The sequence below is a fragment of the Demequina rhizosphaerae genome (assembly GCF_000971255.1).
Lineage (GTDB): Bacteria > Actinomycetota > Actinomycetes > Actinomycetales > Demequinaceae > Demequina > Demequina rhizosphaerae.
This window is the reverse complement of sequence record NZ_BBMC01000011.1, coordinates 1-55853: the sequence shown is the minus strand read 5'-3', so window position 1 is coordinate 55853 and position 55853 is coordinate 1. Positions and strand designations below refer to the sequence as shown.

General features: G+C 73.0%; 56 protein-coding genes and 1 tRNA gene (1 of these 57 running past the window's edge). 14 read left to right on the top strand and 43 right to left on the bottom strand.

Annotation, left to right across the window (positions count from 1 at the left end):
* The 16 genes from AOM07_RS13550 to AOM07_RS13480 form a co-directional block, all read right to left on the bottom strand.
* Positions 1-582, bottom strand: the 5' portion of a protein-coding gene (locus AOM07_RS13550) for a succinic semialdehyde dehydrogenase (protein WP_062314711.1). Its footprint begins 975 nt before the window's first position; the window shows 582 of its 1557 coding nt (coding positions 1-582); it begins with the start codon at positions 580-582; its stop codon lies beyond the left edge, outside the window.
* 51 nt (positions 583-633) lie between these two features.
* Positions 634-1065: a DUF1801 domain-containing protein gene (locus tag AOM07_RS13545; RefSeq protein WP_062314710.1), complete on the bottom strand. Its 432-nt coding sequence runs from the start codon at positions 1063-1065 to the stop codon at positions 634-636.
* 112 nt (positions 1066-1177) lie between these two features.
* Positions 1178-1250 (bottom strand) — tRNA-Ala (locus AOM07_RS13540).
* Between the two features lie 66 nt (positions 1251-1316).
* Positions 1317-1946, bottom strand: a complete 630-nt coding sequence (locus AOM07_RS13535; protein WP_062314708.1) for a histidine phosphatase family protein — start codon at positions 1944-1946, stop codon at positions 1317-1319.
* Positions 1943-2563 (bottom strand): histidine phosphatase family protein, encoded by a 621-nt coding sequence (locus AOM07_RS13530; RefSeq protein ID WP_062314706.1) that lies wholly within the window; start codon positions 2561-2563, stop codon positions 1943-1945. The genes AOM07_RS13535 and AOM07_RS13530 overlap by 4 nt, the downstream gene beginning before the upstream one ends.
* Positions 2560-2922, bottom strand: a complete 363-nt coding sequence (gene rsfS, locus AOM07_RS13525; protein WP_062314704.1) for a ribosome silencing factor — start codon at positions 2920-2922, stop codon at positions 2560-2562. Before rsfS ends, AOM07_RS13530 begins: the two co-directional genes overlap by 4 nt.
* On the bottom strand, positions 2922-4595 hold the full coding sequence (locus AOM07_RS13520) for a hypothetical protein (RefSeq protein ID WP_156171945.1): 1674 nt from the start codon (positions 4593-4595) through the stop codon (positions 2922-2924). The genes rsfS and AOM07_RS13520 overlap by 1 nt, the downstream gene beginning before the upstream one ends.
* Positions 4588-5157: a nicotinate-nucleotide adenylyltransferase gene (gene nadD, locus AOM07_RS13515; protein ID WP_267127670.1), complete on the bottom strand. Its 570-nt coding sequence runs from the start codon at positions 5155-5157 to the stop codon at positions 4588-4590. The genes AOM07_RS13520 and nadD overlap by 8 nt, the downstream gene beginning before the upstream one ends.
* 28 nt (positions 5158-5185) lie before the next feature.
* Entirely contained in the window at positions 5186-5332 is a 147-nt protein-coding gene (locus AOM07_RS15000; protein WP_169748163.1) for a hypothetical protein, read from the bottom strand.
* A 71-nt stretch (positions 5333-5403) separates the two neighbouring features.
* Positions 5404-6687 carry a glutamate-5-semialdehyde dehydrogenase gene (locus AOM07_RS13510; protein WP_062314698.1) on the bottom strand — a complete coding sequence of 428 codons (1284 nt, stop codon included), beginning with the start codon at positions 6685-6687 and terminating at the stop codon, positions 5404-5406.
* A gap of 63 nt (positions 6688-6750) precedes the next feature.
* The gene (locus AOM07_RS13505; RefSeq protein ID WP_062314696.1) at positions 6751-9498 is read right to left on the bottom strand and encodes a cation-translocating P-type ATPase; all 2748 of its coding nucleotides are present in this window, start codon (positions 9496-9498) and stop codon (positions 6751-6753) included.
* A 195-nt stretch (positions 9499-9693) separates the two neighbouring features.
* A complete protein-coding gene (proB, locus tag AOM07_RS13500; protein ID WP_062314693.1) occupies positions 9694-10809 on the bottom strand; it encodes a glutamate 5-kinase in 1116 nt (371 codons plus the stop codon).
* A 34-nt stretch (positions 10810-10843) separates the two neighbouring features.
* Positions 10844-12370: a GTPase ObgE gene (obgE, locus tag AOM07_RS13495; RefSeq protein WP_062314691.1), complete on the bottom strand. Its 1527-nt coding sequence runs from the start codon at positions 12368-12370 to the stop codon at positions 10844-10846.
* Positions 12371-12501: 131 nt separating this feature from the next.
* Entirely contained in the window at positions 12502-12753 is a 252-nt protein-coding gene (gene rpmA, locus AOM07_RS13490) for a 50S ribosomal protein L27 (protein WP_062299800.1), read from the bottom strand.
* 14 nt (positions 12754-12767) lie between these two features.
* Positions 12768-13076 carry a 50S ribosomal protein L21 gene (gene rplU / locus AOM07_RS13485; protein WP_062314688.1) on the bottom strand — a complete coding sequence of 103 codons (309 nt, stop codon included), beginning with the start codon at positions 13074-13076 and terminating at the stop codon, positions 12768-12770.
* Positions 13077-13561: 485 nt separating this feature from the next.
* Complete coding sequence (locus AOM07_RS13480; protein ID WP_062314685.1) at positions 13562-16090, bottom strand: Rne/Rng family ribonuclease; 2529 nt, start codon at positions 16088-16090, stop codon at positions 13562-13564.
* A 434-nt stretch (positions 16091-16524) separates the two neighbouring features.
* Between AOM07_RS13480 and AOM07_RS13475 the strand changes: the two genes are divergently transcribed.
* From AOM07_RS13475 to AOM07_RS13455, 5 genes are read left to right on the top strand one after another with little or no spacing between them, the layout of a single operon-like run.
* The gene (locus tag AOM07_RS13475) at positions 16525-18000 is read left to right on the top strand and encodes a cytochrome ubiquinol oxidase subunit I (RefSeq protein WP_062314683.1); all 1476 of its coding nucleotides are present in this window, start codon (positions 16525-16527) and stop codon (positions 17998-18000) included.
* A gap of 13 nt (positions 18001-18013) precedes the next feature.
* Positions 18014-19036: a cytochrome d ubiquinol oxidase subunit II gene (gene cydB / locus AOM07_RS13470; protein WP_062314680.1), complete on the top strand. Its 1023-nt coding sequence runs from the start codon at positions 18014-18016 to the stop codon at positions 19034-19036.
* A gap of 8 nt (positions 19037-19044) precedes the next feature.
* Positions 19045-20637, top strand: coding sequence for an ABC transporter ATP-binding protein/permease (locus AOM07_RS13465; protein WP_062314678.1), 1593 nt, complete (start codon positions 19045-19047; stop codon positions 20635-20637).
* Complete coding sequence (gene cydC / locus AOM07_RS13460) at positions 20634-22280, top strand: thiol reductant ABC exporter subunit CydC (RefSeq protein WP_062314675.1); 1647 nt, start codon at positions 20634-20636, stop codon at positions 22278-22280. The genes AOM07_RS13465 and cydC overlap by 4 nt, the downstream gene beginning before the upstream one ends.
* A 25-nt stretch (positions 22281-22305) precedes the next feature.
* Positions 22306-23898, top strand: a complete 1593-nt coding sequence (locus tag AOM07_RS13455; protein ID WP_062314673.1) for a GAF domain-containing sensor histidine kinase — start codon at positions 22306-22308, stop codon at positions 23896-23898.
* 9 nt (positions 23899-23907) lie between these two features.
* Here AOM07_RS13455 and AOM07_RS13450 read toward each other — a convergent pair whose 3' ends face one another.
* The 11 genes from AOM07_RS13450 to AOM07_RS13400 all read right to left on the bottom strand — a co-directional run bounded on the left by AOM07_RS13450 (position 23908) and on the right by AOM07_RS13400 (position 34117).
* Positions 23908-24525, bottom strand: coding sequence for a response regulator (locus AOM07_RS13450; RefSeq protein ID WP_062299823.1), 618 nt, complete (start codon positions 24523-24525; stop codon positions 23908-23910).
* Between the two features lie 21 nt (positions 24526-24546).
* On the bottom strand, positions 24547-25476 hold the full coding sequence (mutM, locus tag AOM07_RS13445; protein WP_062314670.1) for a bifunctional DNA-formamidopyrimidine glycosylase/DNA-(apurinic or apyrimidinic site) lyase: 930 nt from the start codon (positions 25474-25476) through the stop codon (positions 24547-24549).
* A gap of 15 nt (positions 25477-25491) precedes the next feature.
* Positions 25492-26187, bottom strand: coding sequence for a ribonuclease III (rnc, locus tag AOM07_RS13440; protein WP_062314668.1), 696 nt, complete (start codon positions 26185-26187; stop codon positions 25492-25494).
* A gap of 31 nt (positions 26188-26218) precedes the next feature.
* Positions 26219-26413 carry a 50S ribosomal protein L32 gene (gene rpmF / locus AOM07_RS13435; RefSeq protein ID WP_042216516.1) on the bottom strand — a complete coding sequence of 65 codons (195 nt, stop codon included), beginning with the start codon at positions 26411-26413 and terminating at the stop codon, positions 26219-26221.
* 2 nt (positions 26414-26415) lie between these two features.
* Positions 26416-26820: a YceD family protein gene (locus AOM07_RS13430; RefSeq protein WP_369401230.1), complete on the bottom strand. Its 405-nt coding sequence runs from the start codon at positions 26818-26820 to the stop codon at positions 26416-26418.
* A 563-nt stretch (positions 26821-27383) separates the two neighbouring features.
* On the bottom strand, positions 27384-27872 hold the full coding sequence (gene coaD / locus AOM07_RS13425) for a pantetheine-phosphate adenylyltransferase (protein ID WP_062314666.1): 489 nt from the start codon (positions 27870-27872) through the stop codon (positions 27384-27386).
* Positions 27869-28462: a 16S rRNA (guanine(966)-N(2))-methyltransferase RsmD gene (gene rsmD, locus AOM07_RS13420; RefSeq protein ID WP_062314664.1), complete on the bottom strand. Its 594-nt coding sequence runs from the start codon at positions 28460-28462 to the stop codon at positions 27869-27871. Before rsmD ends, coaD begins: the two co-directional genes overlap by 4 nt.
* 16 nt (positions 28463-28478) lie before the next feature.
* Positions 28479-29723 (bottom strand): AGE family epimerase/isomerase, encoded by a 1245-nt coding sequence (locus AOM07_RS13415; protein WP_062314662.1) that lies wholly within the window; start codon positions 29721-29723, stop codon positions 28479-28481.
* Between the two features lie 118 nt (positions 29724-29841).
* A complete protein-coding gene (locus AOM07_RS13410; protein ID WP_062314660.1) occupies positions 29842-30381 on the bottom strand; it encodes a YpsA SLOG family protein in 540 nt (179 codons plus the stop codon).
* The gene (locus AOM07_RS13405; protein ID WP_062314657.1) at positions 30378-32606 is read right to left on the bottom strand and encodes an ATP-dependent DNA helicase RecG; all 2229 of its coding nucleotides are present in this window, start codon (positions 32604-32606) and stop codon (positions 30378-30380) included. Before AOM07_RS13405 ends, AOM07_RS13410 begins: the two co-directional genes overlap by 4 nt.
* The gene (locus AOM07_RS13400) at positions 32603-34117 is read right to left on the bottom strand and encodes a DAK2 domain-containing protein (protein WP_062314656.1); all 1515 of its coding nucleotides are present in this window, start codon (positions 34115-34117) and stop codon (positions 32603-32605) included. Before AOM07_RS13400 ends, AOM07_RS13405 begins: the two co-directional genes overlap by 4 nt.
* 221 nt (positions 34118-34338) lie before the next feature.
* On the opposite strand from AOM07_RS13400, the gene rpmB reads away from it, so the two are divergent.
* Positions 34339-34530, top strand: a complete 192-nt coding sequence (gene rpmB / locus AOM07_RS13395; protein ID WP_062299851.1) for a 50S ribosomal protein L28 — start codon at positions 34339-34341, stop codon at positions 34528-34530.
* Between the two features lie 156 nt (positions 34531-34686).
* On the opposite strand, the gene AOM07_RS13390 is transcribed toward rpmB, so the two are convergent.
* Positions 34687-35628, bottom strand: a complete 942-nt coding sequence (locus AOM07_RS13390) for a thiamine-phosphate kinase (RefSeq protein ID WP_062314654.1) — start codon at positions 35626-35628, stop codon at positions 34687-34689.
* An 84-nt stretch (positions 35629-35712) separates the two neighbouring features.
* On the opposite strand from AOM07_RS13390, the gene AOM07_RS13385 reads away from it, so the two are divergent.
* The gene (locus AOM07_RS13385) at positions 35713-36048 is read left to right on the top strand and encodes a TfoX/Sxy family protein (RefSeq protein ID WP_062314652.1); all 336 of its coding nucleotides are present in this window, start codon (positions 35713-35715) and stop codon (positions 36046-36048) included.
* A gap of 10 nt (positions 36049-36058) precedes the next feature.
* Here the strand turns inward: AOM07_RS13385 and AOM07_RS13380 are convergent, their stop codons facing one another.
* The 5 genes from AOM07_RS13380 to AOM07_RS13360 all read right to left on the bottom strand — a co-directional run bounded on the left by AOM07_RS13380 (position 36059) and on the right by AOM07_RS13360 (position 40328).
* Positions 36059-37033, bottom strand: coding sequence for an NAD(P)-dependent alcohol dehydrogenase (locus AOM07_RS13380; RefSeq protein ID WP_062314650.1), 975 nt, complete (start codon positions 37031-37033; stop codon positions 36059-36061).
* Complete coding sequence (locus AOM07_RS13375; RefSeq protein WP_062314649.1) at positions 37030-38016, bottom strand: NAD(P)-dependent alcohol dehydrogenase; 987 nt, start codon at positions 38014-38016, stop codon at positions 37030-37032. The genes AOM07_RS13380 and AOM07_RS13375 overlap by 4 nt, the downstream gene beginning before the upstream one ends.
* 158 nt (positions 38017-38174) lie before the next feature.
* Positions 38175-38399 carry a helix-turn-helix transcriptional regulator gene (locus AOM07_RS13370; protein WP_062314647.1) on the bottom strand — a complete coding sequence of 75 codons (225 nt, stop codon included), beginning with the start codon at positions 38397-38399 and terminating at the stop codon, positions 38175-38177.
* Positions 38399-38839 carry a hypothetical protein gene (locus AOM07_RS13365; RefSeq protein WP_156171944.1) on the bottom strand — a complete coding sequence of 147 codons (441 nt, stop codon included), beginning with the start codon at positions 38837-38839 and terminating at the stop codon, positions 38399-38401. The genes AOM07_RS13370 and AOM07_RS13365 overlap by 1 nt, the downstream gene beginning before the upstream one ends.
* A gap of 133 nt (positions 38840-38972) precedes the next feature.
* Positions 38973-40328 (bottom strand): MATE family efflux transporter, encoded by a 1356-nt coding sequence (locus AOM07_RS13360; protein WP_062314642.1) that lies wholly within the window; start codon positions 40326-40328, stop codon positions 38973-38975.
* A gap of 99 nt (positions 40329-40427) precedes the next feature.
* Between AOM07_RS13360 and AOM07_RS13355 the strand changes: the two genes are divergently transcribed.
* Positions 40428-40889 carry a DUF3515 family protein gene (locus AOM07_RS13355; protein ID WP_062314640.1) on the top strand — a complete coding sequence of 154 codons (462 nt, stop codon included), beginning with the start codon at positions 40428-40430 and terminating at the stop codon, positions 40887-40889.
* Between the two features lie 125 nt (positions 40890-41014).
* Here AOM07_RS13355 and AOM07_RS13350 read toward each other — a convergent pair whose 3' ends face one another.
* From AOM07_RS13350 to murA, 4 genes are read right to left on the bottom strand one after another with little or no spacing between them, the layout of a single operon-like run.
* Positions 41015-42103, bottom strand: a complete 1089-nt coding sequence (locus tag AOM07_RS13350) for a D-alanine--D-alanine ligase family protein (protein WP_062314638.1) — start codon at positions 42101-42103, stop codon at positions 41015-41017.
* A complete protein-coding gene (locus tag AOM07_RS13345) occupies positions 42103-43104 on the bottom strand; it encodes an NAD(P)H-dependent glycerol-3-phosphate dehydrogenase (RefSeq protein WP_062314636.1) in 1002 nt (333 codons plus the stop codon). The genes AOM07_RS13350 and AOM07_RS13345 overlap by 1 nt, the downstream gene beginning before the upstream one ends.
* Positions 43101-43826, bottom strand: coding sequence for a lysophospholipid acyltransferase family protein (locus AOM07_RS13340; protein WP_156165297.1), 726 nt, complete (start codon positions 43824-43826; stop codon positions 43101-43103). Before AOM07_RS13340 ends, AOM07_RS13345 begins: the two co-directional genes overlap by 4 nt.
* Positions 43827-43829: 3 nt before the next feature.
* Positions 43830-45140, bottom strand: a complete 1311-nt coding sequence (gene murA, locus AOM07_RS13335; RefSeq protein ID WP_062314723.1) for a UDP-N-acetylglucosamine 1-carboxyvinyltransferase — start codon at positions 45138-45140, stop codon at positions 43830-43832.
* Positions 45141-45204: 64 nt separating this feature from the next.
* On the opposite strand from murA, the gene AOM07_RS13330 reads away from it, so the two are divergent.
* Complete coding sequence (locus AOM07_RS13330) at positions 45205-46077, top strand: PfkB family carbohydrate kinase (RefSeq protein WP_062314634.1); 873 nt, start codon at positions 45205-45207, stop codon at positions 46075-46077.
* 127 nt (positions 46078-46204) lie between these two features.
* Here the strand turns inward: AOM07_RS13330 and AOM07_RS13325 are convergent, their stop codons facing one another.
* Both AOM07_RS13325 and AOM07_RS13320 read right to left on the bottom strand, forming a co-directional pair.
* The gene (locus tag AOM07_RS13325; protein WP_062314632.1) at positions 46205-46813 is read right to left on the bottom strand and encodes a nucleoside/nucleotide kinase family protein; all 609 of its coding nucleotides are present in this window, start codon (positions 46811-46813) and stop codon (positions 46205-46207) included.
* Positions 46810-47646 carry a CPBP family intramembrane glutamic endopeptidase gene (locus AOM07_RS13320; RefSeq protein ID WP_062314630.1) on the bottom strand — a complete coding sequence of 279 codons (837 nt, stop codon included), beginning with the start codon at positions 47644-47646 and terminating at the stop codon, positions 46810-46812. Before AOM07_RS13320 ends, AOM07_RS13325 begins: the two co-directional genes overlap by 4 nt.
* A 90-nt stretch (positions 47647-47736) precedes the next feature.
* On the opposite strand from AOM07_RS13320, the gene AOM07_RS13315 reads away from it, so the two are divergent.
* Complete coding sequence (locus tag AOM07_RS13315) at positions 47737-48504, top strand: CPBP family intramembrane glutamic endopeptidase (protein ID WP_062314628.1); 768 nt, start codon at positions 47737-47739, stop codon at positions 48502-48504.
* 69 nt (positions 48505-48573) lie between these two features.
* On the opposite strand, the gene leuD is transcribed toward AOM07_RS13315, so the two are convergent.
* Both leuD and leuC read right to left on the bottom strand, forming a co-directional pair.
* Entirely contained in the window at positions 48574-49215 is a 642-nt protein-coding gene (leuD, locus tag AOM07_RS13310) for a 3-isopropylmalate dehydratase small subunit (protein ID WP_062314626.1), read from the bottom strand.
* Between the two features lie 19 nt (positions 49216-49234).
* On the bottom strand, positions 49235-50659 hold the full coding sequence (leuC, locus tag AOM07_RS13305; protein WP_062314624.1) for a 3-isopropylmalate dehydratase large subunit: 1425 nt from the start codon (positions 50657-50659) through the stop codon (positions 49235-49237).
* A gap of 54 nt (positions 50660-50713) precedes the next feature.
* On the opposite strand from leuC, the gene AOM07_RS13300 reads away from it, so the two are divergent.
* The 3 genes from AOM07_RS13300 to AOM07_RS13290 all read left to right on the top strand — a co-directional run bounded on the left by AOM07_RS13300 (position 50714) and on the right by AOM07_RS13290 (position 52494).
* Positions 50714-51436, top strand: a complete 723-nt coding sequence (locus tag AOM07_RS13300) for an IclR family transcriptional regulator (protein ID WP_062314622.1) — start codon at positions 50714-50716, stop codon at positions 51434-51436.
* 65 nt (positions 51437-51501) lie between these two features.
* Positions 51502-52029, top strand: a complete 528-nt coding sequence (locus AOM07_RS13295; protein ID WP_062314619.1) for a hypothetical protein — start codon at positions 51502-51504, stop codon at positions 52027-52029.
* Between the two features lie 21 nt (positions 52030-52050).
* Positions 52051-52494, top strand: a complete 444-nt coding sequence (locus tag AOM07_RS13290; RefSeq protein WP_062314616.1) for a thiol-disulfide oxidoreductase DCC family protein — start codon at positions 52051-52053, stop codon at positions 52492-52494.
* Between the two features lie 139 nt (positions 52495-52633).
* Here the strand turns inward: AOM07_RS13290 and AOM07_RS13285 are convergent, their stop codons facing one another.
* Entirely contained in the window at positions 52634-53761 is a 1128-nt protein-coding gene (locus tag AOM07_RS13285) for a hypothetical protein (protein WP_062314613.1), read from the bottom strand.
* Between the two features lie 31 nt (positions 53762-53792).
* On the bottom strand, positions 53793-54359 hold the full coding sequence (locus tag AOM07_RS13280; protein WP_062314611.1) for an RNA polymerase sigma factor: 567 nt from the start codon (positions 54357-54359) through the stop codon (positions 53793-53795).
* A 254-nt stretch (positions 54360-54613) separates the two neighbouring features.
* Between AOM07_RS13280 and AOM07_RS13275 the strand changes: the two genes are divergently transcribed.
* On the top strand, positions 54614-55810 hold the full coding sequence (locus AOM07_RS13275) for an IS481 family transposase (RefSeq protein ID WP_062314609.1): 1197 nt from the start codon (positions 54614-54616) through the stop codon (positions 55808-55810).
* The last annotated feature ends 43 nt before the right edge of the window (positions 55811-55853 follow it).

The following is a 55853-nucleotide window of genomic DNA, read 5'->3' as shown; positions in this document are numbered from 1 at the left end:
CGCGGACAGGGGCGTCTGGGAGTCGGGCTTGAGCACCACCGCGTTGCCCGCGATCAGCGCGGGCATCGCGTCCGAGACCGCGAGCGTGAGCGGGTAGTTCCACGGCGCGATGATGCCGACGACTCCGCAGGGCCGGTGGTGCTCGGTGGTCCGCGTGACGACGGGCAGCGCGCCGGGGCGGCGCCGGTCGCGCAGCAGGCGCGCGCCGTGCCGCGCGTAGTGGGCGGCGTTGAGCGCGACGTCCGCGACCTCCTCGAAGGCGCTGACGCGGCTCTTGCCGGACTCGAGCTGGACGATGTCGAGGAGGTCGTCCGCGCGCCCCCACACCAGGCTCGCGACGCGGCGCATGACGGCCGCCCGCTCGCGGATGGGCGTGGCGGCCCAGGCGCGCTGGGCGACCCGCGCCTCGTCCACCGCTAGGGCGACGTCGGCCGGTCGCGACGTGGGCACCTCGGCGAGCACCGAGCCGTCCCAGGGGCACCTCGCCTCGAGCGGCTCCCCACCGCCGCGCGCGAGCGCTACGAGGGACGATGCGCGGGCCGGGTCCATGCGGTCGGCGTGCGGTGGTGCGGTGGTCGTCATCGAGGCCTCCTGTGCGTTGAGGCTACATCGCGCCGGCCCCGGCGCCGCACGTCACGACAGCACGACCGCCTCGCGCGCCATCTCGGCGACCACGTCGAGGTCCACATCCTCGAGGCGTCTGAAGTTGACGGCCGCCGCCCCGACCTTCACCCGGCCCAGGCGGTCGGCGTACCGGTGCGCGAGATACGCCCCGTCCGCGACGGCGTTGACGTAGAGGCTCACGTGGTTCTTCTGCTCCGCGAGCCCGATGAGGAACCACTCCACCGGCTCGCCGCGCGGCCGCGGCTGCGCGATGTCGCCGTAGCCGACGATCGCCTGCTCCGTGCCGCCCCAGAACACGCCGCGCCAGAGGGTCCGGGACACGCCGGGCATGCCGGCGCGCAGCGCCGCGTCGACCGCCAGCAGGAGCTCGGCACGCGGGCCCGCGGCGAGGAACGCGTCGACGTCGTCGTCGGTCCGCCGCATCGATTCGGGCCCGGCCATGGAGCACCTCCTGTACCGCCGCATCGTCCCATGCGACGGCGCGAGGCGCCCGGGAAACACGAAAGGCCGCTCCGAGGAGCGGCCTTCCGTCAAGTGCTGTCTCAACACTTCGTGGAGCTGAGGGGACTCGAACCCCTGACCCCCTGCATGCCATGCAGGTGCGCTACCAGCTGCGCCACAGCCCCGTCATCCTTGCGGATTCCGTGCTCCTGAGAGCGAGATAGATACTAGCCCAGATTCTTAGCGAAGTGTTAATCGGCGTCGGCCGACTCGTCTACCAGCGACGACGCGATCGACAATCCGTAGCGCGCGACGGACCAGCGGTCGCCGGTCGACTCCAGGACGTTCCAGTGGGCGTGCGGGAGCTTGCCGAGGACGGTCGAGTGGACGTCGAGGCCGAGCAGCGCGAGCGAGCCGAGCATGATCGCGGAGCCGTGGCTCACGGCCACCACGAGACGCGCTCCCTCGCACGCCTCGGCGAGGCCCTCGGCGACCCGGGCGGAGACGTCGACGGCCTTGCCCCAGCCCTGGATGCGCGGGTCGAGGCCCTGGTGGCGGCGGTCGTACTCGCGGGGCCAGCGCTCGCGCACCTCGTCGAGCGTGAGCCCCTCCCACTCGCCGTACGAACGCTGCGTGAGGCGCGGATCCGGGCGGGCGGGCACGCCGGTGACGGCGGACAGCTCGGCCGCGGTGTCGGCGGCGCGCAGGAGCGGCGAGCAGACGATGCGGTCGGGCGTGCCGTACGCGGCGTGGATCACCGCCGCGGCGTCGCGCGCCTGCAGGCGCCCCTCCTCCCCCAGCGGCACGTCGAGCGAGCCCTGCAGGCGGCCCTCGGCGTTGTAGCCCGTGCGCCCGTGGCGCATGAGGACGAGGACGGTCACGGCGCCACCTCCACGGGCGGCGCGCCCACGTTGTGGCTCTCGAGCGACCAGCCGCCGGCGGACGACGGCACGAGGCGCGACCAGGCGGCGTTGTGAAGGCTGCCGAGGGTGCGTCCCTCCAGCGGGAGCCCGAGCAGCGCGAGCAGCATCATGCGGCCCGACGAGCCGTGCGCGACGAGCACGAGGTCGCCCGGCACCCTCGCGACCCACTCGTCGACCGCGGCCGTGGTGCGCGCGGCGACCTCGGCATGGGTCTCGTAGCCGTCGAAGTCGGGCTCGTAGCCGGCCTTCCACGCGGCGTGGTCGTCGGGGAAGCGCGTCGCCCGCTCGTGGGCGTCCAGGCCCTCCCAGGGGCCGTAGCGGCGCTCGCCCAGGCGCGCGTCCTGGTGGATCGACGCGGGTCGGTCCCCCACGAGGATGCGTGCCGTCTCCACGGCACGCCCGAGGGCCGAGGACACCACGACGGGCTCGCCCTCGAGGGCCGGCCAGAGGGACGATGCGGCGGCACGGGCCTGCGCGCGCCCCGTCGCGTTGAGCGGGATGTCGGTCGACCCCTGGAGCCGCCCCTCGCGGTTCCAGTCCGTCTGTCCGTGGCGGACGAGGAAGACGCGGGTCACTCGCCGAGCTGCAGCTCGATGACCGGGCAGTCCTTCCACAGACGCTCGAGCTCGTAGTAGCCGCGCTCCTCGTCGTGCATGACATGGACGATCACGTCGTTGAAGTCGAGCAGCGCCCAGCGCCCCTCGCGCACGCCCTCGCGGCGGATCGCCTTGGCACCGTGGCGGTGCAGCTCCTCCTCGACGGCCTCGGCGATCGCGGCCACCTGACGCTCGTTGGAGGCGGAGGCGATGACGAACGCGTCGGACAGCGGCAGGTGCGCGGACACGTCGAGGGCGAGGATGTCCTCCGCCTTCCTCGCGTCCGCGGCGGCGGCTGCGGCCTGGACCAGCTCGAGGGCCCTCGCGGTGGCGGCCATCAGGCGTTCCCCGTGAGGTGCCAGACGAGCACGCCGAGCAGGAAGGCGACCGCGCCGATGACGGCGAGGTGCGCCCACGCGAAGTGATGCGCGCCCTCGTCCGGGGCGTCGGGCTGCGGGCGGCGCGGGTACTCGTCGCCGGGCATGCCGGGCAGGTCCGTGCCGGAGGGCTCGTCGCCGACCTCGCCCGCGGGTGCCGTGCCCGCCGACGACGACGTCGACGCGTAGCCGTGCATGATCTTGGTGAAGTCCGGGATCGGGATGTCCTCGGACGGGGCGTAGTCGGCCACCTCGCGCGGCTGGGCCTGCGCGAGCGGGTGCGACTCCCAGCGCGTGGGCGCGGACGCGCTCGCCTGGGACACGTGGCGCATGCCCGCGGGCACGATCGCCGACCCGCCCGAGGGCGTCGCCGCCGTGGCGGTCTCCGTCTCGGCGGGCGCGGGCGCCTCCGTCACCGCGGTGCCGCGCTGCGGCAGGCTCGCGCCTGCGAGCTCGGCGGCGAGGGCCGGCGCGTAGGCGGTCTCCTCGGCGTCCTCCTCGAGGTCCGTCTCGCCGTCCGGGGCGCTGGCGGACTCCGCCTGCGCGTAGACGTCGGCGGGGTCGAGGATCTCGGTCTCGACGTCCTCCTCGAGGACGCCGGGCTCCGGAGCGTCGGGCTGCGGCTCGGGCTCGGCAGCGACGTCCTCGGCGACGGGCTCGTCTGCGGCGGTGTCCTCGGCGGGCGCCTCCGGGGTCTCCTCCGGAGGCTCGAGGGCCTCCGGCGCGGGCGCGCGGCGCGCCTGCTGGGCGCGGGTGATGCCGGCCATGGCCTCGGCCGTGAGGCGGCGGATCTCGGCGGCCGGGTCGTCGCCGGCATCCTGCACCGCGGGGGTCTCGGGCGTGCCGGTGGGAGGCGTGGCGGTCTCACCGCGCGCGGCGCGCTCCTCGAGGCGGCGCGCCTGGAGCGAGCCCGGCGGGAAGAGGTGGCGGTACTCCTCGGGGATCGTGTCGATCGCGCCCGTGGGCGTGGGCTCCTCGGTGGGAAGCTCGGGCTCCGGCTCGGCCTCGGCCTCAGGCTGGGTCTCAGGCTCCGGCTCGGCAGTGGCGATCGGCTCGGCGATCGGCTCCGCCATGGGCTGCGTCTCCGCCTGCGCGATGACCTCGGGCTCCCAGACGGGGGCCGCGGGCTCGGGCTCCGGCTCGGGCTCCACGTCGGCGACAGGCTCAGGCTCAGGCTCCGCAACGGGCTCCGGCTCCGGCTGGGCCTCCATGACCGGCTCCGGCTCGACGGGGGCCTCAGCCTCGGGCTCCGCCTGGGTCTCCGCGACCGTCTCCGCCTCGACTGCGGACTCGGGCGCGGACTCGGGCTCCGCGACGGGCTCCTCCGCCACGGGCGCGGCGGCGCGCTCCGCACGACGGCGCGCGATCATCTCCTGCGCCTCGAGGAGGTCGGGCGTCATCGCGGGCAGCTGGCCCGTCGCGATGAGCTCCTCCTCCTGGGTCCACGTCTCGACGCCGTGCTCGCCGCGCTCGAGCGCGCGGCGCTCCTTGCGGGTGAGCGGAGTTCCGTCGGGGTGGGTCGGGGGCCCGGCCACCGTCGACGGGATGGGGGTCGTGGGCTGATCCGGGGCGGCCTTCCTGACCTCGGCCTCTCGACGCTCTCGGCGCGACAAAGGCCTTCCCTGGTCAGTCATCAAGTCCTCCGTAGTAGAGCCCGTTCATGGCGATGTAGTCGGCCACGGATCGGGGTACAAGGTAGCGGATCGGCAACCCGGCCCTCACCCGGCGACGCACATCGGTCGACGATATCGCCAGTGAAGGGGTCTCCACCAGGATATGTGGCCATTCCGACTCGTCCAACGAATGACCGGGCCGTGTCACTCCCACGAAGGTCGCGAGACCGGGCAGCCGCTCGGCGTCCTTCCACTCGTCGAGCCGTGCCAGCGCATCGGCCCCGGTGATGAAGAACAGCTCCGCGTCGGGCCGCTGCTCGCGCAGGTCCGCGAGCGTGTCGACCGTGTAGGTGACGCCTCCGCGCTCGATGTCGACTGGCGACACGGCGAACCGCTCGTCCTCCGCCGCGGCCAGCTCGCACATCGCGAGCCGGTGCGCGGGCGACGCGGTGTCGATCCCCTGCTTGAACGGCTGCGAGTACGCCGGCGTCAGCAGGATCTGATCGAGCCCCAGGCGCGCGCAGACCTCCGAGGCCGCGGCGAGGTGGCCGTGATGGATCGGATCGAACGTGCCGCCGAGCACGCCCACTCGTGCGAGGGGCGCCTCCACGTCAGTGGCGCGTGCCGACGCTCCGGAACGCGTACGTCACGAACAGCAGCGCCATCAGGCCCGTGAAGGCCAGCAGCCCGATCGCGGGCGCGGGGATGGGGAGCTCGTTGACGACGTGCGACGTGGTCTCGACGGCCTCGGTGATCATGGGGGGACTCCTCCTGTTGTCTCCCGCGATTATGGCACCGCTGGGGACGATGCGGGGACGGCCCGGCCGCGTCAGGGGCGGACGTGCCCCTCGCCGTAGGCCACCCACGTCGTCGTGGTGAGCTCGCCGAGCCCCATCGGTCCGCGCGCGTGCAGCTTCTGCGTGGAGATGCCGATCTCCGCGCCGAGGCCGAACTCGCCGCCGTCCGTGAACCGTGTCGACGCGTTCACCATGACCGCGGCGGAGTCGATGTGCGCGACGAAGTGCTGGGCCGCGTCGATGTCGTTCGTGACGATCGCCTCGGTGTGGCCGGTCGAGTAGCGGGCGATGTGCGCGATCGCCTCGTCCATCGAGTCGACGACCTTCACGGCGAGGTCCAGCGACAGGTACTCGGTGGCCCAGTCCTCCTCCGTCGCGGCCACGGTCGGCACGTTCGCCGGCGCGAGGTCCGCGGCGGCGTCGTCGGCGTGGATGGTCACGCCGGCCTCGTGCAGCTGCTCGAGGATCATCGGCAGGTTGTCGGCGGCGTCCTTGTGGACGAGGAGGGTCTCCGCGGCGTTGCACACGCCCACGCGGTGCGTCTTGGAGTTGAGCACGATCGCCGCCGCGCGCTCGAGCGGCGCCGACGCGTCGAGGTAGACGTGGCAGTTGCCCTCGCCCGTCTCGATCGCGGGCACGGTCGACTCGCGCACCACCGTCTGGATGAGATCGCGGCCGCCGCGCGGCACGAGGACGTCGACGAGGCCGCGCGCGTTCATGAGCACGCGGGCGCCCTCACGGCCGTAGGCGTCGATCGACTGCACCGCGTCGCGGGGCAGGCCGACGGTCTCGAGCGCGTCCTGCAGCACCTCGACGATCACCTCGTTCGAGCTCGCCGCGGCCGAGCCGCCGCGCAGCACCGCGGCGTTGCCGGACTTGAGCGACAGGCCCGCGGCGTCGACCGTGACGTTGGGTCGTGCCTCGTAGATCATGCCGACCACACCCATCGGCACGGCCTTCTGGATGAGGCGGATGCCGTTGGGCAGCGTCGAGCCGCGCTTGATCTCCCCCACCGGGTCGGGCAGCGTCGCGACGTAGCGCAGCGCCTCGGCGATCTTCGCGATGCGGCCCTCGTCGAGCGCGAGCCGGTCGAGCAGGCCCGGGGACATGTCGTTCGCGCGACCCCGCTCGAGGTCTTTCGCGTTGGCCTCGACGATGCGCGCCGCCTGGGCGACGAGCGCATCGGCCATCGCATGGAGCGCGTCGTTCTTCACGGTCGTCGTGGCGGTCGCGAGCGCGCGGGAGGCGAGCTTGGCGCGGCGGCAGGCCTCGAGGACGGCGGACTCGACATCGGTGGGGATCGCGGTCTCGGTCATGGCACTCGAGTCTAGGAGCCTCGACGGTGCCTGCCCAGGGGTGGCTGGCACCATCTCCCCCGGTCAGCGGCCCCGCGCGGGAGCCACGGCCTCCGCGACGGTGGGCGCGACCTTCTCCTGCCGGCGCCGGCGGAACGCCTTGTCGACCTCGACCACCACCATCACCGCGAGCGTGAGCCCGATGCAGGCGAGCCACTCCCAGCCGGTGAGCGACGACGTGTACAGCCAGTCGTGCATGAAGTCGAGCTCGGTGGCGAGGACGATGAACGCGAGCGGCCACAGCAGCATGCGCGTCCCGCGCCCCCAGGGCGCCGTGAGGCCCGTCTCGGGGTCGCGGCGCAGCTGCAGGCCCGTGGTGAGCGTGCCGAGCGCGACGATGACGAAGGCCATCGTCATCGGCTGCGAGGCCTCGTCGGGCGACAGCTCGTCCTGGCCGGCCAGCAGCGGCACGAGCGCCGCGACGAACAGCGCGCCGCCGTAGATGAGCCACCGCACCACGTTGCGCGGCGACGCGATCCCCGCCGACGGGTCGCGCGGCGGCCGCTGCATCAGCCCCGGCGGCTCGGGCTCGAACAGGATGACGAGCACCGCGAAGATCGAGACCGCGAAGTTGAGCACCAGCACCATGACGGGCGTGAGCGCGACGCCGTCGTTGAGGTCGATGAGGCTCGCGACGACGAAGAGCATCAGCAGCGCGATGAGCTGCGACAGCTGGAACGTGAGGTACGACGTGATCTTCGCGTAGACGACCCGGCCGAGCTTGACCGCACCGACGAGCGTCGCGAAGTTGTCGTCGGTGAGCACGAGCTTCGCGGCCTGCTTGGTGACCTCGGAGCCCGACCCCATGGCCACCCCGACGTCGGCCTGCTTGATCGCCGCCGCATCGTTCACCGCGTCGCCGGTCATGGCGACGACCTCGCCGCGCGCCTGGAGCCGCTGCACCAACCGGAGCTTGTCCTGCGGGGTGACGCGCCCGAAGACGGACAGCTCGTCGAGCCGCGCGTCGACCTCGTCGTCGCTCAGGGCCGCGAACTCGGCGCCCGACAGCCCCTCCCCCGGCAGGTCGAGCTCGCGCCCGATCGCGGCGGCCGTGACGACGTGGTCGCCGGTGATCATCCGCACGTCGATGCCGGCGGCGTGCGCCTCGTCGACCGCGACCTTCGCCTCGGGCCGCAGCGGGTCGACGATGCCGACGACCGCGACGAACCCGAGCTCGCTCACCGCCGCCATCGGGTCGGCGAGCACGGCGGCCTCCTCCGCCTCCTCGTACACGCGCAGCGCGAGCGCAAGCGTGCGCAGGCCCTGCGACGAGCGGAACTCGATCTCCTCAGTCACGGCATCCGCGAGCTCGGCGACCGGCACGGTGTCCCGCGTCGGTAGGTACGCGCGCGACGAGCGCGCCAGCAGCACGTCCGGGGCGCCCTTGACGACGCCCACCAGCCGCCGCTCCCCCTGCCACTCGACGTGGTGGAACGTCGCCATGAACTTGTAGTCCGAGTCGAACGGCACCTCGGCCTCGCGCGGGAAGCGGCGCTGCGCCTCCGGCACGTCGACGCCGAGCTTCTGGGCGAGGACCACGAAGGCCGCCTCGGTCGGGTCGCCCACGACCACGCCGTCGGCGCTCACGGTCGCGTCGTTGGGCAGCGCGAGCGCGTACGCGATGGGGGCGCCGAGCGGGATCTCGTCGCCCTGCGTGCGGCGCACCCGGCCCTCGAACGAGTACCCGGAGCCGTCGACGGTGAACGTCTCGCCGCCCACCCACACGCTGCGCGCCATCATCTGGTTCATCGTGAGCGTGCCGGTCTTGTCCGAGCAGATCGCGCTCGTCGCGCCGAGCGTCTCGACGTCGTTGAGCGAGGCCACGACCGCCTTCGCCTCGGCGAGCCGGGAGGCGCCCCACGACAGCATGCCCTGGACGAACGTCGGCAGACCGGTGGGGATCGCGGAGATCGCGACCGCGGTGCCGAGGAACATCAGCTCGCTGAACGACTGGCCGCGCGTGATGCCGAGGCCGACGATGAGCACGACCGCGCCCCACGCCACCGCGCCGATGATGCGGGTGAGCGCGGAGAGCTCGCGCTGGAGCGGCGACTGGACGCGCTCGACGGTCGACAGCATCGTCGCGATCGCGCCCATCTCCGTCGCCATGCCGGTGGCGACCACGAGCGCCGTCGCGGTGCCGCGCGTCACGGACGTGTTCTGGAACAGCATCGAGGTGCGGTCGCCGAGCGCGGTCGCGGGATCCGGCAGCGCGGCCGCGCCCTTCTCGATCGGCGCGCTCTCGCCGGTGAGCGCCGACTCCTGCGTCTCCAGCGTGGTCGCGCGGACGATGCGCGCGTCGGCGGGCACGATGTCGCCCGCCTCGAGCTCGATGATGTCCCCGGGCACGAGCTCGGGTGCCGGGATCGCGACGACACCGCCGTCGCGGCGGACGCGGACCTGCGGCACCTGCATCGTCGCGAGCGCGTCCACGCTCGCCTGGGCCTTGCGCTCCTGGCTCGCGCCGGACCACACGTTGAAGACGACGAGCAGGCCCACCATGATCGCCGTCGACACCTCGCCGATCGCGGCGGAGATCGCGGTGACCGCGATGAGCATGAGGTTCATGGGGTCCGCGAGCTGGCGCAGCGCGAGCTGCCACAGCGTCGCGGCCTGCGCGGCGGTCAGCTCGTTGGGCCCGTAGCGCGAGTAGCGCTCGCTCGCCTCGACCGCGGTGAGGCCGTCGAGCCCCACCCCCAGCTCCGCGGCGGCGTCCGCCGGCTCCTTGGACCACCACGCGGTCGCCGCCCGCTCTGCCGATTCCGTGCTCATACCAGGCCCCCTGCCTCAACGTCTCGAGTCTAGGGACATGAGGGGGGACGGCGCGCGAGGAGTCCCGCCATTGCCGACAGCGCGCACGGAATCGATCGCGACACACCGGCGACGGAGGGACGATGCGGTGCTCAGGTCGGCGTGTCGTCGCGCGATCCGTGCCGGCTGTCGGAAATCGGCCGCAGGCGGTGCGCTCTAGAGGACGACCAGGTGGTCGATGTGGATGAGCTCGCGCGCGAAGGCCTCGCCCAGCACCTCGCCGAGTGCCTCGGTCGACAGGCCCTTCATGCGGTCGGCCTCCTCGGAGGAGAAGCCGGCGAAGCCGCGCGCGACGAGTGAGCCGTCGCGCGCGAGGAGGTCGACGGGCTCCCCCGCCTCGAAGTCTCCGCGGATCTCCACCACGCCGGCCGCGAGCAGCGACGCCTGGCGGCCGCGCAGCGCGCGCACCGCGCCGTCGTCGAGCACGATGCCGCCGCGGGTCTTGGCCGCGTCGGCGAGCCACTGCAGGCGCGTGGTCTCGGGCTTGCCCGTGGGCCGGAATAGCGTGCCCACGTCCTCGCCCGCGACGGCCCGCGCCGCATCGTCCGCGCACGCGAGGACCACGTGGACGCCGGAGTTGGTGGCGAGGGACGCGGCCTCGATCTTGGTGATCATGCCGCCGGTGCCCACGGCCGAGCCGCGGCGAGAGATGTCGATGCCGTGGAGGTCGTCGGGTCCGTGCACGTCGGCGATGCGGCGCGCTCCCGGCGTGTCCGGGGCGGCCGTGTAGAGCGCGTCGACGTCCGTGAGCAGCACGAGCGCGTCCGCGCGGACCGCGGTCGCGACGAGCGCCGCGAGGCGATCGTTGTCGCCGAAGCGGATCTCGTCGGTGGCGACCGTGTCGTTCTCGTTGATGATCGGCACCACGCCGAGCGCGAGCAGCGACTCGAGCGCGCGGCGCGCGTTGCCGTAGTGGGCGCGGCGGACCATGTCGTCCGCGGTGAGCAGCACCTGGCCCACCGTGAGGCCGTACCGCGCGAAAGCGACGGTGTAGGCGTGCACCAGCTTGCCCTGGCCCACCGACGCGGCGGCCTGCTGCAGCTCGAGGTTGGTGGGGCGGGCCACCAGCCCGAGCGGGCCGATGCCCGCCGCGATCGAGCCGGACGTCACCAGCAGGACCTCGCGGCCCGAGGTCCGGGCCTCGCCGAGCACGTCGACGAGCGCGCCGAGGCGCGCCTCGTCGAGCTGGCCATCGGCACCGGTGAGCGACGACGACCCGACCTTGACGACGATGCGCCGTGCCTGGGCGACGATCGCGCGCGCCTCGCTCACATGACCTCCCGGGGGACGGATACCTGGGAGAAGGCTACTCGTCGTCCTGGGACGGGTCGGTCCAGTGGCCCGCGTCGCGCTCGGTCCACAGCTCCTCGCGGGCCGCGCTGCGCGCGTCCATCTTCTCCTTGAACTCCTGGCGCTTCTCGGCACGCGTGGCGCGGTGGTGGCGCTCGTGCTGCTCGATGCGCAGGTCGGAGCCGCGCTGGCCGAGCAGCTCCGCCCCGGCCATCATGGTCGGCTCCCAGTCGAAGATGATGCCGCCCTGGCGCGGGCCGATGACGACCTCGCAGCCCGGGGTGGCGCCGGCCTTGAACAGCGCGTCCTCGACGCCGGCCTTGGCCAGGCGGTCGGCGAGGTAGCCGACCGCCTCGTCGTTGGCAAAGTTGGTCTGCTTGACCCAGCGCTCGACCTTGGTGCCGCGCACCTGGTAGTAGTCCTCGGCGCCGTCGCGCACGTGCTTGACGGTGAAGCCGGACTCGTCCACGGCCTTGGGGCGGATGACGATGGGCGCCTTCTCGAGCACCGGGACCTTGGCGCGCTCCTCGTCGACCATCTTCGCGAGCGCGAAGCCGAGCTCGCGCAGGCCCTCGTGGCTCACGGCGCTGACCTCGAAGATCGGCATGCCGCGCTCCTCGAGGTCGGGGCGCACGATCTCCGCGAGGTCGCGGCCGTCCGGCACGTCGATCTTGTTGAGGATGACGATCTGGGGGCGCTCGGCGAGCGGGACGCCGCTGATGGCCTCGTCGCCCGAGTACGCGCGCAGCTCCTTCGAGATGATGTCGAGGTCGCGCAGCGGGTCGCGGTCGGACTCCAGGGTCGCGGTGTCGAGCACGTGCGCGATGACCGAGCAGCGCTCGATGTGGCGCAGGAAGTCGTGGCCCAGCCCCTTGCCCTCGGAGGCGCCCTCGATGAGGCCCGGCACGTCCGCGATGGTGAACTTGGTGCCGCCGGCCTCGACGACGCCGAGGTTGGGCACGAGCGTGGTGAAGGGGTAGTCCGCGATCTTGGGACGCACGCGGCTCATCGCGGCGATGATCGAGGACTTGCCGGCGCTGGGGAAGCCCACGAGCGCGACGTCCGCGATGGACTTGAGCTCGAGGATGACCGAGGCCTCGTCGCCGGGCTCGCCCAGCAGCGCGAAGCCGGGGGCCTTGCGCTTCTGCGTGGCGAGCGCGGCGTTGCCGAGGCCGCCGCGGCCGCCCTGCGCGATCACGAACTCCGCGCCGTCGCCGACGAGGTCGGCGAGGACCTCGCCGTCCTTCGTCTTGACGATCGTGCCGCTGGGGACGCCGAGGCGCAGGTCCGGCGCGTTGGCGCCGTGGCGCATGTCGCCGGCGCCCTGCTTGCCGTTCTCCGCGGTGCGGTGCGGCGCGTGGTGGTAGTCGAGCAGTGTGGTGACCTGCGGGTCGACCACGAGCACGACGGAGCCGCCGCGGCCGCCGTTGCCGCCGTCGGGTCCGCCCAGCGGCTTGAACTTCTCGCGGTGGACGGAGGCGACGCCGTGGCCGCCGTTGCCCGCCGTGACGTGGAGCGTCACGCGGTCGACGAACGATGCCATGGGTGCCTCCTGGAGGATGCGGCGGGGCGACGATGCTCGCGGGGGTGAGCCCCGCATCGTCCCCAGCCTAGAAACAAGTCAGGGGCGCTGCCTCGCGGCGCGCCCCTGACCGAAGTGTGGGTGTCGAGTGCTTACGCCTCGACGATGTCGACGACCTTGCGGCCACGACGCTGAGCGAACTGGACCGAACCGGCGGCCAGCGCGAACAGGGTGTCATCCTTGCCGCGACCGACGTTGTTGCCCGGGTGGAAGTGGGTGCCACGCTGGCGAACGATGATCTCGCCCGCGTTGACGACCTCGCCACCGAAGCGCTTCACGCCCAGGTACTGGGCGTTCGAGTCACGACCGTTGCGCGAGGAGCTCGCGCCCTTCTTGTGTGCCATGAGTGTCTCCTCGCTTACTTGATACCGGTGACCTTGAGGCGCGTGAGGTCCTGACGGTGACCAATGCGCTTCCGGTAGCCGGTCTTGTTCTTGTACTTGAGGATGTCGATCTTCGGGCCGCGCTCGTCGCGCACGACCTCGGCCGTCACCTTGACCTTGGCCAGCGCCTTCGCGTCGGCGGTGACCTTGTCACCGTCGACGAGCAGCACCGGCGCGAGCTCGACGGTCGAACCGGCGTCAGCCTTCAGACGGTCGACCACGACGATGTCGCCCACGGAGACCTTCTCCTGGCGGCCACCAGCCTTCACAATCGCGTACACCATGATCTATTCCTCGTGAAACTCGTTGTTGTACCCCGCGAGGGGTCAGATTTCCTGCCGCAGCCGCTCCCCAGAGGGCGCAGGCAGGGCCTCAGCGCTCGGCGCGCCGACGTACAAATGTACCCGCTCGACCCACCACGGGTCAAACCGGGAGTGTCGCGCACCCCTGCCCTCCCGGCGCTGCGCACGGAATGACCGTGGCATGCCGACGGGACGGGGCACCGACGTGATTCTACCCGGTGCGTCGGTGCGGCACCCGTGCTCCCCGTCCCGGGTGGACGATGCGGGACGGAGACCTCTCCACGCACGTGAGGCGCTGCTCCACGCGAGGACCCGGATGTGCACGTCGCCACGGCCGCGTCCGGCCGCATACGGGCGGTCAGGGCGAGGCGTGCGTGGAGAGGTCTCCGGGGATCGGACGCGGATCTCGTCCGGAGACGCGTCGAGGCGCGCCGTACGGCGCGCCTCGAACACGAGCTGCTGTCGTCTCAGCCCTGCGCGGAGCCCTCGGGCTGCTGCTCCTCGGCGGCGGGCGCCTCGTCCGCGGCGGGCTTCTCGTCCGCGTCGGGCTCGGGCAGCACGATCGGCACGTCGATGACCATCTCGGCGTCGCCCGCGTCGGTCACGACCTCGTCGTGGTCCTCGTGGTGGTGCGCCTTCTCGGCCGCCGCGGCGATCGAGGCGAGGGTCGCCTTGACGGCCGCCCGGGCCTCCTCACGGTCGTCGAGCGCGTGGGTCTCGCCCTGCACCGGGGTGTGCGCGTGCGCGTCCTTCTCGGGCTCGGGCTTCTCCTGCGGGGCCTTCTCCTGCTGCTGCTGGTTCTGACCCTTGCCCTGCTGCTGGTTCTGGCCCTTGTTCTGCTGGCCGCCGCGCGAACCGCGCGAGCGACGGTTCTCGGGCTGCTTCTCGCTCGCCTCGGCGACGGGCTCGCCGTGGACGAGGAAGCCGCGGCCCTTGCAGTGGTCGCAGGTCTCCGAGAACGCCTCGACCAGGCCCTGGCCCACGCGCTTGCGGGTCATCTGCACGAGGCCGAGCGACGTGACCTCGGCCACCTGGTGCTTGGTGCGGTCGCGGCCCAGGCACTCGATGAGCCGGCGCAGCACGCGGTCGCGGTTGGCCTCGAGCAGCATGTCGACGAAGTCGATGACGATGATGCCGCCGATGTCGCGCAGCCGCAGCTGGCGCACGATCTCCTCGGCCGCCTCGAGGTTGTTGAGCGTCATCGTCTCCTCGAGCGTGCCGCCCTTGCCGACGAACTTGCCCGTGTTGACGTCGATGACGGTCATCGCCTCGGTGCGGTCGATGACGAGCGAGCCGCCCGAGGGCAGCCAGACCTTGCGGTCCATGCCCTTGGCGAGCTGCTCGTCGATGCGGGACTCCGCGAACACGTCGCGGTCGCCCGTGAACTTGTGCAGGCGCGGCATGAGGTCGGGGGCGACCTGGCCGACGTACATCGACAGCGAGTTCCACGTGTCGTCGCCCTGGATGGTGAGCGAGTCGAAGTCCTCGTTGAAGATGTCGCGGACCACGCGGATCGCCATGTCGGGCTCGCCGCGCAGCAGCTTCGGAGCCTTGGTGCCGGGCTTGGACTCGTCGAGGATGGTCTGCCACTGGCGCTTGAGACGCTCGACGTCCGCGCGCAGCTCCTCCTCCGAGGCGCCCTCGGCCGCGGTGCGGACGATGACGCCCGCGTCGGAGGGGATGACCTCGCGGAGCAGCTTCTTGAGACGGTTGCGCTCGGTGTCGGGCAGCTTGCGGCTGATGCCGGTGACGCCGCCGCCGGGCACGTACACGAGGAAGCGGCCGGCGAGCGAGATCTGCGACGTGACGCGGGCGCCCTTGTGGCCGATGGGGTCCTTGGTGACCTGCACCATGACGGTGTCGCCCGGCTTGAGCGCGAGCTCGATGCGCTTGGCCTTGCCCTCGAGGCCGGCGGCGTCCCAGTTGACCTCGCCCGCGTACAGCACGGCGTTGCGGCCGCGACCGATGTCGACGAACGCGGCCTCCATGCCGGGCAGCACGTTCTGGACGCGGCCCAGGTAGACGTTGCCCGCCATCGACTGCTGCGCCTGGTGGGACACGTAGTGCTCGACCAGCACGTCGTCCTCGAGCACGGCGATCTGGACACGGCCGTCCTTCTCACGCACCACCATGGAGCGCTTGACGGACTCGCGGCGGGCGAGGAACTCGGCCTCGGAGATCACGGGGCGGCGGCGCTGGCCGTCGCGGGAGTCGCGGCGGCGCTGACGCTTCGCCTGGAGGCGGGTCGAGCCCTGGAGCTGGTCGTCGCCCGACGAGGAGCCGCTGCCCGAGCCCGAGCCGGAGCCCGAGCGGGAGCCGCGGCTACGGCGGCGGCGACGGCGCGAGCCGCCCTCGCCGTCGGAGTCGTCCGACTGCTCGTCGCCCTCGGCGGAGCCGCCGGCCTCGGTGGGCGCCTCGTCGGCCTTGCCGGCGTCCGCGTCCGACGGGGCCTCGGGCTCGCCGCCCTCGGTCGGCTCGGCGCCGTCCGTGGGCTTCTTCTTGCCGCGGCCGCGTCCGCCGCGGCGGCGGCGACGACGGGCCGAGCCGCCCTCGGAGTCGTCGCCCTCGGCGTCCTCGGACTGCTCGGAGGGCTCGGCGGGCTTCTCGGCCTCGTCCGCGGGCTGCTCGGGCTTGCCGTCCGAGGTGGCGCGGCGGCGCTGCTTCGGCGCGGGCTTGCCGCCCTCGTCCTCGGCCGGCCTGTCCTGCTTCTTGTCCTGCTTGTCCGCCGCCTTCTTGTCCGCGGCCGCCTCGGCGTCCTGCGGCTTCTTGGCCTTCTTCTTGCCGCCCGAGCGCTTGGCCTTGGGGGCCTCGTCCGCGGGCCGCTCGTCGGCGGGCGCGGGCGCCTCGGGTGCCGAGAAGGGGGAGGCGGGCGGCGGGGTCGCGGACGCCGGCGGGCCGGCGGGCGCGGAGGCGCGGCGCGAGCGGGTGGGCTCGGGCGCCTGGAAGATCGGGGCGGAGACGGTGGTCTCGGGTGCTGCGGTGCTTTCCTCGCTCAAGGCGGGTACCTCGAATCGGGACCGTCCACACACGGTCCCGACCTCATCGTCGTTCGCGGCTCACGATCCGTGGCCACGGAAGTCTGCTGGTCGCGGCGGACAGCGGCGATCTCGAGCGCCCATCCCCGTTTTCTCCGCTCGCGGCCTGTAGGCCTGCGGGATCGGTCGGGACTGGCAGCTGCGTCCTCGCTGCGTCTGTCGCGCGGTTGGCACCCGGTGTGGCTGGGCACCTGACCTATGGGACATTGTGTCACAGCGGCCTGCGAAAGCGGGAAACCACCCCTCTGCGGGGCGCGTCGCGGGGCCGTGGGGGGCCGCCGCAACCGTGCTGGTCCGATGCGCAGTCGTGACCTCGACAGGGACCTAGGTCCTGGTGCGTGAAAACGCGCGCCCGAGTAGTTTTCCCCTTAGAACACCTAGGAGGTCCCCGTCCCATGGAAGCTCTCGAGCTTGCACGGTGGCAGTTCGGCATCACGACCGTCTACCACTTCATCCTCGTCCCCCTGACGATCGGCCTGTCCGTCCTCGTCGCGATCATGCAGACCGCATGGGTGCGCACCGGGAAGGAGAAGTGGCTGCGTCTGACCAAGTTCTACGGCAAGCTGCTGCTCATCAACTTCGCGCTCGGCGTCGCCACCGGCATCGTGCAGGAGTTCCAGTTCGGCATGAACTGGTCCGAGTACTCGCGCTTCGTCGGGGACGTCTTCGGCGCCCCGCTCGCGATGGAGGCGCTGCTCGCGTTCTTCCTCGAGTCGACGTTCCTGGGCCTGTGGATCTTCGGCTGGGACCGGCTGCCCAAGAAGCTGCACCTGCTCACGGTGTGGTGCTTCTCGATCGGCACCGTGCTGTCCGCGTACTTCATCATCGCGGCGAACTCGTGGATGCAGCACCCGGTCGGCGCGGAGTACAACGCCGAGACCGGCCGCGCCGAGATGAACGACATCGTGGCGGTGCTGACGAACAACACCACCCTGGTGGCGTTCCCGCACGTCATCGCGACGGCGTTCCTCGTCGCCGGCACGTTCGTCAGCGGCATCGCCGTGTACTGGATGGTCCGCAAGCACCGCGAGGACGCGCAGCACAAGGACATCGGCATGTACCGCACCGCCGCGCGCTTCGGCGCGGGCGTGATGATCCTCTCGGGCCTCGCGGTGATCATCACCGGCGACCTCCAGGCGAAGCTCATGTTCGAGCAGCAGCCGATCAAGATGGCCGCCGCCGAGGGCCTCGTCCACTCCGAGCAGCCCGCGCCGTTCTCGATCCTCGCGATCGGCAACCTGGCGGGCGACGACCCCGACTCGGTGACGCACCTCATCGAGATCCCCGGCCTGCTGTCGTACATGGCGACCGGCGACTGGAACGCGGAGATCGACGGGCTCGAGGAGCTCCAGGAGCAGTACGCGGAGCGCTACGGCGCGACCACGCCGGACGGCGAGGAGATCGAGTACCGCCCGAACCTCGCGGTGACGTACTGGTCCTTCCGCCTCATGATCGGCCTCGCGGCCTTCTCCGCGGCCCTCGCGCTCGGCATCTTCTGGTTCACCCGGAAGAAGCGCACCGAGCTGCCGGGGTGGATGAAGACGCTCGCGCTCGTGTCCCTGCCGATGCCCTACCTCGCGGCGAGCTTCGGCTGGATCTTCACGGAGATGGGACGCCAGCCCTTCGTGGTCGCGCCGAACCCGACCGGGTCCGACCAGATCATGCTCATGACGATGTTCGGGTACTCGAGCTCGGTGAGCGCCGGCGAGGTGCTCACCTCGATGATCACGTTCACGGTGGTGTACGCCATCCTCGGCGTCTTCTGGTTCCGCCTCATCCAGCGCTACGCCGTCGAGGGCGCGCCGGAGGTGGCCGAGCCCGTGGTCCGCAAGGACGACGACCAGTCCACGCCGCTGTCGTTCGCGTACTAAGGAGTCCCCGCTCATGGATCTCGCACTCGTCTGGTTCATCCTCATCGCGGTCCTGTGGACCGGCTACCTCGTGCTCGAGGGCTTCGACTTCGGCGTCGGCATGCTCATGCCGATCATCGGAAGGTCCAACAAGGGGCGCCGCGTGGTGCTCAACACCATCGGGCCCGTGTGGGACGGCAACGAGGTGTGGCTGCTCACCGCGGGCGGCGCGACCTTCGCCGCGTTCCCCGAGTGGTACGCCACGATGTTCTCCGGCTTCTACCTGCCGCTCCTGCTCATCCTGCTCGCGCTGATCGTGCGCGCGGTCGCCATCGAGTACCGCGGCAAGATCAACGACGAGACGTGGCGCGGCCGCTGGGACTGGGTCATCATCGGCTCCGCGTGGGTCCCCGCGATCCTGTGGGGCGTCGCGTTCGCCAACCTGGTCCGCGGCGTCAACCTCGACGCCGACCACCAGTACGTGGGCAACTTCTTCGACCTGCTCAGCCCGTTCGCCCTCCTCGGCGGCGCGGTGACCCTCGCGATCTTCCTGTCGCACGGCGCGATCTTCCTGTCGCTCAAGACCGACGGCGAGATCCGCGAGCGCTCCGAGGCCTTCGCCCGCAAGGCGTCGCTCGCGGCCGTCGCGGTCGCCGGCGTGTGGGCCGTGTGGGCGCAGCTGGCCTACTCGCGCAACACGTGGACCTGGGCGGCCGTCGCCCTCGCCGCGGTCGCGCTGGTCGGCGCGTGGTTCTCGACCCTCCGGGGCCGCTTCGGCTGGGCGTTCATCGCCAACGCCGTCGCGATCGTCGGCGCGGTGGTGCTGATCTTCGGCGCGATGTACCCGAACGTGATGCCGGCGATCGACGAGGCGAACTCGCTCACCATCGACAACGCCTCCTCGACCGACTACACGCTCACGGTCATGACGTGGGTCGCGGTCATCATGACCCCGGTCGTGCTCGCGTACCAGTCGTGGACCTACTGGGTGTTCCGGAAGCGCCTGTCGATGGAGCACATCCCGGAGCACAACGAGCTGACCTTCATGAAGGGCTGACCCGCTCGATGAAGCCTCTCGATCCGCGGCTCGTCCGCAGGATCGGCCCGGCCCGCCGCCACATCCTCGTGACGGCGGGCCTGGGCTTTGTCACGGCACTGCTCATCCTCGTGCAGGCCCTGGTCATCGCCCGCCTCCTCGCGCCGGTCCTCTCCCCCGTCCCCCTCGCCGACGACGGCCTCCACTGGTGGGGCCGCATCGTCCCCGAGGGTGCCCGCACCCTCGCGACGGGCCTCACCGTCCTCGCGGCCGTCGTGGCCGCCCGCACCGCCGTCGCGTGGCTCCAGGAGCGCCTCGCGCACCGCGCCGGCGTCCGCGTGATCTCGCAGCTGCGCGAGATGGTCGTCGACCACGTCGCCACCCGCGGCCCGCGCTGGTCCGCCGGCGGCCGCACCGCGGAGGTCGCCACCCTCGTCACCCGCGGGCTCGACGACCTGCTGCCGTACTTCGTGCGCTACCTCCCCCAGCTCGCCCTCGCCGTCACCGTCACGCCGGTGATGCTCGTCGTGGTGCTGGGCCTCGACTGGCTGTCCGCCGTCATCGTGCTCGTCACGCTGCCCCTCGTGCCGATGTTCATGATCCTCGTCGGGCTGGTGACGCAGGAGCGCTCCGCCAAGCACCTCGAGGCGATGCAGCGCCTGGGCGCCCGCACCCTCGACCTCATCGAGGGCCTGCCCACGCTCAAGGCCCTGGGCCGCGAGCGGGGCCCCGCGGCCCGCGTGCGCGAGCTCGGCGACGCGCAGCGCCGCGCCACGATGGGCTCGCTGCGGGTCGCGTTCCTCTCGGGCATGGTGCTCGAGCTCCTCACGACGCTGGCCGTCGCGATCGTGGCCGTCACCATGGGCTTCCGGCTCATCGCCGGCGAGATCGGCATCGAGACAGCCCTCGCGGTGCTCGTCCTGGCGCCCGAGGTCTACCTGCCGCTGCGCAACGTCGGCACCCACTTCCACGCCTCCGCGGACGGCCTCGCGGCCGCCGATGCCGCGTTCACGCTGCTCGACGAGAAGGACCCGGCACGTGCCCGCCGGTCGCTGGGCGCCGCCCCTGACGTGCGCGGCCGCGCGATCGAGGTGACCGGCCTCGCCGTCGCCACCCCCGACGGCACGCGCCTCGCCCCCGCCGCGCTCGGCCTCGTCGCGGCTCCCGGCGCCGTCACGGCGCTGCGCGGCCCCAACGGCGAGGGCAAGTCCACCGCGCTGCTCGCGCTCACCGGCCTGCTCGCGCCCGACGCGGGCACCGTCGCCGTGGGCGGCGACCCCGTGCTGACGGACGATGCGGCGGTCGACGAGGCCTCGTGGCTCGCCCAGGTGGCGTGGGTGCCGCAGCGCCCCGACCTGGGCCCCGCCGGCCGCACCCTGTCGCTGGGCCAGCGTCAGCGGCGCGCGCTCGACCGGGCGTTCGACTCGGGACGTCCGCTCGTCCTGCTCGACGAGCCCACCTCGCACCTCGACCGCGCCTCCCGCGCCGAGGTGATCGCACGCATGCGGGCGCTCGCCGACGCGGGCGCGACCGTCGTCGTCGCGACCCACGAGGCCGAGGTCCTCGAGGCCGCCGACGCGGTCGTCGAGGTCACCGCCGCCCGCGCGGAGGTGGCGCCATGAGCCGCCGGGACGCCTCCGACCTCGCCCTGCTGCGCGCGGCGATCCGCGACACCGGCGTGCGCCGGTGGGCGATCGTGCGGGCGATCCTCGCGGGCACCATGGCCCTCGGCTCCGCGGTCGGCCTCGCCGCGGTCGCGGCGTGGCTCATCGCCAAGGCCGCGCAGATGCCGTCGCCCGCCGACGTCGCCCTGGCCGCGACCGTGGTGCGCTTCTTCGGCATCTCTCGCGGCGTGTTCCGGTACCTCGAGCGGCTCGCGTCGCACGATGCGGCGCTCCGGGGCGTCGTGACGCTGCGGGAGCGCGCGTACGACCGGCTCGCGCGCTCGGGCGCCCGCACCGTGCTGGGGCTGCGTCGCGGCGACATCGTCGCGCGCATGGGCGCCGACCTCGACGCGATCGGCGACGCCGTGGTGCGCGCGATCATCCCGCTCGGGGTCGCCGTGACCGTGTCCGCGATCTCGGTCGCCATCGTCGCCTTCCTGCTGCCGCTCGCGGGCCTCGCGCTGGCCGTGTGCCTCGTGCTCGCGGGCGTGGTGCCGGCGATCCTCACGGCCCGCTCCGCGCGCATCGCGGCGGTGGCCGGGGCACGCGCGCACGCCGAGGTGTCGGCGGCCGCGCTGTCCGCGATGGACGGCGCGACCGAGCACCGCGTGTGGGGCACGCTCGACGACGCCGCCGCGGCGCTGCGCGGCGCCGACCGCGACGCCGAGCACGCGCACGAGCTCGCCGCCCGGCCCGCGGCCTGGGCCGCCGGCTTCCAGGCGCTGTTCTCGGGCCTCGCGCTCGTCGCGCTGGTCGCCCTCGGCGTCCTCGCGGTGCAGCGGGGCGACCTGGACGGCCCGAGCGCCGCCGTGGTCGCGCTGCTCCCCCTCGCCGCCTTCGAGGCCGTCGGGGCGGTGCCGGCCGCGATCATGCAGTACTTCCGCTCGGCCGCCGCCGCGCGACGCCTCGCGGAGATGGTCGACGAGACGCCCGCCGACGAGGCGACCGGGCCGCGCGAGGTGCCCGCCGCATCGTCCCTCGCGCTCGACGCCCTCAGCGTCGCGTGGCCGGGCATGGAGCCCACCCCGCCCGTGAGCGCCCGGGTCGACCCGGGCCAGGTGCTCGCGGTCGTCGGCCGCTCGGGGGTGGGCAAGACCACGCTGCTCACCACGATCGCGGGCGCGCTGCCGCCCGCCGCGGGCGCCGTCACGCTCGACGGAAGGCCGTCCTCGCCCGCCGACACGGGCACGGTGGTCGCGATGACCGCCGAGGACGCGCACGTGTTCGGGACCACCGTGCTCGAGAACCTCCGCGTCGCGCGCGGCGACGTCACCGAGGACGAGGCGTGGGACGCGCTCACGCTCGTCGGGCTCGACGGCTGGGTGCGCGGTCTGCCCGCGGGCCTGGCGACCGAGCTGGGCGCGGGCGGGCGGTCGGTGTCCGGCGGCGAGAGGCGCCGGCTGCTGCTCGCGCGGGCCGGTCTGGCGCCCGCGCCGGTGGCGCTCGTGGACGAGCCCGCGGAGCATCTCGACGACGCCGGAGCCGACGCGCTGCGGGCGTTCGTGACACGGATGCGGGCGCAGGGCCGTACGGTGGTGCTCGTCACCCACGACCTCTCGCTCCTCGACCTTGCGGACTCGGTGGTGAGCCTCGATGACTGAACCTGCCCCCCGGAAGGAGTCGCGCTTGTCGGACGCGATGACCGACGCGATCGTCTCGCTCAACCTCGAGCTCGATCTCGCCCACACGCTCGACATGTTCCTCACGGCGCTGATCGACCAGACCGGCGCGAAGTACGCCGCGATCAACGTGCTCGACGAGGAGGGCATCAGCGTCGAATTCCACTACAAGGGCATCCCGTCCGGCGTGTGGGAGCACATCCAGCGCGCACCCAACGCGGTGGGCGTGCTGGGGCAGATCCCCGACGAGGGCACGCTCGTGCTCGCGGACCTCACGCAGCACCCGGCGTTCCAGGGCATGCCGAGGCACCACCCGCCGATGGGGTCCTTCCTCGGCACGGCGCTCAAGGTCCGCGGCAGCGTGTTCGGCTACCTCTACCTCGCGAGCAAGCCCGGCGAGTTCACGGCGGACGACGAGGCCGCGGTCGAGGCGCTCGCCGCCGCCGCGTCCGTCGCGATCGACAACGCGCAGCTGTACCAGAAGGCGCTCGCGCGCGAGCGTTGGCTGACCGCCTCGCAGGACATCACCACGGCCCTGCTGGCGGACCCTGGCGACGAGGACGTCTTCGAGACCATCGTCGAGTCCGCGAAGGACCTCGCGGGCGCCATCAACGCCGCACTCGTGCTGCCCGGCGTCGACGGCAGCTGGACGATGGAGATCACGTCCGGGCCCCGCGGGCCCGAGCTGCTGGGCCTCGAGCTGCCGGCCGAGGGCCGCGCGATCGAGGTGATCCGCTCGGGCCAGGGCGTGACGTCGACCGAGCCGCCGGGCTCGATCGTGCTCGACGCGGTCCAGTCCTTCGGGCCCACGATGTACGCCCCCCTGAGCGCCGAGCACCGTCCCGTCGGCCTGCTCATGCTGTGGCGCGACCGCGGCATGGCGTCCTTCACCGCCGAGGACCTCGAGATCGCGCAGCGCTTCGCGACGCAGGCCGCGATGGCTCTGTCCGTCGCCGAGCTCTCGCACGTGAAGAGCAAGACGACGCTGCTCGAGGAGCGCCAGCGCCTCGCCGACGACCTCCACGACTTCGTCTCGCAGGAGCTCTTCGCGACCGCGATGCAGCTCGAGGCGGTCGCCCACGACGTCGAGCCGCGCCTCGCGGCGCGGCTCATGCGCACCCTCGATCACGTCAAGCGCGCGCAGCACGAGGTCCGCGGCGTCATGAGCTCGCTCGCGGGGCAGCGCACGTCCGAGCCCATCTCGGAGCGCATCCGCCGCGAGATCGTCATGGCGACGGACTCGATGGGCTTCGCGCCGCGCGTCAAGGTCGACTGGGCGGAGGTGTCGCACGCGATCGCGGGAGAGCCGTCGCTGTCGGACGACGTCGTCGCGGTGGTCCGCGAGATGCTGTCGAACGTCGCGCGCCACTCGGAGGCCACGTCCGTCTACATGGAGATCTCGGGCGCCGACCGCCGGCTCGTGGTGTCCGTGGTGGACGACGGGATCGGGCCCGGCGGCGCGACCAACCGCCACTCCGGCACGTCGAACCTCGCGAACCGCGCGCTGCGCCGCAACGGCACCTTCACGCTCGCGCCGTCGCGCCCGGGCGTGCCCCGGCCCGGCACGGTCGCGGAGTGGAACGTGGAGGCCGCGGGCTGAGCCCTGCCGCTAGCCGCGGAAGGAGTGCGCGCGCTTCGCGGTCGCCCACGCGACCACCTGCGTGCGGCGCTGCAGGCCCATCTTGGCGAGCACGCTCGTGACGTGGTTCTTCACGGTCTTCTCGGCGATGCCGAGCTTCTCCGCGATCTCGCGGTTCGCGAGGCCCGCGCCGACGAGGTCGAGCACGCGGCGCTCCATCGGGGTGAGGCGCGCGACCACGTCGTCCTCGTGCACCGAGATGTGCTGGCCGTGCTCGCGGCCGCTCGCGGCGTCGCGGACGGCCTTGAGGACCTCGTGCGAGTCGGCGGTCTTGGCGAGGAACACGTCCGCGCCGGCGTTGCGGGCGGCGGCACGCGCCTCGTCGTCGTCGTAGCTGGTGAGCACGACGATGTGGGTCTCGGGCAGCTTCGCGCGCACGTGGTTGATCACGTCGAGGCCGGTGCCGTCGGGCAGGCGCAGGTCGGACAGGATCACCTGGGGGCGCACCGCCTCGGCGCGGCGCACGGCCTGGGCGACGGTCGAGGCCTCGGCCACGACGGCGATGCCGTCCGCACGCTCGAGGATGTCGCAGATGCCACGGCGGACGACCTCGTGGTCGTCGAGGACCAGCACGGTGATGTCAGACATAAGGAGAATGCTACCCCGGTCCTAGGACCCGGGACCCTTGCGACGCGCGCTCCACCGGCGCTGGCAGCGGGGGCACCAGTGGGTCGAGCGCCCGCCGATCGTCTCCCGGCGCAGCGGCGAGCCGCAGCGGGTGCACGGCTCGCCAGCGCGGCCATACGCCTCGAGCGAGCGCGAGAAGTAGCCGGACTCGCCGTTGACGTTGACGTACAGCGCGTCGAAGGACGTGCCGCCCTGGGCGAGGGCGCGGCCCATCACCTCCCGGGCGGCGTCCAGCAGCGTGCGCGCGGACGATGCGGTGACGGCGTGCGCGGGACGCTCGGGGTGGACGCGAGCGAGCCACAGCGCCTCGTCCGCGTAGATGTTGCCCAGGCCGCTGACGACCGTCTGGTCGAGCAGCACCTGCTTGATGCCGCGGCTGCCGCGCCGCAGCGCCCGCGCGGCCGCCGCATCGTCCAGCGCGGGATCGAGCGCGTCGCGGCCGATGTGCGCGACCGAGGCCGGCAGGAGCGGCAGCGGGGTGCCCTGTCCCCCGGGCCCGCCGTCGGGCGTGGGGACGAGCGGCTCGACGTGCAGGTAGCCGAACGTGCGCTGGTCGAGGAAGTCGAGGGTGAGATCGGGGCCGGCGAGCGTGAGCCGCGCGCGGCAGTGGCGGTGCGGCTCGGGGACGTCGCTGTGGACGCGGAACTGGCCGGACATGCCCAGGTGCGCGGACAGCGCGAGGAGGGGCGCATCGTCCCCGGGCTCGGGCGCGAGCTCGGCCCACAGGAACTTGCCGCGCCTCACCCAGCGCGACAGCGCGAGGCCCTGGACCTCGGCGGCGAACTCGGCCGGGCCGCCGGGGAGGAGGCGGACGCACGAGTCGCGGAGGACGTCCGCGCGCACGATGCGGGCGCCGGTGACGAGCGAGGAGAGGCCGAGACGGACGGTCTCGACCTCGGGAAGCTCAGGCAAGGGCGGGCCCGGGCATCACGCCTCGGTGAGGACGGCGTACGCCTCCGCGGCGGCATCCTGCTCGGCGTGCTTCTTGGCGGTGCCGGTGCCGCTGCCCTTGGGCTCGCCCGCGATGAGGACGGTGGCGGTGAAGCGGCGCGCGTGGTCGGGGCCCTCGCCGACGACCTCGTAGACGGGGCTGCCGAGGCCGCGCTCGGCGCAGGCCTCCTGCAGCGACGTCTTCCAGTCGAGGGCGACGCCGGAGGTGGCGGCCGCCTCGAGGCTGGGGCCGACGAGCCGGAGGACGACCTCGCGGGCGGTGTCGATGCCGTGCGTGAGGTAGACGGCGCCGAGGATCGCCTCGAAGGCGTCGCAGAGGATCGAGTCCTTGTCGTTGCCGCCCGTGGCCTTCTCGCCCTTGCCCAGCAGGATGCAGGGCCCCAGGCCGATGTCGCGCGCGACGATCGCGAGGGCACGCTGCGAGACGCAGGCGGCCCGCATCTTCGCGAGCTCGCCCTCGGGGAGGTCGGGGTGCGCGTGGTAGAGGCGGTCCGTCACGACGATGCCGAGGACGGAGTCGCCCAGAAACTCCAAACGCTCGTTCGTCGGGAGGCCTCCGGCCTCGTAGGCGAACGAGCGGTGGGTGAGCGCGAGCACCAGCAGGTCGGGGTCCACGTGGACACCCAACCTGCTGATCAGGGCGTCAGCTGCCTGCTGCCCTGGAATGCTCATGCTCGTACTTCACGCCGTGAGGCGTGGTGCCTCAGCCAGCGTGCTCGGTGCGCAGCGCCTCGACGTACTGGCGCCCGTTGTAGGCACCGCACGACGGGCACGCGGTGTGCTGCAGCTTGTCGGCCTTGCACTGGGGGCACGTCGAAAGGTTGGCAGCGGTCGTCTTCCACTGCGAGCGACGTGCACGCGTGTTGCTGCGCGACATCTTGCGCTTCGGAACAGCCACGGCTAACTCTCTTTCTCGTCGGTCAAACTCTTCAGGGCGGCCCACCTCGGGTCCAGCACCTCATGCGCGTGATCCGGGTCGTCCGCGAGCCGTGCACCGCACTGGTCGCACAGCCCCGGGCAGTCCGGGTCACACAGGGGCGTGAACGGGAGGCTCGTCACCACCGCGTCTCGCACCACCTCTTCGAGCTCGAGGTTCTCACCGTCGAACTCGAAGACGTCCTCCGAGCCCTCCTCCTCGCCAGCGGTGCGCGAGTCGGGGTACTCGAACAGTCCTTGGACCGGAGCGGCGATCTCTTGCCGCACCTCGTCCAGGCACCGTCCGCACTCCCCGATCGCCGTCCCATTGACGGTTCCGGAGACCCAGATGCCCTCCTGCACGGATTCGAGGCTCAGCTCGAGCCTCACCTCCGCACCTTCGGGCACTGCGATCAGATCGGTGCCGAGGACCGCGGGGGCCGGGAAGACCTCGGAGACAAGCCTCTGCGCACCCGGGCGCCGCACGATGTCTCGAACTGAGAAGGTGTACGGCGAGGGTGCAGGGCGTGAAGTGTGAGCCACACGCGCCTCCTGGTCGTTCCGGTCCGCGGGGACCTCGGCCCGCACCTGTCGGCAGGGCCAGCCCACAACTGTACGCGATGCGGGCGGATTCGGCCAACTCATCGAGCCGGCCGAGGCTCCATTCTCGCACGCGCGTGAGGCCGCCCTCGCCCGCATGGGTAGATGGTGGTCGGTTTCCGGGGGTTCCGGCGCCTCATGGGTGGCTCATTGTCGGTGCGCCGCTCGGCCGCTCCGCCTGCCGGCCTCCCCGCACGCCGGCCTCCCCGCACGCCGGCCTCCGCGCCGCGCGACTCCGCGTCGCTTCGGCTCGCCGGAGCGACCACCATCTACCCATGCGGCGCGCGGAGCCCGCGGAACCGACCATGAGCTACCCATTGCGGGCGGGCCGGGGCGCGGCGCGCGAGGAGCCCTCAGCCGGCGCGCTCGGCCGCGAGGGCCGCCCCGACCGCGTCCACGACGCCGTCGGGCACGTAGCGGCCGATCGCGCCGCCGTGGCGGGCGACGTCGCGCACGAGCGACGAGGCGACGTGGCTGAGCGCGTTGTCACCCGTGATGAAGACCGTCTCGATGCCGGTGAGAGAGCGGTTCATGAGCGCCATGGGCCGCTCGTAGTCGTAGTCCGCGCCGCCGCGCAGGCCCTTGACGATCACGCCGGCGCCGATGCCCTTGCAGAAGTCCACGAGGAGCCCCTCGACCGGGACCACCTCGACGCCGTCGAGCGGCTCGGTCGCGCGCTTCGCGAGCGCCACGCGGGTCTCGAGGTCGAGCAGCGGCGTCTTGGTCGAGTTGTGGGCGACGGCGATGACGACCTTGGAGAACATCGAGCGCGCCCTCGTCGCGATGTCGACGTGACCCCAGGTCACCGGGTCGAAGGAGCCGGGGAAGACTGCCGTTGTCATGGCTCGACGCTACCGCCGTCCGCATCGTCGTCCAACTCCGGGGCCGCGCGACGCGCGTAGTGGATCGCGGTCTCGCCGTAGGCCTTCGACGCGACCGGCACGAGCGAGGCGGGCCACGGCGCGGCGCCCGCGCGCGACGCCCATTCGAGCACCACGAGCCCGCCGGGCACGAGCCTCTCCCCCACGGACTCGAGCACCGCGGCGAGCTCGCCGGGTGCGATGTCGTAGGGAGGGTCGAGCAGGATGACGTCCCACGGCTCGCCGTCGCGCGACAGGAAGGGGCGCACGCGCTCCTTGACCACCCGCGCGTCCTGACCGGCGGAGAGGTCGCGGGCGTTCGAGCGCAGCACACCCACCGCGCGCGCGTCCGCCTCGACGAGCGTCGCATGCGCGGCCCCGCGGCTGAGCGCCTCGAAGCCGAGCGCGCCCGAGCCCGCGAACAGGTCCAGCACGCGTGCCCCGCGCAGGTGGTCGCCGTGGTCGAGGCGGCTGAACACCGCCTCGCGGACGCGGTCGGTCGTGGGACGGGTGCCGCGGGGCGGCACCGCGATGCGGCGACCTCCCCAGCGGCCCGCGATGATCCTGGTCACGCCCCCAGCCTAGGGGTCACGCCTCGATGCGGCGGAGGACCTCCAGGCACGCTCGGGCGTTGTGGTACGGGCACTTCCAGGGCCCCATCTTGAGGTCGCCGGTGCCGCCGGACAGCGGCCGGTTGTCGGGACCGAGGCGCGCGAACCACTCGCCGTTCGCGTGATCCTTGACGTGGGTCTCGATGAAGTCCCAGGTCTTGATCGCGGCGCGGCGGTCCTCGGCGCGGCCGCCGAGCTGGAAGGCGTTGAGCCAGCCCACGACCCCCTCGGCCTGCGGCCACCAGTGGCGGTCGAGGTCTGTCGGGCCGTCCGGGGTGCCGGCGTACAGGACCGCGCCGTCGGCGTCGACGCCGCGTGCGCGGACCGCCTCGGCCAGGCCCAGAGAGGCCTCGCGGGTGCGCCATTCGAGGTCGGCGTCCGCGACGCCGTGCCGAGCGAGCACCTCCCACGCGTCCCACAGGAGCCACGAGGTCTCGATGTCGTGGCCGTAGGAGACGCCGTCGGAGCACGGGTCCCAGGACTCGTCGAAGTACAGCCGGCAGTGCGCGAACGGCGCGTCCGCGACGATGCAGTCGAGCGTGGTCCGCAGCAGCGTCTCGAGCGACTCGCGCACGGCGAGGTCGGCCGAGGTGCGCAGCAGCTCGGCGAGCCCCTCGAGCACGTGGAGGTTGGTGTTCATCGACTTCGGCACGTCGGGGTCGAGCTCCGACAGCGCGAGCCGCGACGTCGCCGACCAGTCGCGCGCGAGCGCCTCGACGTAGCCGCCGAACTCGAGGTCGCGGGCCGAGGCGTCGAGCGCACCCGCGAGCCACAGCGCCCGGTCGAGCGCCTCCTCGTCGCCGGCGACCCGGGCCCAACGGGCGAGACCGTAGATCGTGAAGGCCTGCGCGTAGACCTGCTTGCGGTCGTCGAGCACCGCGCCGTCGGCGCCGAGCGACCAGAAGACGCCGCCGTGCTGCGGGTCCCACATGGGGCCGACGAGGACGTCGAGGGCGCGGCGCGCGGTCGCGAGGTGGCGCTCCCGCTCGGCGGGGAGCGCCTCGGCCGCGGCCGAGAAGGTCCACAGGATGCGGGCGGCCAGCACCGCGTGGCGGGGCAGGTCGTCGAGGTAGTCGAGATCGTCGCTGACGCCGCCGCGGAGGGTCCCGTCCTCGGCGAAGGCGTGCGCCTCCCAGAAGGGCAGGATCCCGCTGGACAGCTCGCGCTCGGCGAGGTCGCGGAGCGCGGACAGCTGACGATCGGCGCTGATGGCTTCCGTCATACGCAGAACTGTAAACGCTCTCAGCCGGGACCTCGCAAGGCTTGTTCGGACCCGGCACGGCTGCCAGGGCGGATGCCCCGCACCCCGCCACGGGCCCGCGATCGCGGCGGCCCGAATGCTAGGGCTCGAACGTCTCGAACGGCGCGAGGATCTCGAGCAGCAGCGCCCGCGCGGCGACGCGGATGCCGGGCGCCTCGGACTCGCGCGGCCCCGCCACGTCGAGGCTCGGCGGCGTCCCGGGCACCTCCGCGAGCAGCTCCGCAAGCGTGTCGCGCGCGGCCTTGGCGCCCTCGAGGGGCCGGCGCAGGTCGATCGGCACGATCGCGGTGGGCCGGTCCAGCCGCTCCGCGGCGCGCAGCGTGATGCCCGTGCCGGGCGACGTCGAGCCCTCGGTGACGATGACGAGCACCGCGCCGGCCTCGCGCACGTTGAGCGCGGTGCGCTCCGCCGGATCCCGCGAGAGCGTCTCGCGCAGCACGGGGTACAGCGCGCGCACGCCGGGCGCGGTCGGCATGTCCTCGGCCCACCCGCCGGCGGGGCACCAGCCGCCGTACTCGAGCCCCAGCTCGGCCGCGGCCTCCAGCGCGGCTCGATCCACGCCGCTCTGGCCGCCGGACACGATCCGGAGGCCGCGCGACGCGTCGAGGCGACGCGTCACGATCGCGATAGGAAGTCCTCGCGCTCGTCGTCCAGCATGTCGGCGATCGTATCCGCGAGGGCGGGGTGCGCGCCCAGCGAGGGGTCGTCGGCGACCAGCGCCGCCGCCTCGGCCCGCGCCTCCTCGATCAGCCCGGCGTCGCGCACCACGCGCAGCAGGCGCAGCGAGTTGCGGCCGCCGGACTGGGCCGCGCCCAGCACGTCGCCCTCGCGCCGCAGCTCGAGGTCCTTCTCGGCGAGCTCGAAGCCGTCCGCGGTGGCCGCGAGCGCGGCGAGGCGCTCGTGCGCGACGGTGCCGTCCTCGGCGTGCGACACCAGCAGGCACAGGCTCGCGCGGTCGCCTCGCCCGACGCGGCCGCGCAGCTGATGCAGCTGGGAGATGCCGAAGTGCTGGGCGTCGAGGACGACCATCGCGGTCGCCTCGGGCACGTCGACGCCGACCTCGATCACCGTGGTCGCGACGAGGACGGGCGCCTCGCCCGACGCGAAGCGCCGCATCGCCGTGTCCTTCTCGTCGGAGGACAGCCGCCCGTGCATCACGCCGACGTCGAGACCGGCGAGCGCGGGGGTGGTCCGCAGCGCCTCGGCCACCTCGAGGACCGCCGCGAGCGGCGGGCGGGACGATGCGTCGCCCCCGGCCGCCGCATCGTCCTCCTCGAGCGCGTCGAGCGGGACGTCCTCGGCCTCCTCCTCGGTGTCGCCGTCGATGCGCGGGCAGACGACGTATGCGCGGCCGCCGTTGTCGACCTCCTCGCGCACGCGGGACCACACGCGCTGGACCCACGAGGCGTTGCCGGCCGGGACGAGATGTGTGACCGTCTCCTGGCGGCCGGCGGGCCGGTCGCTCAGCACCGAGGTCTCGAGGTCGCCGAACACGGTCATGGCGACCGTGCGCGGGATCGGCGTCGCGGTCATGACGAGGGTGTGCGGCACGCGCTCGCCGCGGGCCCGCAGCGCGTCGCGCTGCTCGACGCCGAACCGGTGCTGCTCGTCGACCACGACCAGGCCGAGGTCCGCGAACTGCACCGTGTCGCTCAGCAGCGCGTGCGTGCCGACCACGATGCCGGCGGCCCCCGAGGCGGCCTCCGCGAGCGCGGCGCGGCGCTCGCGCGAGCCCTGCGAACCGGTGAGCAGCGTGACGCGGGTGGCGTCGTCGGCGGCGGTGAGCATGCCGCCGTCGGCGAGCGGGCCGAGCAGCGCGCGCAGCGACCGCGCGTGCTGGGCCGCGAGCACCTCGGTGGGCGCGAGCAGGGCGGCCTGTCCCCCGGCGTCCACCACCTGGAGCATGGCGCGCAGCGCGACCACCGTCTTGCCCGCGCCGACGTCGCCCTGGAGCAACCGCAGCATCGGGGTGTCCCGCGCGAGGTCGGCGGCGATCGACTCGCCCACCGCCACCTGGCCGGCGGTGAGGTCGTACGGGAGCCGCTCGTCGAGCGCCTCCACGAGACCGCCGGGGCGCGCCGGGCGCGGGACCGCCGACAGCGCGTCGTGGTCCGCGCGGCGCCTCGCGAGCGCCGTCTGGAGGACGAGCGCCTCCTCGAAGCGCAGGCGCGCGCGCCCGCGCCGGTGGTCTGCGTCGGACTCGGGGACGTGCACGAGCCGCAGCGCCTCGAGCAGCGTCGGCAGGCCCCGGCGCGCGCGGATCTCCTCCGGGATGGGGTCGGGCACGTCCGCCTCGACGAGCGGGTCGAGGACGGCCCGCACGGCGCGGCCGATGCGCCACGTGGGCACCGCGGCCGCCGCCGGATAGAGCGGGATCGGACGGGACGCCTCGGCGAGGGCCTCGTCCTCGTCGGCCGCGTCGACTCCGACGATGAGGTAGTCGGGGTGGGTGAGCTGGCGGCGCCCGCGGTAGTCGCCCACCGTGCCGGTGAACAGCCCGCGCCTTCCCGGGCGCAGCTTGTCCTCGTGCATGCGCAGCACGCCGGCACGCTTGGCGAAGAACATGAGCTGGAGGCTGTCGCGGCCGTCGGTGACGACCGCCTCGAGCATCGCGCCGCCGCGCGAGCGCATCTGCCGGACGGTCGCGGTGCGGACCTCGGCCATCACGGTGACGTGCTCGCCCTGCCGCAGCTCCGCGAGCGGCGTGAACTCGCCGGGCGCGCCGTAGCGGCGCGGGTAGTGGCGCAGGAGGTCGCCGACGGTCTCGAGCCCGAGCTTGCCCAGCGATCCCGCCGTGCGGGCGCCCAGCACCTTCGTCAACGGCTCCTCGAGGCGGCCGGTCATGCGGGCGCGGACTCCACGCCGATGAGGATGGGCGGCCACTCCTGGCCTCCCGGGTACACGGCGACGTCGGCGCCCGGCGAGCGCGCCTCGATCGAGAGGCGGGCCTCGTCGCCCACCGCGTCGTCGATGCCGCGCGCGAGCACGAGCGTCACCACCTCGGTGCGGGAGCCGACGAGCACGTCGAGGTCCTCGTCGAGCGCGTCGCCGGTGCTCTGCCCGACGGTGGTCGCCGCGACCGCCTCGCGCATGAGCGCCGCCACGTCCTCTCCAGGGGTGGCGAGCGCCGAGGCGGCGACGGCGGCGATGACGTGCGCCTCGTGCGAGGCCTCGATGACGACGAGCCGGGGCTTGCCGCGCTTGTCCGCGAGGGCGCGCGCGGTCGCGAGCAGCGACGGGTTGCCCGCCACCACGATGGCCTCGGCCCCGGAGGCGTCCCGCACGGCGCGGTTGAGGTCGCGCTTGCGCAGCGACGAGGGCTCCGGCACCACGAGCACGACGGCGCCCGCGTCGGCGAGAGGCTCCGCGAGGCCCGGGCAGGTGGTGAGCGCGACCACGCCGGTCGCGGCCCGGTCGTGGACCATGCTCAGGGTGATCGAGCGGACGACGATCTGGTGGGCGTCGAGGCCCTCGGCGATCGTGACCGCACGCGCCGGATGATCGGTGTGGACGTGCGCCTGGATGAGGCCGTGCGCGCTCGTCACGGTGACGGAGTCGCCGATCTCGCCGAGGCTCTCGACCACGCCGGCACGGGCGTCCTCCTCGCGCTCGGCGACGAACATCACCTCGTAGGCGCCGCCATCCTCCTCGCCGTGCGCGGGGTGGCCCGGCTGCACGACGTGGTGGTGGCGGCCCGGCAGCTCCCATGCGACCGCGGGATGGTCGACGAGGGCGTCCTTGCCGGCGATGGCCTCGGCGAGCATCTCGAGCTGGAGCACGAGCGCAGCGGCGCCCGCGTCGACCACGCCCGCGGCGCGGGCGCTCGGGAGCTGCTCGGTGGTGCGCGCGAGGCCCTGACGCGCGCCGTCGACGGCCGCGACGATGACCTCCTCGCGGGTGCCGCCGGACGTCGCGACCCCGTTGGCGGCGCGGGCCGCGGCCCGGGCGACCGTGAGGATCGTTCCCTCGACCGGCGCGCCGACCGCGGCGTAGGCGGCCTCCGCGGCGCGGCCGAGCGCGAGCGACAGCCCGCGGGCGTCCACGCTCTCGAGGCCGCCCTTGGCGTCGATCACCCGCAGCAGCGCGCTGAGGTACTGGCTGACGATCACCCCGGAGTTGCCGCGCGCGCCCATGAGGGCGCCACGGGCGAAGGCCGCGGCGACGTCACGATGGGACGCGTCGGCGGGCAGGCGCGCGATCGCGCGGTTGCCCTCCTGGAGGGTGAGGAAGACGTTGGTGCCGGTGTCCGAGTCCGCGACGGGGAAGACGTTGATGGCGTCGAGGTGGCCACGCGAGCGGTGGACGGCGTCGAGCCCGGAGCCCAGCCAGCGGCGCAGCGCATGCGCTTCGCTCACGGGTCACCTCCGGCACTGGAACGGCTCCGACTCGCCGCTCGCGTACTATCGTGTCACGGCCCGCCGACAGCGTCGGCATCCCGCCCAGCGGTTCCCGGCAGCGCGCCGGTTTGCCGCATTCGCGGGTTCTCGGTTACCCTAGTGCGGTTGCCCGAGCACCCGGGCCCTCAAGCTTTGCGGATCGATCACGTCGATCCGCGCCGGAAACTAGGAGAACTATCGTGGCTGCAACCTGCGACGTCTGCGCCAAGGGACCGTCCTTCGGTCACAACATCTCGCACTCGCACCGCCGCACGAAGCGCCGCTGGAACCCGAACATCCAGCGCGTCCGTGCCGTGGTCGCGGGCACCCCGAAGCGCCTCAACGTGTGCACCTCGTGCCTCAAGGCCGGCAAGGTCCAGCGCGCCATCTGATGGTTGCGCGCTCACGCGCGCATCGGCGCGGCTGACGCCGCCTATCCCCGAAACGGACGCCCACCCGCTGGGCGTCCGTTTTCGTATGCCCGGACGATGCGGCGGGCGCCTCCGCGCCGCCCGGCTCGCGCCGGAGCGGCGGGCGAGGCCGACGCCTCAGCCCCCGAAGTGGTCCCAGCCGAACGCGTCCGGCACCTCGCCGTCGACCCGCACGCCGGCGAACGCGTCGGTGGTCTCGCCGATGACGGTCCAGCCGGCCGGCACCGCGCCCTCGCTCGGGAACACCGCGAGCATGTGGTGGTCCTCGCCGCCGGTGAGCGCCCACGGCCGCGGGTCGATCTGCAGCTCGAGCGCCGCGAAGCGCGCGCCCTCGTGCACCGGCACGTCCTCGGATCGGATCGCGATCCCCACCTCGGAGCGCCGCGCGATCCGGGCCGCGTCCCGCAGCAGGCCGTCCGAGATGTCCATGAGCGCGGTCGCGCCGTGCAGCGCGGCCTCGAGGCCCGCGCCGATGCGCGGACGCGGCCGCAGGAACAGCCCGATCGTCTCCTCGTCGATCCGTCGTCCCTCGGTGAGCTGCACGTAGCCCGCCGCGGCCGCCCCGAGCGGCGCGGACACCGCCACGACCTGGCCGGGCGCCGCATCGTCCCGCGTCACGGGCTCGGTGCCGTGGGTCTCCCCCAGCACGGTGACGCACACCGAGACCTCGCGCGCGCCGGAGAGGTCCCCGCCGATCACGCCGACGCCGTGCGGCTCGCACGCCTCGCGCAGCCCGTCCGCGAAGCGCATCACCCAGTCGGCGTCGAGCGACGGCGGCGCGGCGAGCGTGATCTGGAGCGCGGTGGGGACGGCGCCCATCGCGTCGATGTCGGCGAGGTTCTGCATCGCGGCGCGCCAGCCCACGTCCTCGGGGCTGGACCAGTCCATGCGGAAGTGGCGGTCCTCCATGAGGATGTCCGAGGACACCACGAGGTCGCCGTCGACCGCGAGCACCGCCGCGTCGTCGCCGGGGCCCAGGATCTCGGAGTCGGTCACGGGAAGCCGCGGGGCGAAGGCCGCGATGAGCGCGTCCTCCCCCATCTCGCCGATCGTCGTCATGGCGTCAAGCGTAGGGCGGGACGATGCGGGACCCGGCCACGCGCCCGGGTCGCGGCCGCGCGGAGGTTGCGCGAGCATCGTGCCATGGAGATGCCGCGACCCACCGAGGCCCACCGCGCCGCGTTCCGGGCGCTCGTGCCCGACGCGCCGGGCGTGGAGGTGCGCCCGATGTTCGGGCAGCTGGCCGCCTTCGTCCACGGGAACATGTTCATGGCGCTGTACGGTGACCGCGCCACGTTCAAGCTGGCCGCGGCGGACCTCGAGGCGGCCCGCGCCCGGGACGACGCGGAGCCCTTCGCGCCGGCCGGGCGGACGATGCGCGAGTACGTCGCGCTGCCGCTCGCGGGCCCCGGCCTCGACGGGCTGGTCGACCAGGCTCTCGCCTACGTGTCGACGCTGCCGCCGAAGCCGGTGCGGTGAGGCGCCCCGCTCAGGCCACCTGCACCACGAGCTTGCCGGCCACGTGCTGCGCCTCGAGGCGCGCGAGGGCCTCGGCGGTGTGGTCGAGCGGGTAGGTCTCGGCGATGACGGGGCGGACCCTGCCCTCCTCGATCATGTCGGCCATGCGCGTGAGGTTCTCGTGGGACGGCTCGGTGCCGACCACCACGACGCGCCTGCGGGCGAGCGGGCTGATCGCCTTCGACGAGAAGATCGCCCACGCGGGGCCGAGCAGCGGGCCGCCCCCCAGGCCGCCGGCGGCGAGGTACACGCCGTCCGCCGCGATGATCCTCTTGAGGCGGGTGAGGCGCGTCGTGCCCACGGTGTCGTAGACGACGTCGAAGGTCTCGCCGCAGTCGAGCACGTCCTCCCGCGTGTAGTCGATGACGCGGTCGGCGCCGAGCTCCTCGACCATCGCGGCGTTGGGGCCCGAGCACACGGCGACCACGCGGCTCGCGCCGAGGACCTTCGCGACCTGGACCGCCATGTGCCCCACGCCGCCGGAGGCGCCGATCACGAGGACGCGCCTGCCCTCGCAGCCGCCGCCGTCCTCGAAGCCGCCGAGCGCGGTGATCCCGCCGATCGGCACCGCCGCCGCCTCCTCGTCGGTGGCGGTGAGCGGCGTGTGCGCGATCTTGCCGGCGTCAGCGATCACGTAGTCCGCGACCGCGCCGTAGCCGACGAAGCCGAAGACCCGGTCGCCGGCCTCGAAGCCCTCGACTCCCGCGCCCACCGCGTCGACGGTGCCGGCTACGTCGGCGCCGACGACGCGCTCGCCGGGCGAGAACAGGCCGCTCGAGAAGCGCGCGAGCCACGGGTCGCCGCGGTAGAGGTGCCAGTCCCACGGGTTGAGGCCGGCCGCCGTCACGCGGATCCGGACCTGGCCCTCGCCGGGCTCGGGCATGGGGATCTCGCGCAGCTCGTGCGTCTCGGGTCCCGCGTACTTGTCGTAGGTCACAGCCTTCATGGCGTCACCACCACCTTTCCTGAGGCATGACGGGAGGTCACCCGCGCCATGGCGTCCGCCGCCGCATCGAGCGGGTGGACGGAGTCGAGATGAGGACGGAGCGCGCCCGCGACCAGCATGACCGCGAGGGACTCCAGGTCGGCCCTGTTGGCCGTCGAGTAGAACGTGACCACCCGGTGGCGGGTCACGAGGTCGAGCCATCTGGCTCGCAGCACGCGGCGCAGCGGCCCGCCGTCGGGCCCGGGCTCGCCCGAGTTGGGCAGCAGCACGCCGCCCTCCCGGACCAGCCCCAGAAGGTCGCGCAGGGCGTGATTCCCGACGTTGTCGAACACCACGTCGAACCGCTCATCGAGCTCGAGGATCGACGTGCGCGTGTAGTCCACGACCCGGGCGGCGCCGAGCCCGCGCACCCAGTCCGTGTTGCGCGTGGAGCACACGGCCGTGACGGTCGCGCCCTGGGCGACGGCGAGCTGGACCGCCATGTGCCCGATACCTCCGGACGCCCCGTTGACCAGCAGCGTCTGCCCGGCCGCGACGCGCGCCGCACGCAGGCCGTGCATCGCGGCGAGCCCGGTCATGACCGCGGCCGCGCCGGCCTCGGCGGGCACCTCGGCCGGCAGCGGAGCGAGGCCCGCGGCAGGTGAGACCGCGAGCTCCGCGAGCGAGCCGCGCGACTCCCCGAACACCCGGTCGCCGGGCCGGAGGTCGGTGACCCGATCCCCGACCGCGACCACCGTGCCGGCGAGATCGTTGCCGCGGATGGGGCGGCGCGGGCGGCGCAGCCCGGAGGAGAGCCGCAGGAGGCGCGGGGTCCCCTGCATGAGGAAGGCGTCGGCCGGGTTGAGAGATGCGGCCTCCACGCGGACCAGGGCGTCCTCGGCACCGGGGCGCGGGACCGGGACGTCGGCGAGCGCGAGCTGCTCGACGCCGCCGTAGGCGTGCTGGACCACCGCGCGCATCGTCGCCGGGAGCGCGGCGGTCATGGTCGCGCCGCCCGGTCGGGCGCCGTCCGCGGCGCGCGCGTGCGAGGGTCGGTGGTACGGGTGAGGGACATGGTGACTCCCCAGGTGTGAGAGCGCTCTCTCCGGCATCCGCCAGCCGACGTGCCAGGCTCGCGGGAAGGGTTCTCCAGGGACGGGGGCTAGGCCGCCTCGTCGGGATACTGGAAGACCGCGTCGAGCGGGACCTCGAGGGCCCGCGCGATCTGGAAGGCCATCTCGAGCGACGGCGAGTAGCGCCCCTGCTCGATGGCGATGACCGTCTGGCGGGTGACGCCGATGCGCTCCGCCAGCTCGGCCTGGGTCATCTCCCCGTGCGCGAACCGCAGCGCGCGGATCGCGTTGGTGACCTTGGTGGAACGGCCCATCACAGGCCCTTCCGGTACGCGTAGGCACGGCTGCCCGCCGCGATCAGGCCCGCGATCAGGCCGGCGAGGAACAGCGTGTTCGCCGCCCAGAATCGGTCGACGTCGAGCATCAGCAGGATGGTCGCCACGAGGCCGCCGAACGACGACATCCCGTAGGCCCGGGCGTTGCCGAGGCGCTCGATCTGCTTGTCGCGCTCGTCGCCGTCCTCGAACTCCGCCTTCTCCCCCGCGACCTCCGCCTGGATCGCGGTCGCGATCGCGGAGGCGATGGTGCCGAGGATGATGAACACGATCAGCGAGCCCCACGCCCACAGCATGGGCGTGACCCACGAGATCTCCGCGACGGAGCGGTCCGCGGCCTGCGTGAGGATGACCGTGAAGTAGACGATCCCCACGAGCGGGAACACGACGAGCGTGGCCCACACGGTGCGTTCGGTCATGGTCATGGCATCCCCCGATGTCAAAGGTTCTTGACATCTCGAAGGTAAGCCGCGCTTGACATGATGTCAAGAGTGTTTGACATGTCGCACGGCCCCACTTCCGGTGCCCCAGGCCTCGGGGCGCCGCGCGGGCTCAGGCGTGGGCGCCCTCGAGCCACGCTCCGCGGCGGGTGAGACGCACGTACGCGATGCCGAGGAAGACGCCGCGGGCGACGTTGAACAGGAGGAACGCGCGCCAGAGGTCGTGGTTCGGGGCGTCGCCGATCCACTCCAGCCCGATCAGCAGCGCGGGCACGAACACCAGCAGCGCCGACTCCGCCATGGTCACCGCCATCGCGCGTGTGCGCCCCGAGCCGAGGAACACGCCGTCGAAGAGGTACGCGAGGGACGAGGCCAGCGGCAGCCACACGACCCACCCGATGTACTCGTCCGCGGCCTCGGTGACCTCCGGCAGCGAGGTGAGCACGGCGATGAACGGCCCCGACGCGACGAGGTACAGCAGGCTGAACACCGCGCCGATCGCGACGGCCGGCAGCGCCGAGGCCGCGACCGCCCGATGGAACGCGGGCACGTCGCGACGGCCGATCTCGCGCGAGACCATCGCCTCGGCGGCGTGCGCGTAGCCGTCCTGCCCGTAGCTCGCGAGCAGCATCAGCTGCATGAGGATCGCGTTCGCGGCCAGGATCTCGGGACCGAGGCGCGCGCCGTACGCGGTGACGAACGTCAGCACCGCGTACAGGATCGCGGTGCGCACGAAGAGGTCCGTGTTCATCGCGGCGAGGCGCCGCCACCCGGAGCGCAGCCCGCGCCCCCGCCACCGCCGCACCGCGGCGCGGACCGGGGACGATGCGGCGCGCCACCACAGCGCGAGGGCGAGCGCGAGCCCGAGCCACTCGGCGATCGCGGTCGCCGAGGCGGCACCCGCCGCGCCCCAGCCGAGCCCGCCCACGAAGGCCACGTCGAGCCCGAGGTTGACGACGTTGACGGTGGCCACGATCGCCAGGGGCCGGCGCGTGTCCCCCGCGCCGACGAACCAGCCCGAGATCACCATCGTGAGCAGCGCCGCGGGCACCGAGGCCATGCGGATCCACGCGTACTGGATCGCGAGGTCGCGCACCTCGCCCGCCGGCGCGAGGATCGCCATGATCCCGGGGATCGCGACCCACTGCAGGAGCAGCGCTCCCCCGCCGATCGCGACCGCCACCATCGCCGCGCGCTGCGCGTGGGCGACCGCCGCATCGTCCCTCCCGGCGCCGAGCGCCCGGCCCACGAGCGACGTGGTGCCGGTGCGCAGGAAGCCCGTGAGCCACATGATCGCGCTCAGCACGGTGGCGCCGAGCGCGACGGCGCCGATGTTGGTGGCGTCGGAGAAGTGGCCGAGCATCGCGGTGTCGACCAGCCCCACGAGCGGGACGGTGACGTTGCCCACGATCGCGGGCCACGCGAGGGAGAACGCGCGCCGGTGCGGGAGCTGGGCGAGCGCGGTCACCGGGCAACGCTACACCGCGGCGCGGACACCCCAGCAGGGCCGCCGAGACGGTGCGGACACGCGGTCGGGAGCCGGGCGAGGCGCCCGTAGGCTGGGTGCATGCCCCGCCCGCTGCCGCTGCTCGCGCTCGCCGTGCTCGCGGCACCGCTGGCCGGCTGCGCGAGCCAGTACCCCGTCGACGCGGCGCCCTACGCGGCGGACCCCGACTGCGCGCGCGTGATGCTCGCGGTCCCGGACGTGCTGGGCGGGCTCGACTACCGCGAGACGACGTCGCAGGCCACGGCCGCGTGGGGCGACGAGTACCCGTTCGTCATGCGCTGCGGCGTCGAGCCGCCGGGCCCCACCACGGACGAGTGCCTGTCGGTCGAGTCCGGCGGCACCACCGTCGACTGGCTCATCCTCGACGACGGCGACGCGTGGCGGACGGTGTCGTTCGGCCGCTCCCCCGCGGTCGAGCTGGTCGTGCCGAAGGTGCGCGCGCAGGACGCGGTGGGCGATCTCCTCGCGGAGGTGTCGCGCGCGGTCGCGAAGGCGCCGTCCAACGGCCTCGAGTGCCGCTGAAGCCCCCAACCCCCTGACAGCAGCCACGGATCTCGCGGCGACACGCCGCACCTCGAGCGGTGTGAACGTGTCCAGACCGGCGTGTCGCGGTCGATTCCGTTCGGAGTGTCAGGGGCGCGGAGGGGTCAGCGCAGGCCGACGGGACGCTCGAGCGCGACCGTGAGCAGCGTCTCGACCAGCTCGCCGTACGAGATCCCGGCGGCCGCGGCCATGCGCGGGTACATCGACGTGGGCGTGAAGCCCGGCATCGTGTTGATCTCGTTGACCACGACGTCGCCAGAGTCAGTGACGAACACGTCGACCCGTGCGAGCGATTCGGCACCGATCGCGAGGAAGGCGCGCTTGGCGTAGTCGGCGACGGTCGCAGCGACGGCGCCCTCGAGCGAGGTCGGGCACAGCAGCGTCACCGCGGCCTCGTCGAGGTACTTGGCGTCGAAGTCGTAGAAGTCGTGGTCGCCGCCGGTGATGATCTCCCCTGCCGGCGACGTGAGCAGCCCGCCCGCGGTCGCGAGGACCGCCGTCTCGACCTCGCGGCCCACGACGGCCGCCTCGATCAGCACCTTGGGGTCGTGCTTCTGCGCGTCGGCGACGGCCGCGTCGAGCGCGGCCCAGTCGGACACCTTCGAGATGCCCATGGACGAGCCCGCGCGCGCGGGCTTGACGAAGACGGGAAGGCCGAGCGCCTCGACCTCGAGCCGCTGCTCCTCGAGTCCGCGATGCGCGGTGATGGTCACGTCGCGCGCGACCGGCAGGCCCGCGTTGCGGAACGCGGTCTTCATGAACTGCTTGTCCATGCCCGCCGCGGACGCGAGCACGCCGGATCCGACGTAGCGCACGTCGACCAGCTCGAGCGCGCCCTGGATCGTGCCGTCCTCGCCGAACGGGCCGTGGAGCAGGGGGAACACCACGTCGATCTCGCCGAGATCCCGCAGCCCGTCGGGTCCCGCAACGCGCCACAGGCGCGAGCCGGCCTCGAAGGGCGGCAGCACGACCTCGTCGGAGGCCGGCACGGTGGGCATCTCGCCGGAGGCGATCGCCCAGTCGCCCGGCTCGGACGACGCGAGGGTCCAGCGGCCCTCGCGGGTGATGCCGATCGCGACGACGTCCCAGCGGTCACGGTCGATCGCGCCGAGCACGCCGCCCGCGGTCACGCACGAGACGCCGTGCTCGGTGGAGCGGCCGCCGAACACGACCGCGACGGTGGGCCTCCCCATCAGTCGACCTCCGACTTGCGCGGACGGGACAGCAGCGCGCCGATGACCGACTCGACCGGGGCCTCGCCCGCGAGCATCGTGACGACGCCGTCGCAGATGGGCACGTCGACGCCCGCGCCGCGCGCGAGCTCCTGCACCGCGGTCGCGGTCTTCACGCCCTCGGCGGTGCCGCGCGTGAGCGCGATCGCCTCGTCGAGCGTCCGGCCCTGGCCCAGGTGCGAGCCCAGCGTGTGGTTGCGCGAGAGCGGCGACGCGCAGGTCGCGATGAGGTCGCCCATGCCCGCGAGCCCGGAGAAGGTCTCGGGACGCGAACCGAGCGCGAGCCCGAGCCGCGTGATCTCCGCGAGGCCGCGCGTGATGACGGTCGCCGTGGTGTTGTTGCCGAAGCCCAGGCCGTCGGTGATGCCCACGCCCACGGCGATGACGTTCTTGTAGGCGCCGCACAGCTCGACGCCGACGACGTCGTCGTTGGTGTAGGGACGGAAGTAGGACGATGCGGTGGCGGCGGCGACCAGTTCCGCCGCCTCGGCGTCGGCGGACGCGACGACGGTCGCGGTCGGCTGACGCTGCGCGATCTCCTTGGCGAGGTTCGGGCCGGACACCGCGGCGACGCGCTCGTCGGGCAGGTCCCAGACCTCCGCGAGCACCTCGGACATGCGCGCGTGCGTGCCGAGCTCGATGCCCTTCATGAGCGACACCGCGACCGCGCCGGACGGCACGAGGTCCGCGAACGGCGCGATGATCTGGCGCGCGTGCTGGGCCGGGACCGCGACGGCGACGACGTCGGCGCCCGCGAGCGCCTCCTCGATGTCGGTGGTCGCGCGGATGCCGGCCGGCAGCTCGACGCCGGGGATGGCGCCCTCGTGCCGGCGGTCGTCGCGGATGGACCGGACCACCGCATCGTCCCTGCCCCAGAGGGTGACATCGGTGCCCGCGTCGGCCATGACGGCGGCGTACGTGGTGCCCCACGCGCCGGCGCCGAGGACCGCGGCGCGGGTCATCGGGCGGGCCTCCCGCCGTCGCCCTTCTTGCGCATGTCGTACGGCTGCTCCGGCGGCGTCTCCCCGCGGATGTCGGCGACCATGGTCGTCAGCGTAGCCATGATGCGGTCCGTGGCGTCGCGCAGGGTGGCGGTGTCGAGGTCTCCGCCGCGCAGGTCGTCCAGGTCGATCGCCGGCCCGGCGACCACCGTGATCTTCTTGCGCGGGATGGGATGGATCATCTTGCCGTAGCGCGGCAGGAGACGATGCGCGCCCCACTGGGCGACGGGGATGACCGGCACGCCGGTCGAGAGGGCCATGCGGGCCACGCCCGTGCGGCCGACCATCGGCCACAGGTCGGGGTCGCGCGTGAGGGTGCCCTCGGGGAACATCGCGATCATGTCGCCGCGCTCGAGGACGTCGACGGCCGCGTCGACCGCCTCGGCCGCGCGGGACGTGCCGCGGTGCACGGGGATCTGGTCGAAGCCGCGCAGCAGCCACCCGATGAAGGGCGCCCGGAACAGGCTCTCCTTCGCGAGGATCCGCGGCGGGTGGCCGTTGTTGTAGAGGAAGTGCGCGAGCGTGAGCGGGTCCGCGTACGAGACGTGGTTGGAGACCGCGATGAAGCCGGTGTCCATCGGCAGGTGCTCGGCGCCGTGCCAGTCCTTCTTGGTGGCCGACGTCATGAGCGCCTGCAGGGGACGCGCGGCGTTGCGGTAGAAGCGCGAGGCGGGGGTGGGCACGGCCTACTCGACCTCGGCCCCGAGTGCGGCGAGCTTCGCGCGGAAGTTCTCGTACCCGCGGTCGATGATCCCGATGCCGTGCACCGTCGAGGTGCCGTCGGCGGTCAGGGCCGCGATGAGGTGGGAGAAGCCGCCGCGCAGGTCCGGGACCTCGATCTCCGCCGCCTGGAGCGGCGTCGGGCCGGAGATCACCGCGGAATGCTTGAAGTTGCGCGCGCCGAAGCGGCACGCGACGTCGCCGAGGCACTCGCGGAAGAGCTGCACCTGGGCGCCCATCTGGTTGAGCGCATCGGTGAAGCCGAAGCGGTTCTCGTACACGGTCTCGTGGACGATGCTCAGGCCCTTGGCCTGGGTGAGCGCGACGACGAGCGGCTGCTGCCAGTCGGTCATGAAGCCGGGGTGCACGTCGGTCTGGAGCGCGATCGAGCGCAGGTCGCCGCCCGGGTGGTAGAAGCGGATGCCGTCGCGGACCACCTCGAACTCGCCGCCGACCTTGCGGAAGACGTTGAGGAACATGCCCATCGTGCGCTGCTGCGCGCCGTGGACGAAGATGTCGCCCTTGGTCGCGAGCGCGGCGGACGCCCACGAGCCGACCTCGATGCGGTCGGTGAGCGCGACGTGGTCGTAGCCGTGGAGGCGGTCGACGCCCTCGATGGTGATCGAGCGGTCGGTCGACACCGAGATGATCGCGCCCATCTTCTGGAGCGTGTCGATGAGGTCCTTGATCTCCGGCTCGACGGCGGCGCCCTCGAGGTGCGTGATGCCCTCGGCCATGACGGCGGTGAGCAGCAGCTGCTCGGTCGCGCCCACCGAGGGGTACGACAGCTTGTGCTTGATGCCCTTGAGGCCGTTCGGCGCGGTGAGATAGAGGCCGTCCTCCATCTGCTCGACCTCGGCCCCGAACTTCTGGAGGATCTCGAGGTGGAAGTCGATGGGGCGGTCGCCGATGCGGCAGCCGCCGAGGTCGGGGATGACGGCCTCGCCCAGGCGGTGCAGCAGCGGGCCGCACAGCAGGATCGGGATGCGCGACGAGCCGGCGTGCGCGGCGATCTGCGCCGCGTCGGCGCGCACGAGCTCCGAGGTGTCCATCGTGAGGACGCCGGACTCGACGTCGTAGTCCACGTCCGTGCCGTGGAGGCGGAGCAGGGAGGACACCACGGACACGTCGCGGATGTCGGGAACGTTGCGCAGGGTCGACGGGGTGGAGCCCAGCAGCGCCGCGACCATCGCCTTGGAGACGAAGTTCTTGGCGCCGCGGACGGTGATCTCGCCCGTGAGGGGGCGGCCGCCGGTCACCCGGATGGAGTCGGTCATGCCGACCATCTTCCCCCATCGGCGCCGTCTCGCCCGCATTCGACGGCCTCGCTACGCTGACGGCGTGACCGCCGCCGCTCTGTTCGCCGGGCTCTCGACGCTCGACATCGTCCAGCTGGTCGAGCGCCTGCCCTCGTCCAACGAGAAGGTCGCCGCGCTCGAGTTCTCGGTGTGCGCGGGCGGCCCCGCGACGAACGCCGCCGTCGCCTTCGCACGATGCGGCGGCGCACCGACGTTGGTGACCGCGCTTCCCGCGCACGACCTCACCGCGCTGATCGCGGACGACCTGTCCCGCTGCGGCGTCGCCGTGATCGAGGCGGCGCAGTACGACGGCCCGCCCGTGACCGCGTCGATCATGGTGACCGTCGCGACCGGGGACCGCGCCGTGGTGTCGCCCTCGGGGGTGGCGACCGCCGGCGGGCTCGCGCCCGACGTGGAGGCGCCGCTCGGCGGGATCGGCGCGGTGCTGATGGACGGCTACTTCCCCGAGATCTCCCTCCCGCTCGCCGCGCGCGCCCGCGACGCCGGCATCCCGGTCATCCTCGACGCCGGCAGCCACAAGCCCCACACCGACCTCATGGTCCAGACGTGCGACATCGCGGTCGTGTCCGACGACTACACGCCGCCCGGCACCGGCGGAGCGCCCGACGCGGTGTTCGACCGCCTCGCCGGGCTGGGCGCGGAGACCGCGGTCATCACGCGCGGCGCCGAGCCGGTGCGCTACCGCTCCCCCGCCGGGTCGGGCACCGTCCCGGTGCCGCCGGTCGCGTCCGTGGTGGACACGCTCGGCGCGGGCGACTTCTTCCACGGGGCGCTCACGTGGCGCATCGCGTCCCTGGGCCGGGACGACGAGCGGCTCCCCGAGGACATCGCGTTCGCGGCCTCCGTGGTCGCCGAGTCGCTGGGGTCCTTCGGCACGCGAGCCTGGCTCGGCTGACCGCAGCCCCCGCAGCAACCGGCGTGCGGATCACCCCTCGCGCCTCCGCACCAGGCACATGCGGCCGGGGGCTGCCCGGTACGCCGGTTGCGTCAGGTGGGTCGGGGGATGTCGGCAGGGCCGGCGGTCAGCCGGGGATGACCAGGTCCGCGCTCCCCCGCGTGCTCTCGACGAGGCGCGCGTTGGCCGCGTCCACCGCGTCGACCCACGCCACCGCATCGTCCCTCCGCCGGCCGGTCGCGACGCGGCGCTCGATCAGCCGCTCGCGCGCGACGTCCCACGGGACGTCGAGGAACCACAGCGCGTCGAGCGCGGGACGGACCGCCTCCCACGCGCCGCCGAGCCCGAGGTAGTTCCCCTCCGTCACGACGATGCGGGCACCCGCCGGGACGACGAGGCGGCCGGGCACGACGTCGTGGAGGTCGCGGTCGTAGTCGGGCGCGGGAACGTCCTCCCGGGCGCCACGGACGCGCCTCAGCAGCGCGACGAAGGCGTCGACGTCGAAGGTGTCGGGTGCGCCCTTGCGGTCGGCGAGGCCGCGCCGCACGAGCTCCGTCGCGGGCAGGTGGAAGCCGTCCATCGGCAGGTAGGCGGCCGAGGTGCCGGCGGCGAGGAGCCCGGCGGCGAGCTCGCGGGCCAGCGTCGACTTGCCCGCGCCCGGGATGCCCGCGATCCCGACGATCGCGCGGCCGTCCGCCGCGAGCGCCTCTGCCCGGCCCACGAGGTCCGGCTTCACGGCGCCGTCACGAACACGTCGAACAGTTCGGGATGGTGCGCGTGGACGAGCACCCCGAAGACGATCGCGTCGAACAGCAGGTGCACCGTGACCACGTACGGCAGCGACTTCGTGCGCGCGAAGATCCAGCCCTGCACGAGCGCGAACGGGATGGTGAGCAGCGGCCCCCACTCGCGGTACCCCAGCTCCCACAGGAAGCTCACGAACACGACGGCCTGGAGGACGTTGGCGAGCGCCATCGGGAAGTGGACGCGCAGCAGCGCGAACACGACGCAGATGAAGAACAGCTCGTCCCACAGGCCGACCGCGTTGACGCCCACGAACAGGCGCGCGATCTCTCCCCCGCCGTCGAGGTCCGGCCAGTTGAGGTACGCGCCCGAGCCGATGAAGTAGAACGGCAGCACGAGGTAGCCGACCGCCACGACGACGGCCAGGTAGATCCACTGGGTGCGGCTCCACCGCTGCCCGGTGCCGATCGGGAAGGTGATCGCGCCGTCGCGGAAGGCCAGCCGCGAGATCAGCGTGGGGACGAGCACCGCGAGGCCGAGCGCCACGGTGAAGCGGAGCATCCCGCCGTCGGAGAGGTCGGCCTCGAGCGAGATGGTCGAGATGATGGCCTGGCCGAGCGCGATGAGCGCGAGATCGCGGCCCAGCCGGCGGTCGACGGCGAGGCCGAGCAGCACTCCCAGGACGAGCGGCACGTACCCCCACGGGCGCACGTGGACCGCGAAAAGCAGCACCGCGGCCCCGCACACGAGCGCGGCGGCGACGATGCGCGCGGAGGTGCGCGCGTCGGCGCGCAGCGCGGGCACGTCCGGGGCGGTCGCGGTCATGTGCGCGACTATGCCAGATCGACCGTCGCCCCTGCCGCGGCTCGCATCGCGCCTGCTACGTTCGGTCCGACCGGCCGAGAGGATCCGAGCATGCCCAGCGACCCGCAGCCCCGCACGATGACCTGGCCCGGCTTGGTGGGCCTGCTGCTCGCGTTCCTGCTGGTGCCGTCCTTCGTCAGCGTGATCTTCCTGCAGTCGCAGTCCGAGCGGCTGTTCCCCGACGCGCACGCCGGCCTCAAGGTCGCGATCGTGCATGCCGTGGGCACCGCGATCGTCGCGCTCGCCATCACGGTCAAGCGCTGGTGGCCGGACGTGCTGCGGGACCGCGTGCCGGCGCGGCGCTGGGTGTGGCTCCCGTCGCTGGCGATCGTCGCGGTCGCCGGGGCCCTCGCCGACTGGGGCCGGGTCGCGACGGCGGGCGCCGCCGCGGTCGCCGCCCTCGCGCTCGGGACGCTGATGATCGCGGCCGGCGAGGAGCTCATGTACCGGGGCGTCATGGTGGTGTTCCTGCGGTCCCGGATGGGCGAGCTCGGCGTCGCGCTGACGACCTCGCTGGTGTTCGGCCTGTCGCACTTCCTCGCGGGCCCGGTCCAGGTCGTCTTCTCGGCATTGCTGGGATTCGTGCTCTACACCGCGCGGCGGGTCTCGGGCGGCATCGTCGTGCCGATCCTCGTGCATCTCGCGTGGGACCTCAGCGTGTTCACGTCGTTCCTCACGACCGACCCCGCGGACGGCTCGGACGCGTCGATGGCGCTCGCGCTCGTCAACGTGGTCGCGGTGGTCGTGCTCGCGGTGCTGTGGCGCAAGGTCTCCCCCGCATCGTCCCCCGCGCCCGCCCCGTCGCGACCGGCGGCCTAGGACCCCGCAGACGCCGCGAGGGCCGCACCCGCTGATGACGGGTACGGCCCTCGACGGACGATGCGCGGGTCAGGCGTCGACGGGACGCGCCGCCTCGATGTGGACGCTCGGCAGGTGCTTCGCCGGCAGCGTCTGCGGGCGCCACGAGGCGCGGGTCTTCTCGAACTCCGTGATCTCGTCCTGGTGCTGGAGCGTGAGGCCGATGTCGTCGAGGCCCTCCATGAGGCGCCAGCGGACGTAATCGTCGATCTCGAACGGCACGGTGAGCTCGCCGCAGGTGACGGTGCGGTCCTCGAGCGAGACGGTGATCTCCTTGCCGGGCTCGGCGTCCAGCAGCTTCCACAGCAGCTCGACGTTCTCCTGGCTCACGACCGCCGCGAGGAGGCCCTGCTTGCCGGAGTTGCCGCGGAAGATGTCCGCGAAGCGCGAGGCGATGACGACCTTGAAGCCGTAGTCCTTGAGCGCCCACACGGCGTGCTCGCGGGACGAGCCGGTGCCGAAGTCCGGGCCCGCGACGAGCACGGAGCCCGCCTTGTACTCGTCCTTGTTGAGGATGAAGTCGGCGTCGCCGCGCCAGGCGGCGAACAGCGCGTCCTCGAAGCCCGTGCGCGTGATGCGCTTGAGGTAGACCGCGGGGATGATCTGGTCGGTGTCGACGTTCGAGCGGCGCAGCGGGACGCCGACGCCGGTGTGCGTGGTGAACTTCTCCATGTCGGTTCTCCTTGTCCGATCAGACGAGCGCCGCGGGGGCGTCGACCAGGTCGTCGGGGCTGGACAGCGTGCCGCGCACCGCGGTCGCGGCGGCGACGAGCGGGGACACGAGGTGGGTGCGGCCGCCCTTGCCCTGGCGGCCCTCGAAGTTGCGGTTCGAGGTGGACGCCGAGCGCTCCTGCGGCTTGAGCTGGTCCGGGTTCATGCCCAGGCACATCGAGCAGCCAGCGTTGCGCCACTCGGCACCGAAGTCGAGGAACACCTTGTCGAGACCCTCGGCCTCGGCCTGCAGGCGGACGCGCGCCGAGCCGGGGACGACGAGCATGCGCGTGTGCGGCGCCTTCTCGCGGCCCTGGATGATCGCGGCGGCGGCCCGGAGGTCCTCGATGCGGCCGTTGGTGCACGAGCCCAGGAAGACGGTGTCGATCGGGATCTCACGGAACGGCGTGCCCGGGGTGAGACCCATGTACTCGAGCGCGTTGGCGGCGGCCTCGCGGTCGGACTCCTCCGCGAAGTCCTCGGGGCTGGGGACGTTCGCCGACAGCGGCAGGCCCTGGCCCGGGTTGGTGCCCCACGTGATGAACGGCTCGAGGTCGGCCGCGTTCAGGTCGACCTCGGCGTCGAACACCGCGTCGTCGTCCGTGGTGAGCGTGCGCCAGTACTCGACGGCGGCGTCCCAGTCCTCGCCCTCGGGGGCGTGGGGACGGCCCTCGACGTACGCGAAGGTCGTCTCGTCGGGCGCGATGATGCCAGCGCGGGCGCCCGCCTCGATCGACATGTTGCAGATGGTCATGCGCGCCTCCATGGAGAGCGCGCGGATGGCCTCGCCGCGGTACTCGAGCACGTAGCCCTGGCCGCCGCCGGTGCCGATCTTCGCGATGATCGCGAGGATGATGTCCTTCGCGGTCGAGCCCTTGGGCAGGGTGCCGTCGACGTTGATCGCCATCGTCTTGAACGGCTTGAGCGGCAGCGTCTGGGTGGCGAGCACGTGCTCGACCTCCGAGGTGCCGATGCCGAAGGCGAGCGCGCCGAACGCGCCGTGCGTCGACGTGTGCGAGTCGCCGCAGACGACCGTCATGCCGGGCATGGTGAGGCCCAGCTGCGGGCCGACGACGTGGACGATGCCCTGGTCGGCGTCGCCCAGGGAGTGGATGCGGATGCCGAACTCCTCCGCGTTCTCGCGCAGCTTGTTCACCTGCTTGCGCGAGGTCTCGTCCGCGATCGGCAGGTCGATGTCGAGCGTGGGAGTGTTGTGGTCCTCGGTCGCGATCGTGAGATCCGGACGACGCACCTGACGGCCCGCGAGCCGGAGGCCCTCGAACGCCTGAGGCGAGGTGACCTCGTGGCACATGTGCAGGTCGATGTAGATGAGGTCGGGGGCACCGTCCTCACCCTTCCGGACCAGGTGGCTGGCCCACAGCTTCTCGGCGAGGGTGGTTCCCATCGCGAACTCCTTCACAGGTCGACATCTCATGATTTGAGACGTTAGTATCGCTCCGTGGACAATCATAGCGGTGTTGGAGTCATTGACAAGGCGGCGGCGATCCTCGGGGCCCTCGAGCAGGGTCCCGCGACGCTCGCCGAGCTCGTCGCCTCCACCCATCTCGCCCGCCCCACGGTGCACCGGCTCGCGCTCGCCCTCGAGCACCACCACCTGGTCGGCCGCGACGCCTCGGGCGCGTTCGTCCTGGGACGGCGCTTCGCGTCGCTCGCGGCGTCCGTGAACGAGGACCGCCTCGTGTCCGCCGCCCAGCCCGTCCTCACCGTCCTGCGCGACCGCACCGGGGAGTCCTCGCAGCTGTACCGCCCGCACGGCGACGAGCGCATCTGCATCGCGTCCGCCGACCGCCCCGTCGGCCTGCGCGACTCGATCCCCGTGGGCACCACCATGACGATGAAGGCCGGCTCCGCCGCCAAGGTGCTGCTCGCGTGGACCGAGCCGGAGCGCATGCACCGGGGACTCGCGGACGCGCGCTACACCGCCGCCGACCTCGACCGCGTGCGCCAGCAGGGCTTCGCCGAGAGCGCCAGCGAGCGCGAGGCCGGCGTCGCATCGGTGTCCGCCCCGGTGTGGGGCGCGGCCGGCACGGTCATCGCCGCGGTGTCGATCTCCGGCCCGATCGAGCGCCTCACCTCGACCCCGGGCGCGGTGCACTCGGGCGCCGTCATCGACGCCGCGCGCCAGCTCACCGAGGTGCTCCAGCGCACCGTCATCGCCTGACGGCTCCGCGCGCCGGGTGACCTTCGTCCCTGGCGGCTCCTCGCGCACCCGCGCACGCTGAGGGCATGGACATCGTCGTCTTCGAATCGCTGTACGGCAACACCGCCGCCGTCGCCGCCGCCATCGCGGACGGGCTCGGCGAGGGCGCCCGCGCGCTCACCACGTCGCAGGCGACGCCCGAGATCGTCGCCGGGGCGCGCATCGTGGTCGCGGGCGCGCCCGTCCACGCCATGAACCTGCCGACCGCCGCGAGCCGCGAGTCCGCGCGCGCCAAGCCCCAGGGCGCCGAGCACATGGCGGCGGACCTGGGCCACATGTCGATGCGCGAATGGCTCGCCACGCTCCCCCGCGGGCCGCGGCTGGGCGCGGCCTTCGACACGCGCGTCCGGGGACCGCTGGGCCACGGCGCCTCCAAGGCGATCGCCCACACGCTCGAGGCGGACGGCTTCACGCTGCTCGACGGCCCGCACGGCTTCACCGTGCACATGCACACCTCGTCGTCCGAGCCCGCGGCGCTGTTAGCGCGGGGCCAGCTCGACCTCGCGCGCGAGTGGGGCGCGCACCTGAGGGAGCGTGCCGCCAGTCTCGTCTGACCGTCCCGCTACCGTGGGACGATGCGGGCGATCGTGATCTTCGACGGCGACTGCGGCCTGTGCAACGGCTTCGTCGCGTGGCTGCTGCGCCACGACCGCGACGGCCGCTTCCTCGTCGCCGGATCCGCGGGCGCACCCGGCCGTGCCGCGCTCGACGCCGCCGGCCTGGGCGCCGGCATCGCCGCGTCGAGCATCGTCGTGTGGGACGGCGTCGAGGGCCGCGTCAGGACCGATGCGCTCGCGCGGATCGCGCGCGGGCTGCCGTGGCCGTGGCGCGCGGCCGGCGCCATGCGCATCGTGCCGCGCCCGCTGCGCGACGGCGTCTACGACCAGATCGCGCGGCGCCGTCCTCGGCGGCCCGCCGAGGATCCCGCGTGCGGCACCCCGCCCGACGGGATGGTCGCGCTGTGGCGCTCACGGCTCGCGACGGAGGCGGACGTCGTCGCCCTCTCCCCTGCCCGCTGACACGCCAGCGCCCCGCACCTGAGGGGGGCGTGCGGGGCGCTGGTGTCACGCTCGTTCGCCGGCTGGGAGGTCGGCGGGGCTGAGCGGTTCGACGGCGCCCCCGCTGAGGGGGTCGGGGCGCCGTCGACGTCTTGGGGGCCTAGCGGGCCCCGAAGCCGATGCCGCGGGCGGCGGACCAGCCGTTCGAGCCGTTCGAGCCGTTCGAGCTGCGGTCGCCGTCCCGGTCGCCGTCGTCGTCGCGGCCGTCCCACTTCGAGCCGGTGCGGTCGCCCTGGTCGCGGCCCTTGCCGTTGTTGGCGCGGTCGTCGTCGGTGTCCTCGTCGGTGTCGCGCTGGGGCGAGGTCAGGCGGGGCTTCGTGGTGGTCTCGGGCTCGGAGGTCTCCGACCCGGTACCGACCTCGGCCTCGTCCTCGACGGCCTCGTCCTCGACGATCGCCTCGTCGTCGGCCTTGTCCTTCTTGGACTTGTCGGCCTTGTGCTCGTGGCGCGACTGCCAGCGCTCGCTGTCCGCCTGCCACGCGACGTGGAGGTTGCGGTGACGCTCGGCGACGCCCTGGCCGAACTCGCGGCCGGTCGCGTCGGTGGTCTCCATCCACTCGAAGATGTCGCGGAGGCACTCGTGGACCTTCTCGGAGACCTCGGAGCCGAGGCCCTCGTCGGTGCCGTCGGTGTCCTCGGTGCTCTCGTCGGTCGACGACTCGGTGGTCTCGGCCTCGTCGTCGCCGGTCGACTCGTCGGAGGTCTCCTCCGTCGACTCCTCGGTGGTCTCGGTCTCGTCCTCGGCGGCATCGGCATCCTCGCCGAGCACCTCGGAGACGGCCTCGTCGACGAGCGCGATCGCGGTCTCGGTGTCGCCGGCCTCCTCGGCCTCGCGGGCCTCGGCGATGCGCTCCTGGGCGCCGCCGGCACCGAGGCCGAGGCGCTCGATGGCGCGGTCGAGGCCGTACAGGGCATCGCCCGGGGCGGCGGAGTCCGCGGCCGCGGTGCCGCCGACCATGCCGGCGAGCAGCAGCGCTGCACCACCCGCGATCGCGGTACGGACGCGGACCTTCGAGCGGCGGACCGGCGCGGCCGCCGGGGCCTCGGCCGACGCCGCGGCGGCGACGCTCGCGAGCGTCGCACCGGCGCGCTGCGCCTCGTCCTGCGTCGGCGCGACGTCGAGCGCGCGGAGCTGGTCGATCGCCTCGGTCGTGTCGGCGAGGTTCTCGGTGGGCTTGCCGGCGAGCAGGCGCTCGATGTCGCGGTCGTCGAAGTCGCGGTTCGTCATGCCTCTGTCATCGTCGGGGCCGACGGATCGGTTACACCGGATCCAGAACTTCTCGATCGAGGTCGCGGCGGAGGGTCGCGATGGCGCGGTGCTGCGCGACCTTGACCGCGGACTCGGAGGCGCCGAGCACGTCGGCGGTCTCGCGCACGGACAGGCCCGCGACCACGCGCAGGAGCAGGATCTCGCGCTGGCGCGTGTTGAGGCGGCGCAGCAGGCGGTCGACCGCCTCGGCCTGCCCGCGGAGCAGCGCGTGATGCTCGGCGCTCGGCGCGGCCTCGCGCACGAGCGCCGCGAGCGTCTCCTCCTCGGCCGGCGACTCCGGGCGGCGGCCGGTCCGACGGTGGGCGTCGACCATGCGCCGGTGCGCGATCGAGAACACCCACGAGCGGAACGCACCCTCGTCGCCGGTGAAGCCGCCCAGGCTCCGCGCGACGTGCAGGAACGTGTCCGCGGCCTCGTCTTCAGGCGAGGGCGAGCCCTTGCCCGCGAGGTAGCCGCGCACGGGACCGGCGAGGTCGCGGTAGATCTCGGTCCATGCCCAGTCCTCGCCCACACGGGCGGCGGAGAGGACGGATTCGAAGGCGGGGCCGAGGCTCATGCGGCGGCGGGCGCGGACAGCTGCGCGCGCGATCGTGGGCTGGGCATGGTCGGCGACGCTAGCACGAAGCGGGGCCTTCGCCGCACATCGGACAACGGGGACGACCGGCGCGTTCCGGCCCGGGAACGACGAAACCCCCTCGTCCGCTTGGACGAGGGGGTTTCCGTGGTAGCCCCGACGGTGTCTGGTGTCACGACATCGTTCACTGATGTGTCGCGACATCGTTCACAGGCCTGGTGCTTCGACGATGGGCCATGGCGGATGCAGACAAGAACCGGGTCATCGTGCTGGCGGTCGTCGAGGGCGGCCTGTCCGTCGCCGAGGCGGCGCAGCGGTTCAAGGTCTCCAGACGGTGGATCTACGCCCTCCTGACGCGCTACCGAGCGGAGGGCGTTGCGGGTCTGGAGCCACGCTCACGCGCCCCACGCACGTCGCCGCAGACCACGCCCGCACCGGTGCGGGCCAGGATCGTGGAGCTGCGCGACGCGCTGACGGGCGAAGGACTCGATGCGGGGGCGGAGTCCATCGCGGACCGGCTCGCCCGCGAGGACCTGACGGTGCCGGCGACGTCGACGATCTGGCGGATCCTGCGTGAAGGCGAACGCGTCACGGCGCAGCCACGCAAACGTCCCCGCTCGTCGTGGACCCGCTTCGAAGCCGCCACCCCCAACGGCTGCTGGCAGTCCGACATGACCCACTGGCACCTGGCCGACGCCACCGAGGTCGAGATCATCTCCTGGCTCGACGACCACTCCCGGTTCCTGCTGCACATCTCCGTCCATGCGGTCGTGACCGCGCCGATCGTGACCACCACGTTCCTGACCACCGCACGTGAGCACGGTCTACCAGCGTCGACGCTGACGGACAACGGGCTGATCTACACCACCCGGTTCGCCAACTACAAAGGCGGCCCCAACCACTTCGAGCACGTCATCGCATCCCTAGGCGTCAAGCAGAAGAACGGCCACCCGGGCCACCCCCAGACCCAGGGCAAGATCGAACGCTTTCACCAGACCCTGAAGAAGTGGCTCGCGGCCAGGCCCGACGCCGACACGATCGACGCGATGCAACACGTGTTGCACACCTTCCAGCATGTCTACAACCACGAGCGCCCCCACCGGTCGCTCGCACGGCGCACCCCTGCCGAGGCCTACACCGCGCTACCCAAGGACCAGCCCTCGATCGAGCTCCTCGAGCGCCATTGGCGCGTCCGCCACGACATCGTCGACCCCGGCGGCACCATCACCGTGCGCTGGGCCGGCAAGCTACGCCACCTCGGCATCGGACGCGCCCACCGCGGAACCGACATCGTGCTCCTCATGGCCGGCCGCGACACCCTCGTCATCGACCGCACCACCGGCGAGATCATCGCAGAACACCACCTCGACGAAACCCGCGACTACCAGCCCAAGAAACACCAAAGGCCCCTCCCGAAGGAGGGGCCTTTGTGAACGATGACCCGAGACATCTGTGAACGATGTCCCGACACATCAC

Coding starts and splice junctions, on each gene's coding strand:
- AOM07_RS13450 (WP_062299823.1), bottom strand. CDS start 24,525: ATGTCTGACATCACCGTGCTGGTCCTCGACGACCACGAGGTCGTCCGC.
- AOM07_RS13505 (WP_062314696.1), bottom strand. CDS start 9,498: ATGAGCACGGAATCGGCAGAGCGGGCGGCGACCGCGTGGTGGTCCAAG.
- AOM07_RS13520 (WP_156171945.1), bottom strand. CDS start 4,595: ATGACTGACCAGGGAAGGCCTTTGTCGCGCCGAGAGCGTCGAGAGGCC.
- AOM07_RS13320 (WP_062314630.1), bottom strand. CDS start 47,646: ATGACCGCGACCGCCCCGGACGTGCCCGCGCTGCGCGCCGACGCGCGC.
- AOM07_RS13275 (WP_062314609.1), top strand. CDS start 54,614: ATGGCGGATGCAGACAAGAACCGGGTCATCGTGCTGGCGGTCGTCGAG.
- AOM07_RS13510 (WP_062314698.1), bottom strand. CDS start 6,687: ATGACCGAGACCGCGATCCCCACCGATGTCGAGTCCGCCGTCCTCGAG.
- cydB (WP_062314680.1), top strand. CDS start 18,014: ATGGATCTCGCACTCGTCTGGTTCATCCTCATCGCGGTCCTGTGGACC.
- AOM07_RS13375 (WP_062314649.1), bottom strand. CDS start 38,016: ATGACCGCCGCGCTCCCGGCGACGATGCGCGCGGTGGTCCAGCACGCC.
- AOM07_RS13405 (WP_062314657.1), bottom strand. CDS start 32,606: ATGACCGGCCGCCTCGAGGAGCCGTTGACGAAGGTGCTGGGCGCCCGC.
- AOM07_RS13545 (WP_062314710.1), bottom strand. CDS start 1,065: ATGGCCGGGCCCGAATCGATGCGGCGGACCGACGACGACGTCGACGCG.
- AOM07_RS13295 (WP_062314619.1), top strand. CDS start 51,502: ATGGACATCGTCGTCTTCGAATCGCTGTACGGCAACACCGCCGCCGTC.
- AOM07_RS15000 (WP_169748163.1), bottom strand. CDS start 5,332: ATGATCACCGAGGCCGTCGAGACCACGTCGCACGTCGTCAACGAGCTC.
- AOM07_RS13365 (WP_156171944.1), bottom strand. CDS start 38,839: ATGACCGAACGCACCGTGTGGGCCACGCTCGTCGTGTTCCCGCTCGTG.
- AOM07_RS13350 (WP_062314638.1), bottom strand. CDS start 42,103: ATGGGGAGGCCCACCGTCGCGGTCGTGTTCGGCGGCCGCTCCACCGAG.
- AOM07_RS13345 (WP_062314636.1), bottom strand. CDS start 43,104: ATGACCCGCGCCGCGGTCCTCGGCGCCGGCGCGTGGGGCACCACGTAC.
- obgE (WP_062314691.1), bottom strand. CDS start 12,370: ATGGCATCGTTCGTCGACCGCGTGACGCTCCACGTCACGGCGGGCAAC.
- AOM07_RS13370 (WP_062314647.1), bottom strand. CDS start 38,399: ATGGGCCGTTCCACCAAGGTCACCAACGCGATCCGCGCGCTGCGGTTC.
- rnc (WP_062314668.1), bottom strand. CDS start 26,187: ATGAGCATTCCAGGGCAGCAGGCAGCTGACGCCCTGATCAGCAGGTTG.
- rsfS (WP_062314704.1), bottom strand. CDS start 2,922: ATGGCCGCCACCGCGAGGGCCCTCGAGCTGGTCCAGGCCGCAGCCGCC.
- murA (WP_062314723.1), bottom strand. CDS start 45,140: ATGACCGACTCCATCCGGGTGACCGGCGGCCGCCCCCTCACGGGCGAG.
- AOM07_RS13465 (WP_062314678.1), top strand. CDS start 19,045: ATGAAGCCTCTCGATCCGCGGCTCGTCCGCAGGATCGGCCCGGCCCGC.
- AOM07_RS13385 (WP_062314652.1), top strand. CDS start 35,713: ATGGAGATGCCGCGACCCACCGAGGCCCACCGCGCCGCGTTCCGGGCG.
- rplU (WP_062314688.1), bottom strand. CDS start 13,076: ATGGTGTACGCGATTGTGAAGGCTGGTGGCCGCCAGGAGAAGGTCTCC.
- rpmA (WP_062299800.1), bottom strand. CDS start 12,753: ATGGCACACAAGAAGGGCGCGAGCTCCTCGCGCAACGGTCGTGACTCG.
- AOM07_RS13415 (WP_062314662.1), bottom strand. CDS start 29,723: ATGACGGAAGCCATCAGCGCCGATCGTCAGCTGTCCGCGCTCCGCGAC.
- AOM07_RS13355 (WP_062314640.1), top strand. CDS start 40,428: ATGCCCCGCCCGCTGCCGCTGCTCGCGCTCGCCGTGCTCGCGGCACCG.
- leuD (WP_062314626.1), bottom strand. CDS start 49,215: ATGGAGAAGTTCACCACGCACACCGGCGTCGGCGTCCCGCTGCGCCGC.
- AOM07_RS13285 (WP_062314613.1), bottom strand. CDS start 53,761: ATGACGAACCGCGACTTCGACGACCGCGACATCGAGCGCCTGCTCGCC.
- coaD (WP_062314666.1), bottom strand. CDS start 27,872: ATGACAACGGCAGTCTTCCCCGGCTCCTTCGACCCGGTGACCTGGGGT.
- AOM07_RS13315 (WP_062314628.1), top strand. CDS start 47,737: ATGCCCAGCGACCCGCAGCCCCGCACGATGACCTGGCCCGGCTTGGTG.
- cydC (WP_062314675.1), top strand. CDS start 20,634: ATGAGCCGCCGGGACGCCTCCGACCTCGCCCTGCTGCGCGCGGCGATC.
- AOM07_RS13380 (WP_062314650.1), bottom strand. CDS start 37,033: ATGAAGGCTGTGACCTACGACAAGTACGCGGGACCCGAGACGCACGAG.
- AOM07_RS13280 (WP_062314611.1), bottom strand. CDS start 54,359: ATGAGCCTCGGCCCCGCCTTCGAATCCGTCCTCTCCGCCGCCCGTGTG.
- leuC (WP_062314624.1), bottom strand. CDS start 50,659: ATGGGAACCACCCTCGCCGAGAAGCTGTGGGCCAGCCACCTGGTCCGG.
- AOM07_RS13475 (WP_062314683.1), top strand. CDS start 16,525: ATGGAAGCTCTCGAGCTTGCACGGTGGCAGTTCGGCATCACGACCGTC.
- AOM07_RS13390 (WP_062314654.1), bottom strand. CDS start 35,628: ATGACGACGATCGGCGAGATGGGGGAGGACGCGCTCATCGCGGCCTTC.
- AOM07_RS13290 (WP_062314616.1), top strand. CDS start 52,051: ATGCGGGCGATCGTGATCTTCGACGGCGACTGCGGCCTGTGCAACGGC.